The 56,935-nt window shown below is 61.2% G+C and carries 52 protein-coding genes (2 of these 52 cut by a window edge); 28 read left to right on the forward strand and 24 right to left on the reverse strand.

Features of this window, described 5'->3' with window-relative positions:
• The 6 genes from EQW76_RS01580 to EQW76_RS01605 all read left to right on the forward strand — a co-directional run.
• On the forward strand, positions 1 to 151 hold the 3' end of the coding sequence (locus EQW76_RS01580) for an ABC transporter permease (RefSeq protein WP_142822618.1). 893 nt of this gene lie to the left of the window's left edge; the window shows 151 of its 1,044 coding nt (coding positions 894-1,044); the start codon falls outside the window, past its left edge; it ends in the stop codon at positions 149 to 151.
• A complete protein-coding gene (gene yjfF, locus EQW76_RS01585; protein ID WP_142822620.1) occupies positions 148 to 1,116 on the forward strand; it encodes a galactofuranose ABC transporter, permease protein YjfF in 969 nt (322 codons plus the stop codon). The genes EQW76_RS01580 and yjfF overlap by 4 nt, the downstream gene beginning before the upstream one ends.
• Positions 1,117 to 1,128: 12 nt before the next feature.
• On the forward strand, positions 1,129 to 1,875 hold the full coding sequence (locus EQW76_RS01590; protein ID WP_142822622.1) for a FadR/GntR family transcriptional regulator: 747 nt from the start codon (positions 1,129 to 1,131) through the stop codon (positions 1,873 to 1,875).
• Between the two features lie 98 nt (positions 1,876 to 1,973).
• Positions 1,974 to 3,335: a bifunctional UDP-N-acetylglucosamine diphosphorylase/glucosamine-1-phosphate N-acetyltransferase GlmU gene (glmU, locus tag EQW76_RS01595; protein ID WP_142822623.1), complete on the forward strand. Its 1,362-nt coding sequence runs from the start codon at positions 1,974 to 1,976 to the stop codon at positions 3,333 to 3,335.
• Between the two features lie 108 nt (positions 3,336 to 3,443).
• Entirely contained in the window at positions 3,444 to 5,270 is a 1,827-nt protein-coding gene (glmS, locus tag EQW76_RS01600) for a glutamine--fructose-6-phosphate transaminase (isomerizing) (RefSeq protein ID WP_142822625.1), read from the forward strand.
• A 165-nt stretch (positions 5,271 to 5,435) separates the two neighbouring features.
• Positions 5,436 to 6,182, forward strand: coding sequence for a DUF502 domain-containing protein (locus EQW76_RS01605; RefSeq protein WP_142822627.1), 747 nt, complete (start codon positions 5,436 to 5,438; stop codon positions 6,180 to 6,182).
• On the opposite strand, the gene recG is transcribed toward EQW76_RS01605, so the two are convergent.
• The gene (recG, locus tag EQW76_RS01610) at positions 6,138 to 8,240 is read right to left on the reverse strand and encodes an ATP-dependent DNA helicase RecG (RefSeq protein ID WP_142823582.1); all 2,103 of its coding nucleotides are present in this window, start codon (positions 8,238 to 8,240) and stop codon (positions 6,138 to 6,140) included. The genes EQW76_RS01605 and recG overlap by 45 nt on opposite strands.
• Before the next feature lie 176 nt (positions 8,241 to 8,416).
• On the opposite strand from recG, the gene EQW76_RS01615 reads away from it, so the two are divergent.
• Entirely contained in the window at positions 8,417 to 8,734 is a 318-nt protein-coding gene (locus EQW76_RS01615) for a succinate dehydrogenase assembly factor 2 (RefSeq protein ID WP_111215621.1), read from the forward strand.
• On the forward strand, positions 8,731 to 12,231 hold the full coding sequence (mfd, locus tag EQW76_RS01620; RefSeq protein ID WP_142822629.1) for a transcription-repair coupling factor: 3,501 nt from the start codon (positions 8,731 to 8,733) through the stop codon (positions 12,229 to 12,231). Before EQW76_RS01615 ends, mfd begins: the two co-directional genes overlap by 4 nt.
• Positions 12,232 to 12,294: 63 nt before the next feature.
• Here the strand turns inward: mfd and EQW76_RS01625 are convergent, their stop codons facing one another.
• Positions 12,295 to 12,966, reverse strand: a complete 672-nt coding sequence (locus tag EQW76_RS01625; protein ID WP_142822631.1) for a DsbA family oxidoreductase — start codon at positions 12,964 to 12,966, stop codon at positions 12,295 to 12,297.
• Positions 12,967 to 13,047: 81 nt separating this feature from the next.
• The gene (locus EQW76_RS01630; protein WP_142822632.1) at positions 13,048 to 14,859 is read right to left on the reverse strand and encodes an extracellular solute-binding protein; all 1,812 of its coding nucleotides are present in this window, start codon (positions 14,857 to 14,859) and stop codon (positions 13,048 to 13,050) included.
• 268 nt (positions 14,860 to 15,127) lie between these two features.
• On the opposite strand from EQW76_RS01630, the gene EQW76_RS01635 reads away from it, so the two are divergent.
• Complete coding sequence (locus EQW76_RS01635) at positions 15,128 to 15,772, forward strand: invasion associated locus B family protein (protein WP_142822634.1); 645 nt, start codon at positions 15,128 to 15,130, stop codon at positions 15,770 to 15,772.
• Positions 15,773 to 15,896: 124 nt separating this feature from the next.
• On the opposite strand, the gene hspQ is transcribed toward EQW76_RS01635, so the two are convergent.
• From hspQ to EQW76_RS01650, 3 genes are all read right to left on the reverse strand, one after another.
• Positions 15,897 to 16,226, reverse strand: a complete 330-nt coding sequence (gene hspQ / locus EQW76_RS01640) for a heat shock protein HspQ (protein WP_111215626.1) — start codon at positions 16,224 to 16,226, stop codon at positions 15,897 to 15,899.
• Between the two features lie 177 nt (positions 16,227 to 16,403).
• The gene (gene glnA, locus EQW76_RS01645; RefSeq protein ID WP_142822635.1) at positions 16,404 to 17,813 is read right to left on the reverse strand and encodes a type I glutamate--ammonia ligase; all 1,410 of its coding nucleotides are present in this window, start codon (positions 17,811 to 17,813) and stop codon (positions 16,404 to 16,406) included.
• Positions 17,814 to 17,866: 53 nt separating this feature from the next.
• Positions 17,867 to 18,205, reverse strand: a complete 339-nt coding sequence (locus EQW76_RS01650; protein WP_003579240.1) for a P-II family nitrogen regulator — start codon at positions 18,203 to 18,205, stop codon at positions 17,867 to 17,869.
• Between the two features lie 341 nt (positions 18,206 to 18,546).
• Here EQW76_RS01650 and EQW76_RS01655 point away from each other — a divergent pair, with 341 nt between their 5' ends.
• Positions 18,547 to 20,022: an NAD(P)H-hydrate dehydratase gene (locus EQW76_RS01655; RefSeq protein ID WP_142822637.1), complete on the forward strand. Its 1,476-nt coding sequence runs from the start codon at positions 18,547 to 18,549 to the stop codon at positions 20,020 to 20,022.
• A 6-nt stretch (positions 20,023 to 20,028) separates the two neighbouring features.
• Here EQW76_RS01655 and EQW76_RS01660 read toward each other — a convergent pair whose 3' ends face one another.
• Positions 20,029 to 20,838: a DUF72 domain-containing protein gene (locus EQW76_RS01660; protein WP_142822638.1), complete on the reverse strand. Its 810-nt coding sequence runs from the start codon at positions 20,836 to 20,838 to the stop codon at positions 20,029 to 20,031.
• A gap of 63 nt (positions 20,839 to 20,901) precedes the next feature.
• The gene (uvrA, locus tag EQW76_RS01665; RefSeq protein WP_142822640.1) at positions 20,902 to 23,826 is read right to left on the reverse strand and encodes an excinuclease ABC subunit UvrA; all 2,925 of its coding nucleotides are present in this window, start codon (positions 23,824 to 23,826) and stop codon (positions 20,902 to 20,904) included.
• A 248-nt stretch (positions 23,827 to 24,074) separates the two neighbouring features.
• On the opposite strand from uvrA, the gene EQW76_RS01670 reads away from it, so the two are divergent.
• Positions 24,075 to 24,632, forward strand: coding sequence for a single-stranded DNA-binding protein (locus tag EQW76_RS01670; protein ID WP_142822642.1), 558 nt, complete (start codon positions 24,075 to 24,077; stop codon positions 24,630 to 24,632).
• Between the two features lie 71 nt (positions 24,633 to 24,703).
• Positions 24,704 to 24,958: an RDD family protein gene (locus tag EQW76_RS01675; protein ID WP_142822644.1), complete on the forward strand. Its 255-nt coding sequence runs from the start codon at positions 24,704 to 24,706 to the stop codon at positions 24,956 to 24,958.
• A 15-nt stretch (positions 24,959 to 24,973) separates the two neighbouring features.
• On the opposite strand, the gene EQW76_RS01680 is transcribed toward EQW76_RS01675, so the two are convergent.
• The gene (locus EQW76_RS01680; protein ID WP_142822645.1) at positions 24,974 to 25,603 is read right to left on the reverse strand and encodes a MarC family protein; all 630 of its coding nucleotides are present in this window, start codon (positions 25,601 to 25,603) and stop codon (positions 24,974 to 24,976) included.
• A 225-nt stretch (positions 25,604 to 25,828) separates the two neighbouring features.
• On the opposite strand from EQW76_RS01680, the gene gyrA reads away from it, so the two are divergent.
• On the forward strand, positions 25,829 to 28,651 hold the full coding sequence (gene gyrA / locus EQW76_RS01685) for a DNA gyrase subunit A (RefSeq protein WP_224127673.1): 2,823 nt from the start codon (positions 25,829 to 25,831) through the stop codon (positions 28,649 to 28,651).
• 172 nt (positions 28,652 to 28,823) lie between these two features.
• Here the strand turns inward: gyrA and EQW76_RS30125 are convergent, their stop codons facing one another.
• The 3 genes from EQW76_RS30125 to EQW76_RS01690 form a co-directional block, all read right to left on the reverse strand.
• Complete coding sequence (locus EQW76_RS30125; protein WP_257623361.1) at positions 28,824 to 28,958, reverse strand: hypothetical protein; 135 nt, start codon at positions 28,956 to 28,958, stop codon at positions 28,824 to 28,826.
• 39 nt (positions 28,959 to 28,997) lie between these two features.
• The gene (locus tag EQW76_RS29290; RefSeq protein WP_162854755.1) at positions 28,998 to 29,153 is read right to left on the reverse strand and encodes a hypothetical protein; all 156 of its coding nucleotides are present in this window, start codon (positions 29,151 to 29,153) and stop codon (positions 28,998 to 29,000) included.
• 131 nt (positions 29,154 to 29,284) lie between these two features.
• Positions 29,285 to 29,467: a hypothetical protein gene (locus tag EQW76_RS01690; RefSeq protein ID WP_142822647.1), complete on the reverse strand. Its 183-nt coding sequence runs from the start codon at positions 29,465 to 29,467 to the stop codon at positions 29,285 to 29,287.
• A gap of 201 nt (positions 29,468 to 29,668) precedes the next feature.
• On the opposite strand from EQW76_RS01690, the gene coaD reads away from it, so the two are divergent.
• From coaD to tgt, 5 genes are all read left to right on the forward strand, one after another.
• Entirely contained in the window at positions 29,669 to 30,163 is a 495-nt protein-coding gene (gene coaD / locus EQW76_RS01695) for a pantetheine-phosphate adenylyltransferase (RefSeq protein WP_142822648.1), read from the forward strand.
• Between the two features lie 30 nt (positions 30,164 to 30,193).
• Entirely contained in the window at positions 30,194 to 30,763 is a 570-nt protein-coding gene (locus tag EQW76_RS01700; RefSeq protein ID WP_142822649.1) for a peptidylprolyl isomerase, read from the forward strand.
• 23 nt (positions 30,764 to 30,786) lie between these two features.
• Positions 30,787 to 31,296, forward strand: a complete 510-nt coding sequence (locus tag EQW76_RS01705; RefSeq protein ID WP_142822650.1) for a peptidylprolyl isomerase — start codon at positions 30,787 to 30,789, stop codon at positions 31,294 to 31,296.
• A gap of 73 nt (positions 31,297 to 31,369) precedes the next feature.
• Positions 31,370 to 32,443 (forward strand): tRNA preQ1(34) S-adenosylmethionine ribosyltransferase-isomerase QueA, encoded by a 1,074-nt coding sequence (gene queA, locus EQW76_RS01710; RefSeq protein ID WP_142822651.1) that lies wholly within the window; start codon positions 31,370 to 31,372, stop codon positions 32,441 to 32,443.
• Positions 32,444 to 33,574, forward strand: coding sequence for a tRNA guanosine(34) transglycosylase Tgt (gene tgt / locus EQW76_RS01715; protein ID WP_142822652.1), 1,131 nt, complete (start codon positions 32,444 to 32,446; stop codon positions 33,572 to 33,574).
• A gap of 3 nt (positions 33,575 to 33,577) precedes the next feature.
• Here the strand turns inward: tgt and EQW76_RS01720 are convergent, their stop codons facing one another.
• The 4 genes from EQW76_RS01720 to EQW76_RS01735 form a co-directional block, all read right to left on the reverse strand.
• Positions 33,578 to 34,003, reverse strand: a complete 426-nt coding sequence (locus tag EQW76_RS01720) for a DUF4864 domain-containing protein (RefSeq protein ID WP_142822653.1) — start codon at positions 34,001 to 34,003, stop codon at positions 33,578 to 33,580.
• Between the two features lie 204 nt (positions 34,004 to 34,207).
• Positions 34,208 to 34,570 (reverse strand): DUF4189 domain-containing protein, encoded by a 363-nt coding sequence (locus EQW76_RS01725; RefSeq protein WP_142822654.1) that lies wholly within the window; start codon positions 34,568 to 34,570, stop codon positions 34,208 to 34,210.
• A gap of 160 nt (positions 34,571 to 34,730) precedes the next feature.
• The gene (locus EQW76_RS01730; RefSeq protein WP_142822655.1) at positions 34,731 to 35,687 is read right to left on the reverse strand and encodes a bile acid:sodium symporter family protein; all 957 of its coding nucleotides are present in this window, start codon (positions 35,685 to 35,687) and stop codon (positions 34,731 to 34,733) included.
• Between the two features lie 157 nt (positions 35,688 to 35,844).
• The gene (locus tag EQW76_RS01735; RefSeq protein ID WP_142822656.1) at positions 35,845 to 36,285 is read right to left on the reverse strand and encodes a hypothetical protein; all 441 of its coding nucleotides are present in this window, start codon (positions 36,283 to 36,285) and stop codon (positions 35,845 to 35,847) included.
• A 105-nt stretch (positions 36,286 to 36,390) separates the two neighbouring features.
• Here EQW76_RS01735 and EQW76_RS01740 point away from each other — a divergent pair, with 105 nt between their 5' ends.
• From EQW76_RS01740 to EQW76_RS01750, 3 genes are read left to right on the forward strand one after another with little or no spacing between them, the layout of a single operon-like run.
• Entirely contained in the window at positions 36,391 to 37,047 is a 657-nt protein-coding gene (locus EQW76_RS01740; RefSeq protein ID WP_142822657.1) for an ABC transporter ATP-binding protein, read from the forward strand.
• Positions 37,047 to 39,455 carry an FtsX-like permease family protein gene (locus EQW76_RS01745; RefSeq protein ID WP_142822658.1) on the forward strand — a complete coding sequence of 803 codons (2,409 nt, stop codon included), beginning with the start codon at positions 37,047 to 37,049 and terminating at the stop codon, positions 39,453 to 39,455. The genes EQW76_RS01740 and EQW76_RS01745 overlap by 1 nt, the downstream gene beginning before the upstream one ends.
• Positions 39,445 to 40,521: a lipocalin-like domain-containing protein gene (locus tag EQW76_RS01750; RefSeq protein ID WP_142822659.1), complete on the forward strand. Its 1,077-nt coding sequence runs from the start codon at positions 39,445 to 39,447 to the stop codon at positions 40,519 to 40,521. The genes EQW76_RS01745 and EQW76_RS01750 overlap by 11 nt, the downstream gene beginning before the upstream one ends.
• Here the strand turns inward: EQW76_RS01750 and EQW76_RS01755 are convergent.
• Positions 40,518 to 41,726 (reverse strand): AI-2E family transporter, encoded by a 1,209-nt coding sequence (locus EQW76_RS01755; RefSeq protein WP_202617119.1) that lies wholly within the window; start codon positions 41,724 to 41,726, stop codon positions 40,518 to 40,520. The genes EQW76_RS01750 and EQW76_RS01755 overlap by 4 nt on opposite strands.
• 166 nt (positions 41,727 to 41,892) lie before the next feature.
• A complete protein-coding gene (parE, locus tag EQW76_RS01760; RefSeq protein WP_142822660.1) occupies positions 41,893 to 43,956 on the reverse strand; it encodes a DNA topoisomerase IV subunit B in 2,064 nt (687 codons plus the stop codon).
• Between the two features lie 210 nt (positions 43,957 to 44,166).
• On the opposite strand from parE, the gene EQW76_RS01765 reads away from it, so the two are divergent.
• From EQW76_RS01765 to EQW76_RS01785, 5 genes are all read left to right on the forward strand, one after another.
• The gene (locus tag EQW76_RS01765) at positions 44,167 to 45,054 is read left to right on the forward strand and encodes an alpha/beta hydrolase (RefSeq protein ID WP_142822661.1); all 888 of its coding nucleotides are present in this window, start codon (positions 44,167 to 44,169) and stop codon (positions 45,052 to 45,054) included.
• Positions 45,055 to 45,176: 122 nt separating this feature from the next.
• Positions 45,177 to 45,947, forward strand: a complete 771-nt coding sequence (gene tpiA / locus EQW76_RS01770; RefSeq protein WP_142822662.1) for a triose-phosphate isomerase — start codon at positions 45,177 to 45,179, stop codon at positions 45,945 to 45,947.
• A gap of 133 nt (positions 45,948 to 46,080) precedes the next feature.
• Positions 46,081 to 46,515, forward strand: a complete 435-nt coding sequence (gene secG, locus EQW76_RS01775; protein ID WP_142822663.1) for a preprotein translocase subunit SecG — start codon at positions 46,081 to 46,083, stop codon at positions 46,513 to 46,515.
• A 139-nt stretch (positions 46,516 to 46,654) separates the two neighbouring features.
• A complete protein-coding gene (locus tag EQW76_RS01780) occupies positions 46,655 to 48,283 on the forward strand; it encodes a CTP synthase (RefSeq protein ID WP_142822664.1) in 1,629 nt (542 codons plus the stop codon).
• 160 nt (positions 48,284 to 48,443) lie between these two features.
• A complete protein-coding gene (locus EQW76_RS01785; protein WP_142822665.1) occupies positions 48,444 to 49,505 on the forward strand; it encodes a HoxN/HupN/NixA family nickel/cobalt transporter in 1,062 nt (353 codons plus the stop codon).
• Positions 49,506 to 49,574: 69 nt separating this feature from the next.
• On the opposite strand, the gene EQW76_RS01790 is transcribed toward EQW76_RS01785, so the two are convergent.
• Complete coding sequence (locus EQW76_RS01790) at positions 49,575 to 50,663, reverse strand: citrate synthase/methylcitrate synthase (RefSeq protein WP_142822666.1); 1,089 nt, start codon at positions 50,661 to 50,663, stop codon at positions 49,575 to 49,577.
• An 84-nt stretch (positions 50,664 to 50,747) separates the two neighbouring features.
• On the opposite strand from EQW76_RS01790, the gene EQW76_RS01795 reads away from it, so the two are divergent.
• Both EQW76_RS01795 and gnd read left to right on the forward strand, forming a co-directional pair.
• Positions 50,748 to 51,887, forward strand: a complete 1,140-nt coding sequence (locus EQW76_RS01795; protein WP_142822667.1) for a citrate synthase family protein — start codon at positions 50,748 to 50,750, stop codon at positions 51,885 to 51,887.
• Between the two features lie 193 nt (positions 51,888 to 52,080).
• On the forward strand, positions 52,081 to 53,109 hold the full coding sequence (gnd, locus tag EQW76_RS01800; protein ID WP_142822668.1) for a phosphogluconate dehydrogenase (NAD(+)-dependent, decarboxylating): 1,029 nt from the start codon (positions 52,081 to 52,083) through the stop codon (positions 53,107 to 53,109).
• Positions 53,110 to 53,187: 78 nt separating this feature from the next.
• On the opposite strand, the gene glp is transcribed toward gnd, so the two are convergent.
• The 5 genes in view from glp to EQW76_RS01825 are tightly spaced (at most 18 nt apart) and all read right to left on the reverse strand, a layout consistent with a single transcriptional unit that may run on beyond the window.
• A complete protein-coding gene (gene glp, locus EQW76_RS01805) occupies positions 53,188 to 54,414 on the reverse strand; it encodes a gephyrin-like molybdotransferase Glp (protein ID WP_142822669.1) in 1,227 nt (408 codons plus the stop codon).
• Complete coding sequence (moaC, locus tag EQW76_RS01810) at positions 54,411 to 54,911, reverse strand: cyclic pyranopterin monophosphate synthase MoaC (protein ID WP_142822670.1); 501 nt, start codon at positions 54,909 to 54,911, stop codon at positions 54,411 to 54,413. The genes glp and moaC overlap by 4 nt, the downstream gene beginning before the upstream one ends.
• Before the next feature lies 1 nt (position 54,912).
• A complete protein-coding gene (gene trpC / locus EQW76_RS01815; RefSeq protein ID WP_142822671.1) occupies positions 54,913 to 55,728 on the reverse strand; it encodes an indole-3-glycerol phosphate synthase TrpC in 816 nt (271 codons plus the stop codon).
• A gap of 16 nt (positions 55,729 to 55,744) precedes the next feature.
• A complete protein-coding gene (gene trpD, locus EQW76_RS01820; RefSeq protein ID WP_142822672.1) occupies positions 55,745 to 56,761 on the reverse strand; it encodes an anthranilate phosphoribosyltransferase in 1,017 nt (338 codons plus the stop codon).
• Between the two features lie 18 nt (positions 56,762 to 56,779).
• Positions 56,780 to 56,935, reverse strand: the final stretch of a protein-coding gene (locus EQW76_RS01825; RefSeq protein ID WP_142822673.1) for a peptidylprolyl isomerase. The gene runs 1,740 nt beyond the window's last position; the window shows 156 of its 1,896 coding nt (coding positions 1,741-1,896); the start codon falls outside the window, past its right edge; it ends in the stop codon at positions 56,780 to 56,782.

Below are 56,935 nucleotides of genomic sequence, written 5' to 3' on the forward strand. Positions count from 1 at the left end.
GTTCAATCTGGTGATCAAGGCGGTCATCGTGATCGTAATCCTCGTCATCCAGTCGCCGGCCCTGAAATCCGTCGGTATTTTCTTTACTCGCCGCCCGGAGCGGCAGGTCGATATACCCAAGCCCGATAGCCAGAGGGAGCCGGCCAAGTGAACTCCAAATACCTGCCCTTGCTGGCCACCATCGTCATCTTCATCCTGGCCTACGCGCTCTGCGCGGTCCAGTATCCGACCATCCTCTCGACCCGGGTCGTCGGCAACCTCTTTACCGACAATGCCTTCCTCGGTATCGCGGCCGTCGGCATGACCTTCGTCATCCTTTCCGGCGGCATCGATCTGTCGATCGGCTCTGTGATCGCCTTCACCGGCGTGTTTCTGGCAGTCGTGCTGCGCGATACATCGATCCATCCGCTGGTCGCATTTGCGATCGTGCTCCTCATCACCAGCACCTTCGGCGCCGCGATGGGGGCGACGATCCACTATCTGCAAATGCCGCCCTTCATCGTGACGCTTGCCGGCATGTTTCTGGCCCGTGGTATCGCCTTCGTGGTTTCGATCGATAGCATTCCGATCAACAACGACTTCTACACGCAGCTCAGCGATTTCTATCTGCTTCTGCCCGGCGGTGGCAGGTTGACGTGCATCGGTTTCATTATGCTCGTCGTCTTTGCTGTCGGCATGCTGCTCGCCCACCGCACGCGTTTCGGCGCAAACGTCTATGCGCTTGGCGGCGGAGTGCAGACGGCAGCGCTGATGGGCGTTCCGGTGGCACGCACGACCATCCTGATCTACGCGCTTTCCGGTTTCCTGGCAGGCCTCTCCGGGATCGTCTTCTCGCTCTACACCTCAGCCGGCTATTCGCTGGCAACGGTCGGGGTGGAGCTCGATGCGATTGCGGCCGTGGTGATCGGCGGCACGCTGCTCACGGGCGGCGCCGGCTTTGTCGGAGGCACGCTGATCGGTATCCTGATCCAGGGCCTCATCCAGACCTACATCACCTTCGACGGCACGCTGTCGAGCTGGTGGACCAAGATCCTCATCGGCTTTCTGCTTTTTGCCTTCATCCTGCTGCAAAAGGGCCTGCTCCTGCTGTCACGCTATAACCGGCGTTTTGCTTGAGAGGATAACAAGTTGCGCAGCCGTTTGATCGACAGACAACAGCCGAACGGCAAATCGCGGAACAGCCATTCCCAGGTCGTCGACGATCTCGGCAAGGCCATCGTCAGCGGCTCCTTCGCCGTTGGCGAGATCCTGCCCGGCGACGGCGATCTGCTGCAGCGCTTCAAGGTGTCGCGCACCGTGCTGCGGGAGAGCATGAAGACCCTGGCGGCCAAGGGGCTTGTCGTGCCGCGAGCGCGCGTCGGCACCAAGGTCACTGAAAAGATCCACTGGAACATGTTCGACAGCGAGGTGCTGACATGGCATTTCGACAGCGGTGTCAATCGTGAATTCCTGTTGCATCTCTATGACATACGGCTTGCTTTTGAACCTTTTGCTGCAGGTCTGGTGGCCGAGCGCGCCGTCGAGTCGGAGATCGAGGATCTGCGGCTGCTGGCGACCGAGATGGCGGCCACGAACCACACGAGAGACAGTCTCGCCGTCGCCGACCTCAAGTTCCACATGGCCATCGCCGATATCTCCCACAACCCGTTCATGCGGACGCTCGGAAGCCTGATCGAGGCGGCGCTGGTCGGAATGTTCCGGATGAGCACGCCGCCTTCGAGCGAGGGCTTCAGCAACATTTCAGTCACCCACATGCAGATCGTCGACGCCATCGGCGCCCGCGATGTGAAGGCGGCCCGTGCGGCCATGGAATATGTGATTCTCGATGGTCGCGGCCATGTGCTGGAGGCTTTCGAGGCGCTGAGCAAACCCTGATCGGCCATCGCTTTTTGCTCTTGGTACCGCTCCGGTCTAGCTGCTATGAGACGCCCAAGCGGTGTTGACCGCACCAGATCCAGTCGCCGGAGCTCGCCATGGAACGCACCTGCCTTGCCGTCATTCTTGCTGCCGGCGACAGCACCCGTATGAAGTCGTCGATGTCGAAGGTGCTGCATCCCATCGCTGGTCGCCCGATGATCGCGCATGTGATGGAAGCCATTGCCAGGACCGATATTGGAGCGACAGCGCTCGTCGTCGGGCGCGATGCCGAGGCTGTCACCCGGGCAGCCCGGCGCGACGGCATGGAGATCCAGGCTTTCCTCCAGAAGGAGCGACGCGGAACCGGCCACGCCGTGCTGGCAGCGAAAGAGGCGATTGCATCCGGCTACGACGATATCCTGATTGCCTATGGCGATGTTCCGCTGATCACCGATGGACCGCTCCGGGCGGCGCGGGCAGGGCTTGCTGCCGGCAACGATGTCGTCGTGATCGGCTTTCACACGGACAAGCCGAGCGGTTACGGACGGCTTCTGGTCAGGGACGACGAACTGATCGCGATCCGCGAGGAGAAGGACGCGACCGATGAAGAGCGCGCCGTGACCTGGTGCAACAGCGGCTTGATGGCAATCAACGGTGCCAAAGCGCTGGACCTGTTGTCGCGTATCACCAACGAAAATGCCAAGGGCGAATATTATCTGACCGACCTCGTCGAGATCGCCCGCTCCGAGGGCGGCCGCGTGGTTGCGGTCGATGCGCCCGAGTCAGAGGTCATCGGTTGCAACAATCGCGCTGAACTGGCCGTCATCGAGCGCCTCTGGCAACAGCGACGCCGATACGAGGTCATGCTGTCGGGCGTGACGATGATCGCCCCGGAGACCGTTTATCTCTCCTACGACACGATCATCGGCCCCGATGCGCTGATCGAGCCGAATGTCGTCTTCGGCCCCGGTGCTGTGGTCGAGGGCGGGGCGGTGATCCACGCCTTCTCCCATGTCGAAGGTGCGCGCATCAGCGAGGGTGCAACTGTCGGTCCGTTTGCGCGCCTGCGTCCCGGCGCCGATCTGGCGACAGGCGCCAAGGTCGGCAATTTCGTCGAGATCAAGAACGCGAAGATCGGCGAGGGCGCCAAGGTCAGCCACCTCACCTATATCGGCGATGCCACCGTTGGGGCCGACAGCAACATCGGCGCGGGCACCGTGACCTGCAACTACGATGGCATCAACAAGCACCACACGACCATCGGCGCCGGCAGCTTCATCGGCTCGAACTCGTCCCTCGTCGCCCCGGTCACCATCGGTGATGGCGCCTATGTGGCATCCGGCAGCGTGATCACTGCCGACGTGCCGGCCGACGCTCTGGCGCTCGGACGCGCGCGGCAGGAGATCAAGCCGGAGCGTGCGCGGCTGATCCGCGAACGGTCGCGAGCGCTGAAGGCGGCAAGGTCGGCAAAATCCTGAAAATCGGCTGCGTAACGGTCGGAAATTCAATGTGACCGCCAGTACGATTGAGTAACGCCGAAGAACCGCTAGAAGTCGTTGCATCGAAGAGTTGAGACGGAGAAGTTCATGTGCGGCATTGTCGGTATCGTAGGAGCCAAGCCTGTGGCCGGCCGTTTGGTGGATGCGCTGAAGCGTCTCGAATATCGCGGCTACGATTCGGCCGGCGTCGCCACCATCCATGACGACATTCTCGAGCGCCGCCGCGCCGAAGGAAAGCTGTTCAATCTCGAAAGCCTGCTCGACCGCGAGCCGCTGGACGGATCGATCGGCATTGCCCATACGCGGTGGGCGACCCACGGCATTCCGAATGAAACCAATGCCCATCCGCATTTCGTCGATGGCGTCGCTGTTGTCCACAACGGCATCATCGAGAACTTTTCCGAGTTGCGCGAAGAGCTGAAAGGCGAGGGCGCAGTCTTTACCACCCAGACCGACACCGAGGTTGTTGCCCATCTGCTGGCAAAGTCGATCCGGGACGGCCTTGAGCCGCAGGCAGCGATGCTCCGCATGCTCAACCGCGTCACCGGCGCGTATGCGCTGGTGGTTATGTTCAAGGATCATCCCGATGTGCTGATGGCTGCCCGCTCGGGCCCACCGCTGGCCATCGGCTACGGCCGTGGCGAGATGTTCCTCGGCTCGGACGCCATCGCGCTGTCGCCTTTCACCAACGACATCGCCTATCTCGTCGACGGCGACTTCGCCATCGTGACGCACGAGACTGCCGAGATCTTCGATTTTGCCGGCACGCCGGTCCAGCGGGCCCGGCAGATCTCGCAGGCGACCGCCTTCGTCGTCGACAAGGGCAATCACCGGCATTTCATGGAAAAGGAAATCTATGAACAGCCGGAAGTCATCTCCCACGCGCTGGGCCATTATGTCGACTTTGCCAGCAACCGCATCAATGCCAATGCTTCGGCAATCGATTTCAGCAAGGTGACCGGCCTTGCGGTATCTGCCTGCGGCACTGCATTTCTTGCAGGCCTGATCGGCAAATACTGGTTCGAGCGCTATGCGCGCCTCCCGGTTGAAATCGACGTCGCATCCGAGTTCCGATACCGCGAGATGCCACTCTTGCCGAGCCAGGCAGCGCTATTCATCTCGCAGTCCGGCGAGACGGCAGATACGCTGGCGTCGCTCCGCTACTGCAAGGAAAATGGCCTGAAGATCGGCGCCATCGTCAACGTTCGCGAATCGACCATTGCCCGTGAATCCGATGCTGTCTTCCCGATCATGGCAGGCCCCGAGATCGGCGTCGCTTCGACCAAGGCCTTCACCTGCCAGCTGGCCGTCCTGGCAGCGCTCGCAATTGGAGCCGGTCGAGCGCGCGGGACTGTCAGCGCCGACGAGGAGGTGACCCTTGTCCGCCATCTGGCAGAGATGCCCCGCATTATGAGCCGGGTGTTGAACCTTATCCAGCCCCAGATGGAAAGCCTTGCCCGCGAAATCGCCAAGTTCAAGGACGTCCTCTATCTCGGTCGCGGCACCAGCTACCCGCTGGCCATGGAAGGCGCGCTGAAGCTGAAAGAAATTTCCTACATTCACGCCGAAGGCTACGCGGCAGGCGAGCTCAAGCACGGACCGATCGCCTTGATCGACGAAAACATGCCGGTCATCGTCATCGCGCCCTACGATCGCTTTTTCGAGAAGACCATTTCGAACATGCAGGAGGTCGCGGCACGCGGCGGGCGCATCATCTTTATTACCGACGAGGCAGGCGCTGCCGCCTCCAACCTGCCGACCATGGCGACTATCGTCCTGCCGGTCGTCGATGAAATCATTGCGCCGATGATCTTCTCCATGCCGATCCAGCTGCTTGCCTATCACACGGCAGTCTTCATGGGTACCGACGTCGACCAGCCCCGCAATCTGGCGAAATCGGTCACGGTTGAGTGATCCGAGGCGCGACATTGTCGATTGCGGTGTCCTGATACGTTAACCGTTGGGTAGCAAGCGTTGCTGCGGGTTGTGCGTCGCAGCAACTTCTGGCAATTTCAACTCTGTCGGCAATGGGGATTTTGCTGGCGAGGCGGCAGGCTGAACGGAGTTCAGAAACGACAAATGGCGGAAAATCCCGAAAAGACGACGACGAGACTGTCGGTCGCGGCACGCATCCGCAATAATTTTCTGACGGGGCTCATCATCTGCGCACCGATCGCCATTACGCTGTGGCTGACCTGGTCCGTCGTCCACTGGGCTGACAGCTGGGTTGAACCCTACATTCCCGCCCGCTACGACCCCGAGAGCTACCTCAACTTCGCCGTGCCCGGAACCGGCCTTGTCATGGCGATGATCTTCATCACTATCATCGGCTTTCTCGGCAAGAACCTCATCGGCCAAAGCATCGTCCAGTTCGGTGAATCCTTGGTGCGCCGTGTGCCGCTAGTCCGCACCATTTACAAGAGCCTCAAGCAGATCTTCGAAACGGTGCTGAAGGAGAAGAGCAATTCTTTCAAGCAGGTGGGGCTGATCGAATATCCGAGCCCCGGCCTCTGGTCGCTTGTCTTCGTCGCAACCGATGCAAAGGGCGAGATCGCATCCAAGTTCAACGCCATGGGTGTGGACATGGTCAGTGTCTTCCTGCCGCCGACGCCAGTTCCGACCGCAGGCTTTTTGGTTTTCGTGCCGCGCGAAAAAATCGTCATTCTCGACATGAGCCCGGAAGACGGGGCGAGGCTTCTCATTTCAGGCGGACTGGTGACGCCGGATCACGTCGATGCTTTGCCCACATCGGAACTCCACACAGCTTACAAGGCAAAGCGCCTAGCCCGCGCGGAGAAAGCGGATCGCCTCATCACGCCGGAATAGATAGAGCAGCGTCCTGACGGCCTGGCCGCGATCGCTGACGAGATCTGCGTCCCGTTCAATGAGATAGGCGGCGTCTTTCCGGGCAATTTCCAGAAGATCGGCATGGGCTTCGATGCTGGCGATGCGAAAGCCCGGGGTGCCCGACTGACGGGTGCCAAGAAGCTCACCTTCGCCGCGCAATTTCAGGTCTTCCTCGGCGATTCGAAAACCGTCCTCGGTGTCGCGCATGATCGATAGCCGCGCATGGCCGGTTTCGCTGAGCGGTCCCTTGTAGAGAAGGATGCAGCTCGACGCCTCGTCACCGCGTCCGACACGACCGCGCAACTGGTGCAGCTGCGCCAGCCCGAAGCGCTCGGCGTGCTCGATGACCATGATCGTCGCATCCTGTACGTCGACGCCGACTTCCACAACAGTAGTCGCCACCAGCAGCCTGGTTTCGCCGTTCTTGAAAGCCCGCATCGCGGCATCCTTTTCCGGCCCGCTCATCCGCCCGTGGATGAGCCCGACCTTGGGCCCGAAGAACTGCGCGAGTGTCTCGAAGCGTTCCTCGACGGACATCAGGTCGGATTGCTCCGACTCTTCCACCAGCGGGCAGATCCAGTAGGCCTTCTTGCCATCGGCAAGGGCGCCGCGGAGCCGCTGGACGATATCGCCGACGCGTTCCGTGGGAACGGTCACGGTATGGATAGGCTTGCGGCCGGCCGGCTTTTCCGTCAGCTTCGAGACATCCATGTCGCCGAACGCGGCCAGCACCAGCGTTCTGGGGATCGGCGTCGCCGTCATCACCAGCATATGCGGTGAGATTCCCTTGGCCGTCAGGCGCAGCCGCTGGTGGACGCCGAACCGGTGCTGCTCATCGACGACAGCCAGCATCAGGTTTGCATAGGAGACGCTGTCCTGAAACAGCGCATGGGTGCCGATGACGATCTGGGCCTGACCGGACGCAATGCGCTCGAGGATCCCGTCACGCTCCTTGCCCTTCGTGCGGCCTGTGAGGACTTCGATAGAAAGTCCTGCAACCGCAGCGAATTTCGAGATCGTGCTATAGTGCTGGCGGGCGAGGATTTCCGTTGGCGCCATCAGCACCGCCTGTCCGCCGTTCTCGATCACAGCGGCAATCGCCATCAATGCCACCAGCGTCTTGCCGGCACCTACATCCCCCTGCAGCAGGCGCAGCATGCGGTCGCTGCCCGCCATGTCCTTCAGGACGTCGGCGATTGCCGCCGTCTGGCTGCCGGTCAGCGAGAAAGGCAGCGCCCCAAGAATCCGGCTGCTGATCTTACCGGTCGCATGAACTGGCTGGCCCGGCACGCGACGCAGCCGCTGGCGGACAAGTGCCAGAGACAACTGGCCAGCCAGGAACTCGTCATAGGCAAGGCGACGGCGGGCAGGTGCCTGCGGGTCGATGTCTTTAGCATCGCGCGGATCGTGCAGCATCCGGAAGCTCGTCGCGAAATCGGAAAATCCCTGCTTCGTCACCAACGCTGCGTCGTCCCATTCCGGCATATCCGGCATGCGCGTCAGCGCCGCCTCAATCGCCTTGCGGACGGTGCGCAATGTCAGGCCGGCGCTCAGCGGGTAGACGGGCTCCACCAGCGGCAGCGTCTCGCCTTCGCTTTCGCGGACGATGTAATCCGGATGCACCATCGACGGACGGCCGTTGAACCAGTCGACCTTGCCGCTGACGGTGACGGTCTCGCCGAGCGGCAGCTGCTTTTCTAGCCACTGTGCCTTGCCTCGGAAGAAGACGAGGCCGAGTTCGCCGGTCTCGTCATGCAGGAACACGCGGTACGGCTGGCTGGTGCGCGGCGGCGGCGCCTGATGGCGGTCGACCCGACCGGTGATGGTGACGATGGTCCCCTGCGGCGCCCGTGCAATTCCCGGCTGTTCGCGCCGGTCGACGATTGATGAGGGGGCATGGAACAGCAGGTCGACGACCCTGGTGTCCTCAAGATTTTCGCGGCCAAGCAGCTTTACCAGCAGGTCGGCCACTTTTGGCCCGACGCCCGGCAGCGAGGAAATGGAAGCAAACAGCAGATCGAGAATGGCAGGGCGCATGATGGCGGCAAAATGCGACGGCGGACACCGCTTTGGCAAGGCCGGATAATGCGATCCGCCGACAGTTCTCGACATGCCCCCGGAAAAATCCCCGGCAACGTCTTTTTTCCGAAAAACCGGTTCCCACATTTCGAAGCGATGCTTTATAGAGACGCAGCAACAAGAAGGTGTGTGAGATGACAGGCGTAACACTGAGCAGCGCGCTCCTCGATCCACGCCGCAAGCGGATTCTGTTTCGTTGCTGGCATCGCGGTCTCCGGGAAATGGACCTCGTGTTCGGCCAGTTCGCCGACGCCGAGCTGCCCACGCTGTCGGAGACCGAGCTCGACGAGTTCGAGATCATCATGGATGAGGAAGACAACGATCTGAACCGCTGGATTCTAGGCACGCTGCCGGTGCCAGAACGATTCCAGACGCCGCTGTTTGCCCGTATAGCCGCCTATGCGCCGGATTTCGAACAGATGACCGCCGACCTGCGCAGGGTCGCGGAATGATTGCAGGTATCGACGTCAGGAAGCTTGCAGCGGCGCCGGTGCCGCTGACGATCGGCAACGTTCCGGCCGGCCTCGATCCATTTATCATCGCCGAACTGGCGCGGTCCGGCGAACCGGTCGCCTACGTGCTGTCGGACGGACAGCGCATGGCTGACATCGAGCAGATGCTGTCCTTCATTGCGCCTGAAATCCCGGTGCTGACCCTTCCGGCCTGGGACTGCCTTCCCTATGACCGCGTTTCCCCAAGTTCCGACACGTCTGCACGCCGGCTGGCGGCACTTGGCGGGCTGATCGCATACCACAAGAAGCCGCATGCGGCGATCGTGCTCGTGACCGTCAATGCCCTGCTGCAGAAGGTCGCCCCGCAGGACGTGATCGAAAGCCTGGCCTTCTCGGCAAAGCCCGGCAGCCAGTTGCGCATGAACGATATCGCCGGCCGCCTGGAGCGTAACGGTTTCGACCGGGTCGCGACCGTGCGCGAGGTCGGTGAATTCGCGGTGCGCGGCGGTATTCTCGATGTCTTCGTGCCCGGGTCCGAAGAGCCCGTGCGCCTCGATTTCTTCGGCGATACGCTGGAGAGCATCCGCAGCTTCGATCCGGCAAGCCAGCGGACGACCGGGCAGGTGCGCTCGCTCGATCTCAATCCGATGAGCGAAGTGACGCTGACGCCGGATACGATCAGCCGCTTCCGTACCAATTACCTGGCGACCTTCGGCGCTGCCACCCGCGACGACGCCCTGTATGTCGCCGTCTCCGAAGGCCGGCGGTATCCCGGCATGGAGCACTGGCTGCCCCTTTTTTATGAAAAGCTCGATACGATCTTCGACTACCTGAAGGGCTTCCGCTTCATCACCGACCATACGGTGCGCGAGGCCGCCGAGGAGCGCTCGAAGCTCGTCCGCGACTATTACGAGGCGCGCCAGCAGTCCGGCGAGCAGCGCAAGGGCGCGATGACGCAGGGCACCCCCTACAAGCCTGTGGCCCCCGGCGAGCTTTACCTCGACGGCAAGATGTTTGGCGCGACGCTCGATGCCTTCAACGCCATACGGATGTCGCCGTTCAACGAGCACGAGGGCGCGACCCGGATGGTGGTCAATGTCGATGCGCGACAGGGGCCGCGCTGGGCTCGCGGTGCCACCGAGCAAGTCGATGCCGAGCGCGTCAACGTCTTCGATGCCGTCGTCAAGCATATCGCAGATCGTCGTGCGGCCGGTGGCAAGGTACTCGTCACCGCCTGGACGGAAGGCTCGCTGGAGCGCCTGCTACAGGTGCTCGCCGAGCATGGCCTGCAACGCGTCAAGACCATCGAGGCGATGAAGGATGTCGATGCGCTGGCCAAGGGCGAGGCGGCAGCGGCCGTGCTCAACCTGGAAAGTGGTTTCGAAACCGGCAATCTGGTCGTCATCGGTGAACAGGACATTCTCGGCGACCGCATGGTCCGCCGCTCCAAGCGCAGCAAGCGCGGCGCCAACTTCATCTCCGAAGTCGCAGGCCTCGACGAAGGCTCGATCGTCGTCCACGCCGAACACGGCATAGGCCGCTTTGTCGGTCTCCGGACAATCGAGGCAGCCGGTGCACCGCATGCCTGCCTCGAGCTGCTCTATGCCGACGACGCAAAGCTGTTCCTGCCGGTCGAAAACATCGACCTCCTGTCGCGCTACGGCTCGGAAACCAGCGACGCGCAGCTGGACAGGCTCGGCGGCGGTGCATGGCAGATGCGCAAGGCCAAGCTGAAGAAGCGGCTGCTGGATATGGCCGGATCCCTGATCCGTATCGCGGCCGAACGCCTGACGCGCCATGCGCCGGCGCTGATCGCACCCGATGGCATCTACGACGAGTTCGCAGCTCGCTTCCCCTACGACGAGACCGAGGACCAGGCGAACGCCATTGACGCCGTGCGTGACGATCTCGCAGCCGGCCGGCCGATGGATCGGCTCGTGTGCGGCGACGTCGGGTTCGGCAAGACGGAAGTGGCGTTGCGCGCCGCCTTCGTCGCGGCGATGAACGGCGCCCAGGTGGCAATCGTCGTGCCGACGACGCTGCTGGCCCGCCAGCATTTCAAGACGTTTTCCGAGCGTTTCCGTGGTCTGCCGATCCGCGTCCAGCAGGCTTCGCGCCTGGTTGGCGCAAAGGAACTGGCACTGACCAAGAAGGAAGTCGCCGAAGGCAAGACCGACATCGTCGTCGGTACGCACGCGCTGCTCGGCAACGGCATCAAGTTCGCCAATCTTGGCCTGCTGGTCATCGATGAGGAGCAGCATTTCGGCGTCAAGCACAAGGAGCGGCTGAAGGAGCTGAAGAGCGACGTCCACGTCCTCACCCTGTCGGCAACGCCGATCCCGCGCACCCTGCAGCTGGCCATGACCGGCGTCCGGGAACTGTCGCTGATCAAGACTCCGCCGGTAGACCGCATGGCGGTCCGCACCTTCATCTCGCCCTTCGATTCGCTGGTGATCCGCGAAACGCTGATGCGCGAGCATTATCGCGGGGGCCAGAGTTTCTATGTCTGCCCGCGGCTCGCCGACCTTGCCGATATTCACGCTTTCCTGCAATCGGATCTGCCGGAACTGAAAGTTGCCGTTGCCCATGGCCAGATGCCGGCGAGCGAGCTCGAAGACATCATGAATGCCTTCTACGAGGGCCGCTACGATGTGCTGCTGTCGACCACCATCGTCGAATCCGGCCTCGACGTGCCGACTGCCAACACCCTGATCGTCCACCGCGCCGACATGTTCGGGCTTGCCCAGCTCTACCAGCTGCGCGGTCGTGTCGGACGTTCCAAGGTGCGGGCCTTCGCGCTGTTCACGCTTCCCGTCAACAAGGTGCTCACCTCGACGGCGGAGCGCCGCCTCAAGGTGCTTCAGTCGCTGGATACGCTCGGCGCCGGCTTCCAGCTCGCCAGCCACGATCTGGATATCCGAGGCGCCGGCAATCTGCTGGGCGAGGAGCAGTCTGGCCATATCAAGGAGGTTGGCTTCGAACTCTACCAGCAGATGCTGGAAGAGGCCGTGGTCGAAGTGAAGGGCGTCGACGAGATCCAGGACACCGGCTGGTCGCCGCAGATTTCGGTGGGCACGCCGGTGATGATCCCCGACGACTATGTGCCCGACCTGCACCTGCGCATGGCGCTCTACCGCCGGCTCGGCGAGATCACCGATCTCAAGGAAATCGACGGTTTCGGCGCCGAGATGATCGACCGCTTCGGACCCATGCCGATCGAGGTGCAGCACCTGCTGAAGATCGTCTACATCAAGTCGCTCTGCCGCATTGCCCATGTGGAGAAGCTCGATGCCGGTCCGAAGGGTGTCGTCGTGCAGTTCCGCCACAAGGAATTCCCGAATCCGGCAGCCCTCGTCGGCTATATCGCCAGGCAGGGCTCAATGGCGAAGATCAGGCCAGACCACAGCGTCTTCCTCACCCGCGACCTCCCAACACCAGCCAAGCGCTTGGCGGGCGCCGCCGTAGTCATGACGCAGCTGGCGGAACTGGCAAAATAAAAGGCTGCGTGCCCTGACGGAGCGCGCAGCCTGATTTACAGGGTAAATGTGAGAAATGCTGCGCTAGTTGAGCGCCGCGCGGGCCTCGCCCTTCGTCTTGGCGATGTCGCGGAGCGCGTTGGCAATCACATCCGGCGTCTGCGCGCCGCTGACTGCATATTGCTGGTCGAAGATAAAGAACGGCACGCCGTTTACGCCCATTTGCCGTGCCGACTCGATTTCCGCGACGATCAGGTCGCTGTCGGCGTCGGATGCGAGGAGGGCCTCGATGACAGCGCGATCCAGTCCGGCGGCTTCGGCGATGTCGAGAAGTACGGCGTGGTCGCCGACATTTCTGCCTTCTTCGAAATTCGCCTTGAAGAGGCCATCGACCACCCGGTTCTGGAGCTCGCGATCTTCGGTCACAGCCCAGTGGATCAGTCTGTGGGCATCGAGCGTGTTCGGGCCGATGGTGATGGCATCGAAATTGAATGCAATTCCGACCTCGCGGCCAAGACCTGCGAGCATCGCGTGAGCGCTGGCCACCTTGTCTGCACCGCCGAGCTTTTCAGCCAGCTTCTGCTTCTGGTCGACGCCTTCAGGCGGATAATCCGGATTGAGGCGGTAAGGGCGCCAGTTAATGTCGACACCGACTTCGTCCTGCACTTCGGCAATCGCCAGTTCGAGCCGCGCCTTGCCGAGGTAGCACCACGGGCAGACGACGTCCGAGACGATATCGATTGTGATGCGTTCCATGGTCGTTGCCCTTTCCTGTTGATCGGACCGAAATAGTCTCTTTGCCGCCGGGCTTCAACCAGGCACCAAAAAGGAACCACCTCACTGCACCGAAGCATCCCACCACACAGGCAGCTGATAGCCGTACAAGGGAGTGACATCCGGATGCCCTATCCGCTTGTGCCGTGCCACATATTGCTGGTCGATATGATAAAGCGGCACGAAGTAATGCCCGGAAAGCAACAGCCGGTCGAAGGAACGGACGGCATCGCGAAAATCCTCAACGCCGCGCGCCGAGAGAATGTGGCCGATCAACGTATCCACATCGGGATCGGCAACGCCCGCGAAGTTCTCGCTGCCCTGTCGATCACGCGCCACCGAGCCCCATCGCCCGACCTGCTCGATGCCCGGCGAGAGGGAAGATGTGAACGATTTGATGATGATGTCGTAGTCGAAGCTGATTGTCCGGCGCTGGTACTGCGAATCGTCGACGGTGCGGATCGCCACCTCGATCCCCAGCAGGTTCAGCGTTCTCCGGTAGGCGATGGCTAGTCTCTCCTGGTCGGCATTCTGTGTCATGATCTCAAACGCCAGCTGATGCCCGCCGGCATCGACCATCTTGCCATCCTTGATCGTGTATCCACCTGCCTTCAGCAGATCCACGGCCCGGCGCAGCACAGCGCGGTCGCGGCCGGAACCGTTGGTCACGGGCAGTTTGTATGTGCCATCGAGCACGGCCGGATCGATGCGCTTGCTGATCGGACCCAGCATTTCGAGCTCGCGGGCATCGGCGGATACGCCGAAGGACGACAGGTCCGAGCCCTGCCAGTAGCTCTCCGTTCGCGTGTAGGCGCCTGACGATAGGTTCTTGTTGACCCACTCGAAATCGAAGGCCAGCGAAAGACCTTCGCGGACTTTTACATTGGCAAAGATCGGTCGCCGAGTGTTGAAGACGAAGCCGAACATGCCGCTGGGAAGCTTGGGATTGAAGACATCCTTCACAACCTCGCCGGAGCGCGCCGCCGGAAAATCATAGGCATTTGCCCAGTGGCCCGGGCTGCCATCCGCATAGATATCGACATCGCCCTTTTTGAATGCCTCGAACAGCGTGTTTTCCTGCAAGAAGTAATGAACGGTCAGCAGGTCGTAATTGTCGACCCCGACCTTGGCCGGAATATCCTTGCCCCAGTAATCCGGGTTCCGCGCAAAGACGATGCTGTCGCCCGGGTTCACCGTTTTCACCCGGTAAGGCCCGGATCCGATGGGTGCCACCAGCGTCGTCTGGTCGAACTTGTCCGGATCGATCGCATGCTGCGGCAGGATCGGCGTCGAGCTGGCAATGATCATCGGCGTTTCGCGGTCGGCCTTGTCGTTGAAGGTGAAGCGGACACTGTGCTCGCCGACCTTCTCCATCTTGGCAACGGCATTCAGCCGGTTTGAGTAGGGCACGCGGCCCTTGTCGCGCAAAAGGTTGAAGCTGAAGATCACATCATCCGGCGTCACCGGCTGGCCATCCGACCATTTGGCGGCGGGATTGAGATTGAACTGGATATAGGACCGCTTGTCGTCCCATTCGGCGGTCTGGGCGAGCAGACCGTAGAGAGTGAACGGCTCGTCGCGCGAGCGCTGCATCAGCGTTTCGTAGACGATGTTGCCGTAGTCCGGATCCCACATGCCGCGCGCCGTGGTCCGCATGCTCTTGAGGATGAACGGGTTGAGATTATCGAAGGTGCCGACCACACCGTAGCTGATATGGCCGCCCTTCTTGACGGACGGATTGACGTAAGGGAGGGCCTTGAAGTCGGCGGCAAGCGCGGGATCGCCGTGCATGGCAAGGCCGTGCACGGGGTCCGCCTGAGCGGTCTTGCAAAGCATTGCCGCAGCTAGATAAATCGCGACCCGGAGCGCTCGCATGGCATCCTTTCCCATAAGGGCATGATTCGTGACGGCGACCTTATCATGGCCTCCTCGATCCAAGACATAGGCATCGGATTTGTCCATCCTGCGGCCGAAACCTGCAAAGAAAAGCTGGATATCCGAAGCAACGCCATGTAACAGGTGATCCACAGTTCGGAGTCATGCATTTGCCTTATTCTTTCGACAGGTGGACAGCAGTTTGACCCGAAAGGCATGAGGTGGCAGAAGGCTGCTTTGCATCGGATTTCAGGAGGCGGATTTCGCTATGACGTTCAAAACTGACAAAACAATTCGCGCGGCTCTGTCTGCACTCGCACTCGTGATCGGCGCTTCCGCGCCCGCTTTTGCGCAGGATGCACCGGCTGCTCCGGCCGATGGCGCCGCTCAGACCCCGCGTCTCGGCTGGTACAAGACATGCGCCAAGCAGGATGACAACGACATCTGCATCGTCCAGAACCTGATCATGGCCAACAGCGGCCAGCTGGTGACGGCAATCGGACTGATCTCCATCGATGGCAAGGTCAACCGCAAGATCCTGCAGATCTCCGTCCCGACAGCCCGCCTGATCGGACCTGGCATCACCATGCAGATCGATGGCGGCAAGGGCCAGAAGGTCGACTACGCCGTCTGCCTGCCAGACAAGTGCACGGCTGAAATTCCGCTGACGGATGCCACGATCGCATCTCTGAAGAAGGGCACGGACGTGACCTTCACATCGATCAACTTCCGCCGCGCTCCGAACCCAATCAAGGTCTCCCTGACCGGCTTCGGCGCCGCTTATGACGGCCCGGCGATCTCCGATACCAAGCTCGCAGAAAGCCAGCGCAGCCTGCAGGACAGCATGCAGAAGAAGGCTGAAGAAGCCCGCAAGAAGCTGGAAGACGCCCAGAAGGCCGCCAAGTCCCAGTGAGAATTACACATATCTGCATAAAAAGCCCGGTTCAGCCGGGCTTTTTTTATGGCTCACAGTCTAACGAAAATAAAAAAGGAAGCCGGTTTGTCGGCTTCCTTTTGCAGGCGTATCTGTGGAGGGATCAGTGGGCGAAGCTCATCTTGGGCTTGAGTTCGCCGGTCGTCTTGCGGTCGAAGATTTGGTAGACCTGCGGGTTGCGGAGAGGTTCTCCGCTGTCGTCGCTGACGAGGTTCTGCTCTGAGACATAAGCGACATATTCCGTCTCCTCGTTTTCAGCCAGCAGGTGATAGAACGGCTGGTCCTTGCTGGGACGAACCTCGGTCGGAATGGCATTCCACCATTCTTCCGTGTTGGCGAACTCCGGATCTACGTCGAACACGACGCCTCGGAACGGAAACACCCGATGCCGGACCACTTCGCCGATATTGAATTTTGCATCTTTTTGTTTCATGGCGCGACTTCCTTTCACGCAATTATGTGGGACGATGCGCCACATTTTTCAAGCCTTTTGCCGCCGTTGTCCCACAGCGCTGCCATAGTCAGGCGGCCGACAAGACCAGTAAAGCACGCCGCGCTGGCTCGGCGCAGAAAAAAGTCCCGGCGATGACCGGGACTTTCTGGTTGAGGACTAGGCCGAGTAGTACATGTCGAATTCGACCGGATGGGGTGTCATTTCGTAGCGCATGACCTCCACCATCTTCAGTTCGATGAACGAATCGATCTGGTCGTCGTCAAACACGCCGCCGGCCGTCAGGAACTTGCGGTCCCGATCGAGGTTTTCCAGCGCTTCACGCAGCGATGCGCAGACGGTCGGGATCTTCTTCAGTTCCTTCGGCGGCAGGTCGTACAGGTCCTTGTCCATCGGCTTGCCGGGATGGATCTTGTTCTTGATGCCGTCAAGGCCGGCCATCAGCATGGCGGCAAACGCCAGGTATGGGTTAGCAGTCGGATCCGGGAAGCGAACTTCTACGCGCTTCGCCTTCGGGTTGGAGCCGAAGGGAATACGGCAGGAAGCCGAACGATTGCGAGCCGAATAGGCAAGCAGCACCGGAGCCTCATAGCCCGGGACGAGACGCTTGTAGGAGTTCGTCGACGGGTTTGTGAAAGCGTTGATGGCCTTCGCGTGCTTGATGATGCCGCCGATGTAATAGAGGCAGGATTCCGACAGGCCGGCATACTCGTCGCCGGCGAAGGTCGGCTTGCCGCCCTTCCAGATCGACTGGTGCACATGCATGCCCGAGCCGTTATCGCCGAAGATCGGCTTGGGCATGAAGGTCGCCGTCTTGCCATAGGCGTTGGCGACCTGATGAACGACGTACTTGTAGATCTGGATCTTGTCGGCGTTGCGCACCAGCGTGTCGAACTTGACGCCGAGTTCGTGCTGTCCCGCAGCCACTTCGTGATGGTGCTTTTCAACCACGACGCCCATTTCGCCGAGAACCGTCAGCATCTCGGAGCGCATGTCCTGGCAACTGTCGATCGGCGGAACTGGAAAATAGCCGCCCTTGACGCGAGGACGGTGACCGAGGTTGCCGGTCTCGTAGTCGGTGTCGTCGTTCGACGGCAGTTCGCTGGAATCGAGCTTGAAGCCGGTGTTGTAGGGATCGGCTTTGTACTTGACGTCGTCGAATACGAAGAACTCAGGCTCCGGGCCTACGAAGATCGTGTCGCCGATGCCGGAAGCCTTCAGGTAGGCTTCTGCCTTCTTGGCGGTACCGCGCGGATCGCGATTGTAGGATTCGCCGGAAACCGGGTCCAGGATGTCGCAGAGGATGACCATGGTCGACTGCGCGAAGAACGGGTCCATGTGAACCGTTTCCGTGTCGGGCATCAGCACCATGTCGGATTCGTTGATGGCCTTCCATCCTCCGATAGAGGAGCCGTCGAACATGACGCCATCGGCGAACATGTCTTCATCGACGCAGGCAACGTCCATCGTCACGTGCTGCAGCTTGCCCTTCGGGTCCGTAAAGCGCAGGTCGACGAACTTGACGTCGTTGTCCTTGATCTGTTTCAGAATTTCGTTTGCGGTCGTCATGGGATGCTTCCTCGGTTTTTTATGACGATTTTGCCCTGGCCACCGGCGAGGGCTTAGATGGCATCTATACCCGTCTCTCCCGTACGGATTCGGATGACCTCTTCGATATTGGAAACGAAGATCTTTCCGTCGCCAATTCGTCCGGTCTGCGCCGCCTTGCGGATCGCGTCAATAACCGCTTCGGCATTTTCGTCTGCCAACACAACTTCGACCTTCACTTTCGGAAGGAAATCGACGACATATTCGGCACCACGGTAGAGTTCCGTGTGACCTTTCTGGCGACCGAAGCCCTTGGCTTCCGTGACAGTGATACCCTGCAAGCCGACTTCCTGAAGGGCTTCCTTCACTTCGTCCAGCTTGAATGGCTTTATGATCGCTTCGATCTTTTTCATGAGAAAATGTCTCTCCGCTTCTCCCGTTAGAGCGGACATTGCCCGCTCGCCCTTGTTGATGCACGTATCATGCCAGATTATCCAGAGATGTTTCGGTAAATGTTGCAGTTTTGAGCAATTTTGAGGCTGATACAGGGTTGTTTGACATATCGTGCCCCGAATTGAATATGCGCAGACACGTTTCGGACGATATCCGGAATGGAGGGCGGACCGCAGCGGTTGGAACGGCCTACACGCCCTGAATTCGACTGATTAAAAAGCGTGCTTTTGCTCAAATTTAAGTCGGCGGCACGCGGGATTTTTTGATTGTTTTTCAGGCGTCGTTGCGATCATTATCGTCCATGACACACACCCTAGCTGAACTCCTCCTGACACCCCAATCGATGGCGGCGGTCGACAAGGCCGCTGCGGCTTCAGGAATTGACTCTTTCGGACTGATGCAGAAAGCCGGCCGGGCGGTGGCGGCTGCGGCCTTGCGGGACTATCCGGAGACGCTGCGATACGCGGTCCTGTGCGGCCCCGGCAACAATGGCGGAGATGGCTACGTGGCCGCTTTGGCGTTGCACGAATGCGGTGCCGAGGTCGACGTATATCACCTCGGAGATGCAGCCGTGCTGAAGGGCGATGCGGCGCGCGCCTTTTCCGCCTGTCCGGTTGCCGGCTCGCCACTCGGTTCCTATCTGCCCCGGGCCGGCGACCTCGTCATCGATGCGATTTTCGGTGCCGGCCTCGCGCGGGATGTGCCTGACGCCGTCGCAGCCGTGATCGAACGAACACGTGCCGCTTCCATCCCGGTTATCGCCGTCGATTTGCCGTCGGGCGTCAACGGCGCTACCGGCCGAGTGCTGGGCGCCGCCTTTCGCGCTTCCCATACGGTAAGCTTCATGACGCGCAAACCCGGGCATCTGCTGATGCCGGGCAGGGAGCTGTGCGGCACGCTAGAGATCGTCGACATCGGCATTCCAGCCCGCATCGTCCGGGAAAACGCCAATGCGCTGATCGCCGAGAACACACCGGAACAGTGGCGGTCGGCCATGCCTGTAGCGTTAGTGGAGACCCATAAGTACAAACGCGGGCATCTGGTGGTCTTTTCCGGCAGCGAGACGGCGACGGGTGCGGCCCGCATGTCGGCCATGGCGGGTCTGAAGGCTGGGGCAGGGCTGGTCACGATCGCCTCTTCCAAAGCCGCGCTCAAAGTCAATGCCGGGGCGCTGACGGCGATCATGCTGCGCGAAATCGATGACAGAGCCGCTCTTGAGGAGTGGCTCGACGATGCGCGGCTATCGACCTTCGTTCTCGGCCCGGGTTTTGGCACGGGCGAAAAGGCACGGCAGTTCGTGGCGGCGCTGGTGGATCGACATCTCGTGCTCGATGCGGACGGCATCACCTCCTTCAAGGACGATCCATCTGCGCTCTTCGATGCTTTTGCGACGGGGCCGACGCATCTGGTTCTGACGCCGCACGAAGGCGAGTTCGGCCGTCTTTTCCCCGATATCGCCAAGGATGAAGCTCTCGGCAAGATCGAGAAGGCAATCGCAGCCGCAATGCGCTCGCACGCGGCAATCGTCTACAAAGGCGCCGACACGGTGATCGCCGCGCCAGACGGGCGGGCACTGATCAACTGCAATGCGCCGCCATGGTTGGCAACTGCCGGTTCCGGCGATGTGCTGGCGGGGATCATTGGCGGACTTCTGGCGCAGGGCATGCCGGCCTTCGAGGCCGCGGCCGCCGGTGTCTGGCTGCACGGCGAAGCGGGAAACCGGGCCGGCAAGGGCCTGACGGCCGAAGACCTGATGGGCCACGTCAGGCCGCTCTGACCGGTGCTAGGATTTGGCAAGCACGCCCTGCAGGGCAATGGCGCCCTGCGGTGCGTTGACTTTTCCATCGTGGATCATGAAGGCGAAAACATCCCGCGGCTGGACCTTCACCTTACGTGCAGCATCGATCAACGGCAGGTCGGCGGGCACCTTGCCTTCGGCCCAGGTCTGAAGGCGCTCCGCCCACTCTTTCAGTTCCTTCGGCGGATAGCAGGTCTTGATTTCATCGGAGCCCTTCTGCAGGCGGCCGTAGACGAAATCGGCGGTCACATCGGCGATCATCGGATAGTCGTGATGGTCGGCACAAACCGGGGCCACCTGGTATTTCTCCAGCAGCGCGACGAACTCCGGCACCTTGAACGAATCGTGGCGTACCTCGACCACATGCCGCAGCGGCAATCCGTCCTGCTTCTGTGGCAGGAGCTTCAGGAATCCTTCGAAGTCATCCGCATCGAATTTCTTCGTTGGTGCGAACTGCCAGAGCAGAGGGCCCAGTCGGTCGCCGAGCTCGCTGATGCCGGACTTCAGAAACCGCTCCATCGATTCCCCGGCTTCCACCAGTATCTTGCGATTGGTGACGTAGCGCGTCGCCTTCAGGCTGAAGATGAAGCCATCCGGCACCTCGGAGGCCCATTTTGCAAAGGTCGCCGGCTTCTGCGTCGCATAGTAGGTCCCGTTGACCTCGATCACCTTCAGCTTGCTGCTGGCGTAGCGCAACTCGTCTTTCTGCTTGAGATCGTCGGGGAAGAACGTCCCGCGCCAGGGCTCGAACGTCCAGCCGCCAATGCCGGTCCGAATGGTGCCTGACGCTGTCATATGCTTTCCCCGTTCATTTATGATGCCGGTATCCGGCGCTTCGAGTGTCCGTTCGCCGGGAGATCACTCTGCCGCAGCCACGACCTTCTTGACGGGCCGCCGCTCCAGCAATTCCTTGAGGAAGTGTCCGGTATAGGACCGCTTCTCCTTGACGATTGTCTCAGGCGTGCCAACTGCCACGATCTCACCGCCGCCGTCGCCACCTTCGGGGCCGAAGTCGAGCACCCAGTCGGCGGTCTTGATGACCTCGAGATTGTGCTCGATGACGACAACCGAATTGCCTTGGTTCACCAATTCGTGCAGCATCTCCAGCAGTTTGGCGACGTCGTGGAAATGAAGCCCCGTCGTCGGCTCGTCGAGGATGTAGAGCGTGCGCCCGGTCGAGCGTTTCGACAGCTCCTTGGCAAGCTTGACGCGCTGCGCCTCGCCGCCGGAGAGCGTGTTGGCCTGCTGTCCGACCTTGATATAGCCGAGACCGACGTCCTTCAGCGATTGTAGCTTGTCACGCACCGCAGGCACCGCAGCAAAGAAATCGACACCTTCCTCGACAGTCATGTCGAGCACGTCGGCAATCGACTTGCTCTTGAAGGTGACGTCGAGCGTCTCGCGGTTATAGCGCTTGCCGTGGCAGACATCGCAGGTGACGTAGACGTCGGGCAGGAAGTGCATCTCGATCTTGATGACGCCATCGCCCTGGCAGGCCTCGCAGCGTCCGCCCTTGACGTTGAACGAGAACCGGCCCGGCTGGTAGCCGCGCGCCTTGGCTTCCGGCAATCCGGAAAACCAGTCGCGGATCGGCGTGAAGGCGCCGGTATAGGTGGCCGGGTTGGATCGTGGCGTCCGGCCAATCGGCGACTGGTCGATGTCGATAACCTTGTCGATATGCTCGAAGCCATCGATGCGGTCATGCTCGGCCGGCGTTTCGCGGGCGCCCATGACGCGGCGGGCTGCCGACTTGTAGAGCGTCTCGATCAGGAAGGTGGACTTGCCGCCGCCCGAGACGCCGCTGACGGCGGTGAACACGCCGAGCGGGATCGCGGCGGTGACGTTCTTCAGATTGTTGCCGCGGGCGCCGAAAATCTTGATTTCCTTGCCCTTCTTCGGCTTGCGTCGCTCCGAAGGCACGGGCACGCCGAGATGGCCGGACAGGTAGCGGCCTGTGAGCGAATTCGGGTTTGCCATGATCTGCTGCGGCGTGCCATGCGCAATGACCTCGCCGCCATGGATGCCGGCTGCCGGGCCGATATCGACGACATCGTCTGCCTGCATGATCGCATCCTCGTCATGCTCGACGACGATGACCGTGTTGCCGATGTCACGCAGATGCTTCAGTGTCTCCAGCAGGCGCGCATTGTCGCGCTGGTGGAGGCCGATGGAAGGCTCGTCGAGGACGTAGAGCACGCCCGTAAGGCCGGAGCCGATCTGGGAGGCGAGTCGGATGCGCTGGCTCTCGCCGCCCGAGAGCGTTCCTGAATTGCGCGAAAGGCTCAGATATTCAAGCCCGACATCGTTGAGAAACCGCAGCCGATCGCGGATTTCCTTGAGGATACGGACGGCGATTTCGTTCTGCTTGGAAGTGAATATCGCCGGCAGCGTCTCGAACCAGTCGCGGGCGTTGCGGATCGACATTTCCGAGACCTGGCCGATATGCAGCGTGGCGATCTTCACCGCCAGCGCTTCCGGTTTCAGTCGGTAGCCGGCGCAGACGGGGCAGGGAGCCGCCGACATGTAGCGCTCGATCTCTTCGCGGGCCCAGGCGCTGTCGGTTTCCTTCCAGCGGCGCTCGAGATTGGGCACGATGCCTTCGAAATTCTTGTGGGTCGTGTAGGCACGCGCACCATCGGCGTACTGGAACTCGATCTTGTCTTCCGTGCCGTGCAGGATCACTTCCTTGGCCTTCGCAGGCAGGTCGCTCCAGCGGCTCGAGAGCTTGAAGCCGTAATGCTTGCCGAGCGCTTCCAGCGTCTGGTTGTAATAGGGAGACGTCGATTTGGCCCACGGGGCAATCGCGCCGTCGCGAAGGGTGCGCTCGTGCTCGGGGACGATCATCTCGGGATCGATCTTCTGCAGGGAGCCGAGACCGTCGCAGGAGGGGCAGGCGCCGGCTGGATTGTTGAACGAGAACAGGCGGGGTTCAATCTCTGGAATGGTAAAGCCGGACACCGGGCAGGCAAACTTCTCTGAAAACAGCACCCGTTCGTGGGTCTCGTTCAGCGACTTGTTGGCGGAACCGCCGGCAGAGGTTTCCTCGGGCGGCAATGGCCTATCGGCAAACTCCGCAACAGCCAGTCCGTCCGCCAGCCGCAGAGACGTCTCAAAGCTGTCAGCCAGACGCGCCGCGACATCAGCGCGCACGACAATGCGATCGACGACCACGTCGATGTCGTGCTTGTACTTCTTGTCGAGGGCAGGCGCATCGGCGATTTCGTAGAACTGTCCGTCGATCTTGACGCGCTGGAAGCCCTTTTTCATGAGCTCGGCAAGCTCTTTCTTGTATTCGCCCTTACGCCCGCGCACCATCGGCGCCAAAATATAAAGGCGGGTGCCGTCGCCGAAGGCGAGCACACGGTCGACCATCTGGCTGACGGTCTGGCTCTCGATCGGCAGGCCCGTCGCCGGCGAGTAGGGCACGCCTACCCGCGCAAACAGCAGGCGCATGTAGTCGTAGATTTCCGTAACGGTGCCGACCGTCGAGCGCGGGTTGCGCGACGTCGTCTTCTGCTCGATGGAGATCGCCGGGGACAGGCCCTCGATCAGATCGACATCGGGCTTCTGCATCATCTCGAGGAACTGGCGCGCATAGGCCGACAGGCTCTCGACATAGCGGCGCTGGCCTTCCGCATAGATTGTATCGAAGGCAAGCGACGACTTTCCCGAGCCCGACAGGCCGGTCATGACGATCAGCTTGTTGCGCGGCAGATCGATGTCGATACCCTTGAGATTGTGCTCGCGCGCACCCCGGATGGAGATGGTCTTCAGTTCGCTCATCGTTTTCCGCTAAATCCCTGTTCAGCCCTTATCTAGTGATGAAGGCCGGCGAGTCGAGGTTGAAATGCGACTCTCCGCCCGCTTTTCGATTCGGTTGACAAAATCATAGCCGCTGACTAGAACAAAGAAAGAACAAAATTCCTTGTGGATGACCGCCGCTTAGATCGCACCGGGCGGGGCCGATGGTTTAAGGTGCGTGCAATTATGTTCCAGGGCCGCCGGTGGGCGCGGCGAGCAGGGTGATCGGTATGGCGGGTAGCGTAAACAAGGTAATTCTGATCGGGAACCTCGGGGCTGATCCGGAAATCCGCCGGACCCAGGATGGTCGCCCGATCGCCAATCTGAATATTGCAACTTCCGAAACTTGGCGGGACAAGTCGTCCGGCGAGCGCAAGGAAAAGACCGAGTGGCACCGCGTGGTGATCTTCAACGAGGGTCTGTGCAAGGTTGCCGAGCAGTATCTGAAGAAGGGTGCCAAGGTTTACATCGAGGGCGCCCTGCAGACCCGCAAGTGGACGGACCAGGCCGGCATCGAGAAATACTCGACCGAAATCGTCCTTCAGGGCTTCAACTCGACTTTGACCATGCTCGACGGTCGCGGTGACGGAGCCGGCGAAGGCGGTGGTCGCGGCATGCAGCGCAGCGGCGGTGGCGGCAATGATTTCGGCGGCGGCGGTTCGGGCTACGGCGACGACTACAACCAGTCCTCGCCATCGTCGTCATCCGGTCGCGGCAATGCCGGTAACGCCGGCAATAGCGGCGGCGGAAACTTCTCGCGCGAACTCGATGACGACATTCCGTTCTGAGATTGGACTATCCGATGCACCCTGCGGGGTGCATCTTTCGTTTTGCGGCCGGAATAACAGGGACTTCAGCAATGTCAGACGCACTCGTGCCAAGAAATCCGTCGACATGGAGACGCGTGGTGGCGCTTATCCTCGACCTGATCACCGCTTTTTTCGGCCTGGGTTACCTCGTGGCGCTGCTGACGGGCGGCATGACTGAAGATGGTTTCCAGCTGAACGGCTGGCCGGCAATGCTGCTGTTCGCGCTGGTCATCGCCTATTTCGTCATTGCCAATCGATTTTTCGGCGGCACGATCTGGAAATACATATTGAAGGCGCGCACCTAACCCGCGCACACCCGGTCAGATCGCAAAGGCCGATCGGATGCCATCGACGACGAACTGTGTGGCAAGCGCTGCCAGGATAACGCCGAGGAGGCGCGTAAGGATCGCACGTCCCGTCATGCCGAGGAAGCGGTCGAGACGCTCGGCAATCAGCAGGGCTGCAAATGTCAGCACCAGGCAGGCCGCGATCACGACGATCAACTGCGAGCGGTCGACGGAGCTCTGCAGCGAGCCAGAAAGCAGGATCGTCGCGGAGATTGCGCCAGGTCCCGCGATCAGCGGCAATGCCAGCGGGAAAACCGAGATGTTATGGATATGATCCCGGGTGATTGCCACCTCGGCGGTCTTTTCCTTGCGGTCCTGGCGTTTCTCGAAGACCATCTCGAAGGCGATCCAGAATAGCAGGAGCCCGCCAGCAATCCTGAATGCACCGATCGATATGCCGAGTACGCCAAGCACGCTTGAGCCGAACAGCGCGAAGGCGGCGAGGATACCAAAGGCAATCAGCGAACCGCGCAACGCGACCTGCGTCCGCTGGCTGCGGTTCATGCCTGTCGTCAGCGCCAGGAACAGCGGTGCCAGCCCGGGTGGGTCGATGGTCACCATCAATGTGGTGAAGGCATTGATGAGACTGTCTACGCTCGCCATAATTTCCCCCGGATCGTCAACTTCACTTATGAAACTGACCCTTAAGCGCTGATCGCCGTTTGGCAAAGCGTTCGCAGCGACGAGCTTTTCCCACATGTCGCAAAAATGTGCTATTGAAACGTTCCAGAGGCTAAAAGCCTGTTCAAAACCGTTGGCGAAATTAGCGCCTTTGTCCGCTTTCCGCTATAAATTCCACAGTGATTCTTAAAGAGATCGTGATCTGTTTTGACTGAGCAATCCACACCCGGTGGCGGGAAGCTCCCGCCTGGTATCGAGCCAATTTCCATCATCGAGGAAATGCAGCGGTCCTATCTCGACTACGCCATGAGCGTTATCGTCAGCCGCGCCCTTCCGGATGTCAGGGACGGTCTCAAGCCTGTTCATCGACGCATCCTTTTCGGCATGTCCGAACTCGGGATCGACTGGAACAAGAAATACGTCAAATGCGCCCGCGTGACCGGGGACGTGATGGGTAAATTCCACCCGCACGGCAATTCGGCCATTTACGATGCGCTGGCCCGCATGGCGCAGGACTGGTCGCTTCGGTTGCCGCTCATCGACGGCCAGGGCAATTTCGGTTCAGTCGATGGCGATCCGCCGGCAGCCGAACGCTACACAGAGTGCCGGCTGCAGAAGGCCGCCCACGCGCTGCTCGACGACCTCGACAAGGATACGGTCGATTTTCGCGAGAACTATGATGGAACGCTCAGCGAGCCGGTCGTGGTGCCCGCGAAGTTCCCGAACCTGCTGGTCAACGGCGCCGGCGGTATTGCCGTTGGCATGGCCACGAATATTCCGCCGCACAACCTGATCGAAGTGATCAACGCTTGCATCGCGCTGATCGACGATCCGGCCATCGAGCTCGCCGATCTGATGCAGATCATTCCGGGCCCCGATTTCCCGACCGGAGCCAAGATCCTCGGTCGTGCCGGCATCCGCTCGGCTTATGAGACCGGTCGCGGTTCGGTCATCATGCGCGGCGTCGCAGCCATCGAGCCGATGCGCGGCGATCGCGAACAAATCATCATCACCGAAATTCCCTTCCAGGTGAACAAGTCGACGATGATCGAGAAGATGGCCGAACTGGTGCGCGAAAAGCGCATCGAGGGCATCTCCGACCTGCGCGACGAATCCGACCGCCAGGGCTACCGCGTCGTCGTCGAGCTTAAGCGCGACGCCAATGCCGAGGTCATCCTCAACCAGCTCTATCGCTATACGCCACTGCAGACGTCCTTCGGCTGCAACATGGTGGCGCTGAACGGCGGCAAGCCGGAACAGATGACGCTGCTCGACATGCTGCGCGCCTTTGTTTCGTTCCGCGAGGAAGTCGTTAGCCGGCGTACTAAGTATCTTCTGCGCAAGGCCCGCGACCGCGCCCACGTATTGGTCGGCCTCGCTATTGCGGTTGCCAACATCGACGAAGTCATCCGCGTTATCCGCCAGGCGCCGGATCCGCAGTCTGCCCGCGAAGAGCTGATGACGCGCCGCTGGCCTGCATCGGATGTCGAAAGCCTGATCCGGCTGATCGACGATCCGCGCCACCGCATCAATGAAGACCTGACCTACAATCTGTCGGAAGAGCAGTCCCGCGCCATTCTCGAATTGCGCCTTGCCCGCCTGACAGCCCTCGGCCGCGATGAAATCGGCGACGAACTGAACAAGATCGGCGACGAGATCAAGGATTACCTCGACATCCTGTCTTCCCGCGTTCGCGTCCAGACCATCGTCAAGGATGAACTGACGTCGGTGCGCGATGAATTCGGCACGCCGCGCCGCACCGAGATCATCGATGGCGGCCTCGAGATGGATGACGAGGATCTCATTTCCCGCGAGGACATGGTCGTCACTGTTTCGCATCTCGGCTACATCAAGCGCGTGCCCCTGACCACCTATCGCGCCCAGCGTCGCGGCGGCAAGGGCCGCTCCGGCATGGCGACCCGCGACGAGGATTTCGTCAACCGGCTTTTCGTTGCCAACACCCACACGCCGGTGCTGTTCTTCTCCTCGCGCGGCATCGTCTACAAGGAAAAGGTCTGGCGTCTCCCCATCGGCACGCCACAGTCTCGCGGCAAGGCGCTGATCAACATGCTGCCGCTCGAAAAGGGCGAACGCATCACAACGATCATGCCGCTGCCCGAGGACGAGGCGAGCTGGGAAAATCTGGACGTCATGTTCTCGACAACGCGGGGCACCGTTCGACGCAACAAATTGTCGGACTTCATCCAGGTGAACCGCAATGGCAAGATCGCCATGAAGCTGGACGAGGACGGCGATGAAATCCTGTCCGTCGAGACCTGCTCGGAACATCAGGACGTTCTGATGACCACGGCGCTTGGCCAGTGCATACGCTTCTCCGTATCCGACGTCCGCGTCTTTGCAGGCCGCAACTCTATCGGCGTGCGCGGCATCACCATGGCCGAAGGCGACCGCATCATCTCGATGACGATCGTCAGCCATGTCGACGCCGAGCCGTGGGAGCGGGCTGCCTATCTGAAGCGGGCCGCCAATGAGCGGCGCCTGACAACGGGCGAAGCCGAAGATATCGCACTTGTCGGCGAGGAAGTCGTGGAGGAAGGCCAGTTGAGCGACGAGCGCTACGAGGAACTGAAGGCGCGCGAACAGTTCGTGCTGACGGTTTCGGAAAAGGGCTTCGGAAAACGCTCATCTTCTTACGATTTCCGTATATCCGGCCGAGGCGGCAAGGGCATCCGTGCGACCGACACGTCTAAGACCGGCGAGATCGGCGAACTTGTTGCGGCCTTCCCTGTCGATGACGGCGATCAGATCATGCTTGTCTCTGACGGTGGCCAGCTCATCCGAGTGCCCGTCGGCGGTATCCGCTTCGCCAGCCGCGCTACCAAGGGCGTGACGATTTTCTCCACCGCCAAGAACGAGAAGGTCGTGTCGGTCGAGCGGATAAACGAGCCGGAGGACGACGAGGAAATCGTCGACATCGCCGAAGATGGCACAGTGGCTCCCCTCGATGTGGAAGCTGCAGACAGCGAGACGCCGCCAGCCGGTTCGACGGATGAACGCAGTCCGGAATAGCAGCTTATAAAATATGCCAGCCATACCAAAAACCGGGCGCAGTTTTTGCGCCCGGTTTTTTGTTGAGGAAGGGAATAAAACAATGAAGCCGAACGATGGAAGGATCGTTCAGCTTCATTGTTTGATAATTAATGGTATTGAGAGCGTGTGAGAAATCTACCGCAGCGGACGTTCAAAACGCCTTGTGCTGCTTGGTGATCTGCTTCATCTCTTCGCTTTCGCGACGCAGTGCCGAAACGGTTGACGCCACGGACACGACGAACATGACGCTGATAACGGCAGTGAGCAATGTCAAAATCGTGAACATGGGTTTCTTCCTTCTTCGCAACTCCGTGCGATCAGATCCTTAATATTGGCTCGCCACGTAGGAGTGAGCCGATGCATATGGACCATAGACAGGAGACTGATCGGTCTTCTGACCGTAGAGAGCAACTGTGAAAGCCAGCATGCCGGTAATGACTGTCATCCAGACGACGTTGATGAGGATGACTTTGTCCGGCATGGCTTTTTTCCTTCGTGTTACTGTGTTCATGTCTGTGTTCCGATCTGATAACGTGTCCTTTGGAAATTGGTTCCGCCGGATGTTGACAACTATTTAACGAAGGTTCGCTGAAGCAACTTTGAATAGGTCGTTCATTTACCGTTCATGTTTGCGGCCGCCCGCCGAAGTGTCGCCACGACGTCCAAAGCGAGTGCATTTTCGGGGACTGGAGTGGCCGTCGGCCATTCGATTTCGTAGGTCGAGTTGAACCGGCGAACGAGCATCTCGACGATCAGCGAGCCGATGATGGTGGCGGTAGCGAGAAGGATCAGCATGATCGTCAGCCTCGAAACGGAGCGTTGAACTCACCGTCCTCGTTGCTTTCGACGGTATGGCCCTTTTAATCACGGCCTGCCTGAAACGGCCTTGAACGCCGCATTCATCTTCCATTCAGCCGCCGGTTGCCGTGCCGCAAATGACTTGCGATAGCGCCCCATCCATGACAAAAGGCCAGCGAAACAACCGGCCGGTAGAGAATGACGATAGCTTTCTATCCCGGATCCTTCGATCCGATGACAAACGGACATCTCGACGTTCTCGCCCAGGCGTTGAACGTCGCGTCGACTGTTATCGTCGCGATCGGGGTGCACCCGGGAAAGACACCGATGTTCTCCTTCGAGGAGCGCGCCGAACTGGTCCGGCAGTCGCTGGCCGCCGCTCTTCCCGGCAAGACTGACGCCATTTCGGTGGTCTCGTTCGACAATCTGGTGATCGACGCCGCCCGCAGTCATGGTGCGTCACTGCTGGTGCGCGGCCTGCGCGATGGCACCGATCTCGATTACGAAATGCAGATGGCCGGCATGAACCGCCAGATGGCGCCCGAGCTGCAGACCATCTTTCTGCCGGCCGGCACCGCCTTCCGGCCGATAACGGCCACATTGGTTCGCCAGATTGCAGCCATGGGCGGCGATGTCAGCGCGTTTGTGCCCGCACCGGTTCTTGTCGCCCTGAAGGCCAAGGCGAAACGCTAGGCCCCAACGATTTTCCCAACGGAGCATTCCATGAAGTTCATCCACATCGCTTTCGCCGGACTTATGTGCCTGGCATCCCTGACAGGCGCTGCTTCTGCTGCCGACGACAACGACATCACGATCCAGCTGAAGGACGGCCCGGTCGTCATCCAGCTGATGCCGGAAATCGCCCCGAAGCATGTCGCCCAGATCAAGGCGCTGGTCGCCAAGGGTGCCTATGACAACGTCGCTTTCCACCGCGTCATCGACGGCTTCATGGCCCAGACGGGCGACGTCAAGTTCGGCAACATGGCCAAGGGTTACAATGCCCAGCAGGCCGGCATGGGCGGCTCCGACATGCCCGATATCAAGGCCGAGTTCTCCAAGACGCCTTTCGTGCGCGGCACGGTCGGCATGGCCCGCTCGCAGGATCCGAATTCGGCAAACTCGCAGTTCTTTATCATGTTCAAGGACGGACCTTTCCTTAACGGCCAGTACACGGTCGTCGGCAAGGTCGTGTCCGGCATGGAATTCGTCGACAAGATCAAGAAGGGCGAGGACGACAGCGGTTCCGTTACCGACCCTGACCGGATGATCAAGGTCACCCTGGGCAAGAAGTAAGAAGTTCAAAAGAGGAAAACACAATGGCTGAGATAAAAGATCCGGAAAACACCATCATCCTGGAAACCACCAAAGGCAACGTCGTCATCCAGCTGCTGCCGGAAGTGGCACCAGAGCACGTTGCGCGCATCAAGGAGCTGGCTCGCGAAAAGGCCTATGACGGCGTGGTCTTCCACCGCGTCATCAACGACTTCATGGCCCAGACCGGCGACGTCAAGTTCGGCAAGACCGGCGGCGCAGAGTTCAACCCGGCCCGCGCGGGCATGGGCGGTTCGTCCAAGCCAGACCTGAAGGCTGAATTCTCTGCGACCAACCACACCCGGGGCATCTGCTCCATGGCCCGCTCGCAGGCTCCGAACTCGGCCAATTCGCAGTTCTTTATCTGCCTGGCCGATTCACCATGGCTCAACAAGCAGTACTCGGTCTGGGGCCAGGTCATCGAAGGCATGGATAACGTCGACAAGATCAAGAAGGGCGAGCCCGTCAAGGATCCGGATTCGATCGTCACCATGCGGGTTGCCGCCGACGTCTGATCGTGATTACTCCTGAAGCCCGCCCTTCGCGCTCCCGGCGCGGGGGCGGGTTTCACTTTGTCTGGAATTGCCCATGCGCGTAGACCTATTCGATTTCGACCTCCCGGATGAGCGTATTGCGCTGCGTCCCGCCGAGCCGCGCGACAGCGCCCGGCTGCTGATTGTCGATCCCCACGCAACACCCGAATTGTCCGACCATCTCGTTCGTGACCTGCCATCGTTCCTGCGCCCTGGCGACGCCGTGGTGTTCAATGACACCCGCGTCATCCCGGCCCAGCTCGAAGGCATTCGCCATCGCGACGGTGCGACCAGCCAGCAGGTTTCAGCCACGCTTCACATGCGGATGTCGCCCGGCAGCTGGAAGGCTTTTGCCAAGCCGGGAAAGCGCATCAAGACCAGCGACCGCATCCAGTTCGGCAGCGAAACCGCCGAGATCGCCCTTGAGGCAACTGTCGGCGAGAAAGGCGAGGGCGGGGAAATCACCCTGCATTTCGATCTCTCCGGTCCGGAGCTGGATGCAGCGATAGCTGCCGTCGGCCACATCCCGCTGCCTCCCTATATCGCCGCCAAGCGTCACGAGGACGAGCGCGACAGTACCGACTACCAGACGATCTATGCCCGGGAAAAAGGCGCCGTTGCGGCACCCACGGCCGGGCTGCATTTTACCCCGGAGCTGTTCGATGCCCTGGACCGGATGGGCGTCGAGCGGCATTTCGTGACGCTGCACGTCGGCGCCGGAACGTTCCTGCCGGTCAAGGTCGACGATACCGAAGACCACAAGATGCATCAGGAGATCGGCCATGTCAGCGCCGCAACGGCTGAAGCGCTGAATGCGGTCAAGGCGCGGGGTGGGCGGATCGTCTGCGTCGGTACGACATCGCTGCGGCTGATCGAGAGCGCGGCTACAGACGATGGCATCATCGATCCGTGGTCCGGGCCGACGGGCATTTTCATCACCCCCGGCTACCGCTTCAAGTCGGTCGATATCCTAATGACCAATTTTCACCTGCCGCGCTCGACGCTGTTCATGCTGGTCTCCGCTTTTGCCGGCTTCGAGACGATGCACGCGGCCTACGCCCATGCTATCGGCACCGGCTACCGTTTCTATTCCTATGGCGATGCCAGCCTCCTGTTCCGGAAAGACTAGATGAGCCAGACCTTTCAGTTCCAGTTGAAGAAGACCGATGCGGGCGCCCGTCTCGGTGAAGTATCGATGCCACGCGGTTCGATACGCACACCGGCCTTCATGCCGGTCGGCACCGTCGGCACGGTCAAGGCGATGTATCTCGACCAAGTGCGCGACAGCGGCGCCGATATCATCCTCGGCAACACCTACCACCTGATGCTGCGTCCGGGCGCGGAGCGCGTCGCCCGCCTTGGCGGCCTGCACGAATTGATCCGCTGGCCTTATCCAATCCTTACCGATTCCGGCGGCTTCCAGGTGATGTCGCTGTCGGGGCTGCGCAAGCTCGACGAGCAGGGGGTCACCTTCAAGTCCCACGTCGACGGCAGTACGCATTACATGTCGCCGGAGCGCTCGATCGAGATCCAGGGCCTGCTGGACAGCGACATCCAGATGCAGCTCGATGAGTGCGTGGCGCTGCCGTGCGAGCCGAAAGAGATCCAGCGCGCCATGGAAATGTCGCTGCGCTGGGCGGAACGCTGCAGGGTGGCGTTCGGCGAACAGCCCGGCAAGGCGATGTTCGGCATCGTCCAGGGCGGTGACATTCCCGATCTTCGCATCCGCTCGGCGCAAGGGCTGACCCAGCTGGACCTCAAGGGTTATGCCATCGGCGGCCTCGCCGTCGGCGAGCCGCAGGACGTCATGCTGAAGATGCTGGAGACGACCTTGCCGGTGTTGCCGACGGACCGGCCACGCTATCTGATGGGTGTCGGTACGCCTGACGATATCCTGAAGTCGGTGGCACGCGGCATCGACATGTTAGACTGCGTCATGCCGACCCGCTCCGGCCGCCACGGCCTCGCCTTTACCCGGCGGGGTAAGGTGAACCTGCGCAACGCACGCCATGCGGAAGATATGCGCCCGCTCGACGAACAATCGAATTGCCCGGCATCGCGCGACTATTCCCGCGCCTACCTGCACCACCTGACGCGCACCGGCGAAGCGCTGGGCGGCATGCTGTTGTCATGGCACAATCTCGCCTACTACCAGGAACTGATGCAGGGTATCCGCCAGTCGATCGAGGAGGGCCGCTTTGCCGATTTCATGGCGGAAACGCAGGAGAACTGGGCCAAGGGCGACCTCGAGCGGATCTGACGATCAGATACCCTTGCTCGTCGTGTTCGGCACGATCTGCACGCCGTTGATCTTGTAGCCGCCGTCAGGCTGACGAGCCAGTTGGTAGATCGCCGACCAGTCCTGACCGTCGCGGCCGGTAATCAGCACTTCCTGGTAGAGAACGGCATCGTCGCTTTCCGATTTGCTGCGACCGAAGGCATAGTTACCGGGATGATAGACCGGCTGATAGCTCTTCTTCACCATGGCGAAGAAGGCGTCCTTGTCCGGAAATTTAGCGGCAATGCCCGGCGCTGCAAAAGAGTAGGCCGCGTCCGCATCGTCGTGAAGAAAGGCCTGTATCTGCTTCTCGATGACCTGCTGGGCCGCCAGCGCAGCATCCGCCGCCGAAGCAGGCGTAAGACCCAGGCAAAAAAGGAAGGCGAGGAAAGCGTAAGGCAGCGTGCGCATGCGAGGACCTCCTGTGGCGGAAGCCCATAGAATAGCGCGTTCAGCGAATTTTAAAAGGGAACATACGTCGTCGCTTATTTAGCTCGTTCGAGCAAAGTACATGCAGGCGATGGTGCTGTGCTTCGACATATTGATAGTAGTGAGAGTGACGGCTGACGCGAATGCAGGCCGTCACTCTTCAGTAACGTTTCGAGCTTGGGTGCCTTAGTTCTGGCAGTCCGAAACGATCACTCGGCAGTTCGGGCAATCTTGCAGCGCCTTCTTTTCGGCTTCGCGCTTGGTGTCGCCGTAGCCTATGCCGTAGTTGACCTTGTCGCCGACATAGGCGCCGCACGTCTCGAACCAGACGGCAATTTCACAGCTGTCGTTGCCGGCTTCCTTGCAGGACTTCATCGCATCCCGCTCGGCTTCCTTGCGGGTCGAGCCCCAGCCCGTGCCATAGCCGACGTCGCTCGCCGATGTACCCTTGCTGTCGTTGACGGCGAAAGCGCCGAACGCGAATGCAGTGCTTGCCTGAACCGAAAGCAGAAGTGCGATCGATATGCCAAGTGCAGCTTTATAACCCATGATGAACCCCTACAAAAATGGTAACCGCCCTCTCGCGGCGGGGTATCATAGCATCTCACGGGTCATGAAGAACCGAGCCTATACTTCCAGCGCAGCCCATTTTTGGTAGGATTTATTAACCTTATAGAGTTTGGAAATATAAAAATTTTCCTAAATTGCTTCAGGAAGCCGGAGAGATATCTGATTTTTCCTGTTCTGTTTGCCGTGAGAAGTAATTGGCAATCAATGCTCCGGAAATATTGTGCCACACGCTGAAGATCGCGCTCGGAACTGCGGCGATCGGCGAAAAATAAGCATTGGCAAGTGCTGCACCCAGTCCGCTGTTCTGCATGCCAACCTCGATGGCCAGTGCCTTGCGTTTCGGCAGCGAAAGTCCGAAGGCCTTGGCGGCGAAGAAGCCGAAAAGATAGCCCAGGCCGTTGTGGAGGACGACGACCGCAAAGATCAGCAGCCCTGACTGCGCGATTGCGCCCTTGCTGGCGCCAACGACGGCACTGACAATCAGGACGATGCCGATGACGCTGACCAGCGGCAGCACCGGAATGGCCGCCCGTACGAGCGACGGGACAAACTTCTGGAACAGGAGCCCCAATGCCAGCGGCAGCAATATGACCTGGACGATGCTAAGAAACATCGCGACGGGATCGACCGGCAGGTATTGGCTGGCAAACATCCAGACCAGGAACGGCGTGACGATCGGTGCGGCCAGCGTCGTCACGCTTGTGCAGGCGACGCTGAGGGCGACATCGCCTTTCGCAAGATAGGTCATGACATTGCTGGACGTACCGCCCGGGCAGCAGCCGACGAGGATCACGCCTGCCGCGACCTCCGGCGGCATCGGGATGATGCGTGTCAGCAGAACTGCAAGTGCCGGCATGATGATGAAATGCGCGAGGACACCGATTGCGACCTCCAGCGGACGCCTGACGAGCGCCTGGAAATCATCGAGCGAAAGCGTCAGGCCCATGCCGAACATGATGATGCCGAGCAGGATGACGATGTAGGGCGCAATCAGCTTGAACGTGTTTGGAAACAGAAATCCAAGGACCGCAAACAGGATGACCCAGAGGGCAAAGGTCCTGCCGACGAATGCAGACAGCGATACGAGTGTTTTCACGAGAAGCCTCCCAAATAGCAGGGTCTGGCTTTATCGGCCTGCCTCCGCCTGTCAAGGTCAGGCCTGGACGGGTTGGTTCTGAAGCAGCACCAGCGACAAATTATGGGCCAATCAAAGCTTCATGCACAAAGCGTGTGGAAGCGTTCAGATCCGGAAGTCAGTCGGGGACGTATTTGTTTTCGTAACGGACGCGGAAATTACGCCGGTGGAAATCCTCGCGGAAACAGATGAAGACCAGCTCAAGATCGCCATCGTCATGATTGTGACCGAGCAGGCTGAGGGCGATGACGACCGTGCCGCTGTAGCCCCGCGTCAGGCGGATGGCGGCATTGCGGATCTCGTTGGCTGTTACCGGGTCGCTCTCGGTCCGGCGATACACGAGCCAGAAAGGAGCGGTTTGTTTGGCTTCCGCAAGCGCAACGTCCACTTGGTCGCGGAATTCGCCGGTATGCCGTCCTCTTTCCGAAGCTGCTGCCCGCTCCATATCCTCGGTCATGACGTTCAGGTAGCCATCCCGGCCACTGCCGTCCAGGATCGTGGCTTCGACTTTCTCCAACGCCTTGTCTTCACTTAACGCGGTCTTGAACAGGATCGCCATCGAATCGCCTATACTGAATATACGGGGTCAAATTAGTCAGTCCTATGGACCTAGGCCACCGCGAAGCAGGAGGTCAGCCGCTCCGTGGACCTTATAAGGAATACAATGGTTCTCGCAATGCAAGGTGTGAGCAAGTCCTACCAGACGGTCGAGGGACCACTGGAAGTGTTGCATTCCATAGATCTCGGTCTGGACGCTGGCCGCAGCCTGGCACTCACGGGCGAATCGGGCAGCGGCAAGAGCACTTTGCTGCATCTCGCAGCCGGTCTCGACAGCATCGATGCCGGCAGCATCGCCATCGCCGGCACGGATGTCACGCATCTGCGCGATGTCGGCCGCGCCGCGCTGCGCCGCACCGTGGTCGGTCTCGTGTTCCAGCAGTTCAATCTCATTCCCTCGCTCGACGTCGAAGCCAATCTTGCCTTCCACGCCCGTCTTGCCGGACGGCACGACACCGGCTGGCAGAAAGAGCTGACGGAGAGGCTGGGGCTGGCGGGCTTGCTGAAACGTTACCCGGAGCAACTCTCCGGCGGCCAGCAGCAGCGTGTTGCCATAGGTCGCACGCTGGCGGCACGACCAAAGCTGGTGCTGGCCGACGAGCCTACCGGTAATCTGGATGAAGCGACGGGCGACGCGGTGCTTGACCTGATGCTGTCGCTGGTGGCCGAGACGGGCGCCGCGTTGCTGATGGTCACGCATTCGCTGCGCCTCGCCGAACGCCTCGATGCACGCATCCATCTGCGCTCGGGGCGGATCACCTGATGCTGGCAGTCAGCCTCTCCGCGCTTCTGTCCCACTGGCGCCGCCGACCGATGCAACTGGCCATGCTGCTGCTCGGCCTCTCCCTGGCCACGGCCTTGTGGTCAGGCGTGCAGGCGATCAACGCCGAAGCCCGTGCCAGCTATGACCGAGCGGCAGCCATGCTCGGCCAGGACCGGTTGCAGCAGATCGTCTCCGCCGATGGCGAACTGATACCGCAGTCCGATTTCGTCGCTCTCCGGCGTGCCGGCTGGCTGGTCTCTCCCGTCATCGAGGGCGACCTCCGGTTCGGTACCGTCAGGATACACGTCATAGGCCTCGATCCGGTCAGCCTTCCCGCAGAGGCGCAACAGGTGAACGTCAGCGCAGGTAATGATATCCTGAGCTTCATCACGCCACCGGGCCGCATGTATGTCTCGCCGGCCACTGCCACGCAATTGGCCGGCCAGCTGACGCCGCCGCTGGAGAAGGCCGATGGCCTGCCGCCCGGAACGGCGCTTGCCGACATCGGCATCGCCCAATCCCTTCTGGACAAACACGGACAGGTCAGCCGACTGATCCTCGACCCCCACCAGCCGGCCGGGCTCGCACCGCTGGCGTCGATAGCACCAGGTCTCGTCATTCACGCGCCGGACCCGCAGGGCGACCTCGTCCGGCTGACCGACAGCTTCCATCTCAACCTGACCGCCTTCGGACTGCTGGCCTTCGCCGTCGGGCTGTTCATCGTCTACTCGGCTATCGGTCTTGCCTTCGAGCAGCGTCGCCAGACATTCCGGACGCTCCGGTCTCTGGGCCTGTCCGCCCGGGCCTTGATCGGACTGTTGCTGGCGGAATTGCTCATCCTCGCCCTGGTTGCCGGGCTTGGCGGGGTGGTGCTCGGTTATTTCGTTGCATCCGCCCTTTTGCCGGATGTGGCTGCCACATTACAGGGGCTCTATGGTGCCGCAGTGCCGGGCACGCTGACGTTGCGGCCGGAGTGGTGGGCTACGGGTATGGCCATTGCCGTCCTCGGCACCCTCGTGTCGTCGGCACAGAGCCTCTGGCAGGTCTGGAGACTGCCATTGCTGGCGCCCGCGCAGCCGCGCGCCTGGGCGAGGGCGTCGGAGGCAGCCCTCCGGGTCCAGTCGGGTCTGGCGCTCGGTTTTTTCGCGGTCGGTCTGACGCTGGCGTTCTGGGGCTCCGGTCTGGTGGCCGGGTTTGCGGTTTTGGCCGGCCTGCTGCTCGGCTCGGCGCTGCTTTTGCCCGTGGTCATGACCTTGATGCTGTCGGTCATGCAGCGCCTGGCACGCGGTCCCCTGACGCAATGGTTCTGGGCCGATACCCGCCAGCAACTGCCCGGACTTTCCCTGGCGCTGATGGCGCTGCTGCTGGCCCTGTCAGCGAATGTCGGCGTCGGCACGATGGTCGCGAGTTTTCGCCTGACCTTCATCGGCTGGCTCGATCAGCGGCTGGCAGCCGAACTCTACGTCACCGCCCGCAACGAGGGCGAGGCATCGGCCTTGCGCACATGGCTCGCCCCCCGCGTCGATGCCGTGCTGCCGATCTGGAATGTCGAAGGTACCGTCGCCGGTCGCCCGGCGCAGGTCTTCGGCGTCGCCAACGACCGTATATACCGGGACAACTGGCCGATGCTGCAGGCCGTCCCCGGCGTCTGGGACCGGATCGCTGCAGGAAATGCCGCGCTGATCAACGAGCAGATGTCGCGCCGCGAGAAACTCAGGGTCGGCGACCCCCTGGTCCTGCCGGGCAACTGGAAGACCACCATCGTCGGCGTCTATTCCGACTATGGCAATCCGATCGGTCAAGCCATTGTCGGTATCGATGCGCTGACGACCCACTATCCGAACGTGTCTCGGCTCCGTTACGGGCTGCGTCTCGACCCGGCCAAGACCCCGGCGCTTGTCGAAGCCTTGGAGGCACAGTTTCACCTGCCGTCGCAGAACGTCGTCGACCAGGCGAGCATCAAAGCCAAGTCGCTGGAGATCTTCGAAAAGACATTTGCCGTCACCGGCGCCCTCAATGTGTTGACGCTCGGTGTCGCCGGTCTCGCGATGTTTGCCAGTCTCATGACCCTGTCAGGCATGCGCTTGTCGCTGATCGCGCCGGTCTGGGCTATGGGGCTGACCCGTCGCCATCTAGTGGCGCTCGAAGTGGCGCGCACCATGGTGCTGGCGGCACTTACCCTCCTTGCGGCGCTGCCGGTCGGTATCGGTCTTGCCTGGGTGTTACTTGCGATCGTCAACGTCGAGGCATTCGGCTGGCGCCTGCCGATGCACCTGTTTCCCTCGGACTGGCTGCGGCTGGCTGTCTTTGCGCTGGTTGCAGCGTTGCTGGCGGCGCTCATCCCCCTCCGCCGACTGGCGACGGTTTCGCCGTCCGATCTGCTGAAGGTTTTCGCCAATGAGCGTTAGAGCATTGCTGTTTTGCATCGCACTCGCCGTCGGTTTTCAAGGCGGGATGGTCAACGCCCAGGGGTTCGCCGGTCTCGGCACCAGTGCCGATGGCTTCGCCGTCCCCAAACCAGGTGTGCCCTTCAGCTTTCCGGCAGACCATGGCCCGCATCCGGACTACCGCATCGAGTGGTGGTACCTGACCGCCGATCTCAGGGGGGCGGATGGAAAGGACTACGGCGTGCAGTGGACGCTGTTCCGCTCGGCGCTGTCGCCCGGCGCGAAGGCGAACTGGTCCAGTCCGCAGATCTGGATGGGCAACGCCGCCGTGACCACGCCGACGCAGCATTTCGTCGCCGAAAAGTTTTCGCGCGATGGTTCAGGCGCTGCCGGGGTCACGGCGACGCCTTTTGCGGCGTGGATCGACGACTGGCAGATGAAGACGCGTCCGGATAAACCGGCAGGTGGCGACGCGCTGTCCCACATCGATCTCACTGCCACCGGTGCAAGTTTTCGCTACGATCTCACTCTCGACGCGAAAGGTCCCATCTTGGCGCAGGGCGATGGCGGCTATTCGGTGAAATCGGCCGGCGGTCAGGCAAGCGAATACTATTCGCAGCCGTTCTACGCGGCAAAGGGCACGCTGAAACTGCCGGGTGGCGATGTCGCCGTGACCGGGGATGCGTGGCTCGATCGGGAGTGGTCGTCGCAGCCGCTTTCGGCCGACCAGAAGGGCTGGGACTGGTTTTCGCTGCATCTCGAAAACGGTGAAAAGCTGATGGGTTTCCGGCTGCGCGACAGCGGCGCGGGTTTCACCTCGGCCACCTGGATTGCCGCCGATGGCAAGCCGACGCCGTTACCCAAAGGCGCCCTGACCATGACGCCGCTCAAGACAACGAACGTCTCAGGCCACACCGTGCCGACCGAATGGCGCCTGGATATCCCGGCCCGCAATTTCAGTGTGACGACCAGCCCGCTGAATGCGCAGGCCTGGATGGCAACGCGCTTTCCATACTGGGAAGGGCCGATCAGCTTCCAGGGAACGCAAAAGGGCCGCGGTTATCTCGAAATGACCGGTTACGACTAGCGGACAGCGCTGGCATCCAGATCGGCCTTCGGAACGTCGCGGTGAATGCGCAGCGGCTGTTCGGCGTCGTTGTATTCCTGCTCGTCCTCTGCAAGCTCGACTTCGCGGATCCATTCGCGCCAGATCGCAACGATGATCGCCATCAGCACCGGACCGATAAACAGCCCGAGAAAGCCCATCGTCTTGACGCCGCCGACGAGGCCGAAAAACGTCGGCAGGAACGGCAGCTTGATGGGGCCGCCGACCAGTCTCGGTCGCAGCGTCTTGTCGACGATGAAAAGCTCGACCGTGCCCCAGACGAGCAGCGCGACGCCGGCGACCTGGGCACCGCTGCCGAGCAGATAGAGTGAGACCAGCGTGAATGACAGGGGCGCGCCGCCGGGAATGAGCGCCATCACACCGGTGAGCACGCCGAGCGTCACGGGCGAGGGGACGCCAGCGATCCAGTAGGCGACGCCGAGGACGATGCCTTCACCGATGGCGATGACTGTCATGCCCATGACCGTCGAACTGATGGTGATCGGCACGACCCGTGAGATCCGCGCCCAGCGATTGGGGAAGATGCGCTCGCCGATCAGATCCAGCTGCCGCACGAAACCGATGCCGTCACGATAGACGAAAAACAGCGCGATCATCATGAACAGCAGCGTCAGGATCACGTGGAATGCGCCACCGCCTGCCGCAAGGACCGCGCGGTAGATGTTGCCGATGTTGGCGCCGCTGACGACCTGCGCCATTTCGCCGATGGCACCGGGAACGCCGACATAATGCGTCCATTGCTCATTGAGCCACGGCCCGGCGATCGGCAGGTCCATGATCCACAGCGGCGTCGGAGCGCCGAAGCGATTGACGTGCAGCGCCCAAGTGAACCACTCCTTCACCTCGCCGGAGGTGTAGATCACCGCAAAGACGATCGGAAGCACAAGGAAGGCAATGATCAGAATGATGGCGATGGAGGCGGCGATGGTGCGCCGATTGCCGGTGCGGCGCAGGATGTCGCGATAGATCGGCCAGGTCGCAAAGCCGATGACCAGCGCTGCCAGCACCGGAACGATGAAGCCGTAAAAGAAGTAGATAGCGGCCAGCGCGATAAGCAGCAGCAACCAGCGCGCGGCGGAGATCGACGGGATCAGCGCCATCCGTGCCTGTGTCGCTGGTCCCAGCCAGCTCGGTTCCCCCGGCTTTTGACGTTCGAACATACCCACCCGGACTTCTGTCTTCATTTCAGTTCAATTGGTTATGGGGCATGAACCAGGCTGATTCAAGGGTAAGGCCCGCAATGGCCTATATTACGCCGCCGTGACAGCGATGCGACCGCAAGTGGTTGTGGAGGAGAAAAAGTCTACCTCGCGTCGCTCCCCGATATCGACCCTAGATATCGAGATTTTCCGCAAAGGCTGCGCGCTCCTGAATAAAGCGGAAGCGGGCGTCTGGCTTGGTGCCCATCAAGGCATCCACCGCATCCCGGGTCCCCTCGAAATCGACATCGTCGATTGCGACCTTCAGCAGCGTCCGCCGCGCAGGGTCCATCGTCGTTTCCTTGAGCTGTGCCGGCATCATTTCGCCAAGGCCCTTGAAGCGCCCGATTTCGACCTTCTTGCCCTTGAACACCGTGTTCATGATCTCGGCACGGTGCGCATCGTCCCGGGCATAAAGGGTTTTTGCACCCTGGGTCAGCCGGTAGAGCGGCGGCACCGCGAGGAACAGATGGCCACCCCGGATCAGGTCCGGCATTTCTTGGTAGAAGAAGGTGATCAGCAGCGACGCAATGTGGGCGCCATCGACGTCGGCATCGGTCATGATGATGATGCGTTCGTAGCGCAGATCCTCGTCCCGGTATTTGGCGCGCGTTGCGCAGCCGAGGGCCTGGATCAGGTCGGAAATCTGCTGGTTGGCCGACAGCTTTTCGCGGGTGGCACTGCCGACATTGAGGATCTTGCCGCGCAATGGCAGGATCGCCTGATTGGATCGGTTGCGAGCCTGCTTCGCTGAACCGCCAGCCGAATCGCCTTCGACGATGAAGAGTTCGGCACCGGCGGCCGTATTCTGCGAGCAGTCGGACAGCTTTCCCGGCAACCGCAGCTTGCGGACCGCGGTCTTGCGATTGACCTCTTTTTCCTTGCGACGACGCAGGCGTTCCTCGGCACGTTCGATCACCCAGTCGAGCAGCTTTTCGGATTCCGCCGGATTGTCGGCGAGATAGTGGTCGAAGGGGTCGCGCAGGGCATTTTCGACGATGCGCTGGGCTTCGGCGCTGGCCAGTCTATCCTTGGTCTGGCCGACGAATTCCGGCTCGCGGATGAACACCGACAGCATGCCGACGGCTGAAATCATCACGTCGTCGGTGGTGATCGCGGCGGCGCGCTTGTTCTGCGTCAGCTCGGCGTAGTTCTTCAAACCCTTCAGCAGCGCAATGCGCAGGCCTGCCTCATGGGTTCCGCCTTCGGCGGTCGGAATGGTGTTGCAATAGGAATGGACCTGCGGATCGCCGCCGTACCAGCTGATCGCCCATTCCAGAGAGCCGTGGCCGCTGGCCTTCTCCGACTTGCCTGCAAAGATCTCGCGGGTGACGGTGAACTCCTTGCCCATTGTCGCCTGCAGATAGTCTTTCAGGCCGCCCGGAAAATGGAAGACTGCCTTGTCGGGAATATCGGAGCCTTCCGGCAGCATGCCGGCATCGCAGCTCCAGCGGATCTCGACGCCGCCGAAAAGATAGGCTTTGGAGCGGGCCATGCGGAAAACACGGGCCGGATCGAACTTGGCGTGATCGCCAAAGATCTGCGGATCGGGATGGAAGCGCACGCGCGTGCCGCGACGATTGTGGATATCGCCGAGTTCCTCGAGACCGCCCTGCGGAATGCCGCGTGAAAAGCGCTGGCGATAGAGCTTCTTGTTGCGGGCAACTTCGACTTCCATGTCGTCCGAAAGCGCATTGACCACGGAGACGCCGACCCCGTGCAGACCGCCTGAGGTCTCGTAGGCCTTGCCATCGAACTTGCCGCCCGCATGCAGCTTGGTCATGATCACTTCGAGTGTCGACTTGCCCGGCACCTGCGGATGGTTTTCCACCGGAATGCCGCGGCCATTGTCGCTGACGGTCAGGTAGCCTTCGACGTCGAGATGGACCTCGATAAAATTCGCATGGCCGGCGACGGCTTCGTCCATCGAATTGTCGATGACTTCGGCAAACAGATGGTGAAGCGCCTTTTCGTCGGTACCGCCGATATACATGCCGGGGCGCATGCGCACGGGTTCGAGGCCTTCGAGCACGCGGATGGCCGAGGCGTCGTAGCCGTCCGAAGAAGATTGCGTCGGCGGCGCCGGGCGAGGAGCGGCTGCGACTTCCGGCTTCTTCGGGGCATCTGCCTTCTTGGCGACTTCCGGGGCTGCGGCGATCGTCGAGACTGCGGAAAAGAGATCGTTGCTGTCATCCATAAGCGTGTTCAAATCTTAAAGTGAGAGTAATCCCCGCGAGCGGTTGCAGGCCAGAGCGAATCGAATGGCGCTGCACGCTCGACTGATCCGGATTCTGGCAGAAATCTAGCAAAAAAGCGACGCAGGCAGATTCCGGGACCAATTGGAAAAAAGATTTGCGTCGGCCACCGCCGAATGGCAAGCCACAGTTCTTCAAAGGGTCCCATCGGCATGCCAATGTCCACAGTTCATTTCCTCAAGATCGCTGCCACCGTCGCGTTTATCGCCTTCCTGGCCACGGACGCGTCTGCCGTGCAACTGAAACCGTTCAAGGACGAGCTCTTTTCCAGCCAGACCGTCGTCGAGAGCCACGATAACGGTGCGTTCGAGACCATCGACTACCAGGAGATGCGCGACATCAACGGCCGGGACATCGTTCCGGAGCGCCGCGTCAAGCCGGCCTATCTCGGGCTCGGCGTCCGCTGGAAGCAGACGGACGAGACACTGGCTCTCGGTGCACGCAAACTCGATGTCACCAGGGTGGGACCTGCGAGCGGGCAGGCATTCACTGTTATCTTTATCCACGGTCGAGCCGGTGACCGGCGGCTGGGCTCGAACGACTATATGTTCGGCGGAAACTTCAACCGGCTGAAAAATCTCGTGGTCGACAATGGCGGCAGCTACTATGCGCCGACCATCAGGACGTTCGATGCAGAAGGCGTGGCCGATGTCGCAGCGCTGATCCGGGCAGCCTCCGAACAATCAGGCGGACAGCCTGTGATTCTGTCCTGCGCCTCGATGGGCAGCATCGTCTGCTGGGGGATCACGCGGGATGTCGAGAGCGTCAAGCGGCTTTCCGGCATGGTGATGATGTCAGCCGTGACCGACCCGACCTTCGCCAAGAGCCCGTTCTACAAAGCCCGGCTGCCGATCTGGTTTGCCCATGGCAGCGCCGACAAGGTCTATGCGGCTGCAGACCAGCAGGCGCAGTTCGAAAAGCTTATCAAGGCGAAGTATCCGACCCGCTTCACGCTCTATACGAACGGCACCCACGGAACGCCATTGCGCATGCTGGACTGGCGCAAGACCCTCAACTGGCTGTTTTTACCCTCGCCATGATCGCAATTTTTGCTTTCGGGCGGAGCGACGGATGGCAATCGGGATGGCGTAATGGCGCGCAACTTTCATTTTGCCGATTCTTTTGCTAGGTCCGCATGCAAAGCGACGGGAGGAGAGGCGCCATGACACAGAAGATACGTCCGCTATTGGCGGGCAACTGGAAAATGAACGGCACGCGGGACAGCCTGACGGAAATCAAGGCTATCGCGGATGCGATCGATCAGGCGCAGGCGGAGAAGGTCGAGGCACTGCTCTGCCCACCGGCAACGCTGCTCTATGTGGCGACCGCACTCTGCGATGACAGCCCGCTGGCGATCGGCGCCCAGGATTGCCACCAGCACCGCATTGGCGCCCACACCGGGGATATTTCCGCTGAAATGATTGCGGATTGCTTTGGCACCTATGTGATCGTCGGTCACTCCGAGCGGCGCCGGGACCATGGCGACAGCAGCGAACTCGTGCGTGCCAAAGCGGAGGCCGCACATGCGGCGGGACTGACCGCCATCGTCTGCGTCGGCGAGACTGCCGAAGAGCGTCAATCCGGCCATACTATCGATGTTCTGAAGCGGCAGATCGAAGCATCGGTCCCGCGCGGCTCGACGGCGGACGATACCGTCATCGCCTATGAGCCGGTCTGGGCCATCGGAACCGGCCTTGTGCCGCAGGAAGACGAGATTGCCGCCGCTCATGCTTTCATGCGCGCCGATCTCGTGGCGCGGCTGGGACGGACTGGTAAAAGCATGCGGCTCCTCTACGGCGGCTCCGCGAACCCTGCCAACGCAGCTGTTCTCATCGGCATCGATAACGTCAATGGCTTGCTGGTCGGCGGAGCGAGCTTGAAATCGGTCGATTTCAACGCGATATACAACGCATATCTGAAACACACGGCCTGACGCTGGCCGCCTCCTGCCGTTTTTCGGCTGCAGGGGCGGGCCGCGATGAAAAGGCTTGGAATAGGCGAGAGGCTCATGTAAAGAGCCGCGAGCTTTTATTCTTATGCCCGTATACGCGGGCGGGACTGGACCTATGCAGACCGTATTGATTGTCATTCATCTCATGATCGTGCTTGCGCTGGTCGGAGTGGTTCTTATTCAACGCTCCGAGGGCGGCGGCCTTGGCGTCGGCGGTGGGTCGGGCTTCATGTCCGCCCGTGGCGCTGCCAATGCGCTGACCCGGACGACGGCGATCCTTGCGACGCTGTTCTTCATCACGTCGCTCGGTCTCGGCGTCCTGTCGCGCTATGAAGGTCGCCCGACCGACATTCTCGACCGGATCACGCCGGCTGGACAGACGAAGAGCGGTGGCATTCTCGACTCGCTCGGCGGCGCAAAGCCTGCAACGGGCACGGCCCCTGCTGGGACTGCACCGGCAGGGACGGCACCCGCTTCGCCTTCCGGCCAGGCTGCTCCGGCAACGCCAGCTCCGGCACCGGCGCCGACCGGTGTCCCCACGGGTCAGTAACAGACCCTGAAACGATCCTCCGGCAGGTCTCAAAACCTGCCGGTTTTATTTTGTCCATCCTCCGCCTCGTCTTCAAAAGTTCTGGAAAAGAATTTTGGGGCTGGCGGAATCATTTGTTAAAAGGTAACCGGTGGCTCCCATGGCGCGATATGTATTCATCACCGGCGGCGTGGTTTCCTCTCTAGGCAAGGGAATTGCGGCCGCTGCTCTCGGAGCACTCTTGCAGGCCCGCGGTTATAGATGCCGCCTGCGCAAGCTCGACCCCTATCTGAATGTCGATCCGGGCACCATGAGCCCGACACAGCACGGCGAAGTCTTCGTCACGGATGACGGCGCAGAGACCGACCTCGACCTCGGGCACTACGAGCGCTTTACCGGCCGCTCCGCCACCAAAACCGACAACATCACAACCGGTCGCATCTACAAGAACATCATCGACAAAGAACGGCGCGGCGACTACCTCGGCGCCACCGTCCAGGTTATTCCGCACGTTACCAACGAGATCAAGGATTTCGTTACCGAAGGCAACGACGACTACGACTTCGTCATCTGCGAAATCGGAGGTACTGTCGGCGATATCGAGGCGATGCCTTTCATGGAGGCCATCCGCCAGCTCGGCAACGACCTGCCGCGCGGCACGGCCGTCTACGTCCACCTGACGCTGATGCCGTACATTCCGGCTGCCGGCGAGCTGAAGACCAAGCCGACCCAGCATTCCGTCAAGGAACTGCAGGCGCTGGGTATTCACCCCGACATCCTGCTCGTACGCGCCGATCGCGAGATCCCGGAAGCCGAGCGCAAGAAGCTTTCGCTGTTTTGCAATGTCCGCCAGTCCGCTGTTATCCAGGCGCTGGACGTTGCCAATATCTATGATGTGCCGACGGCCTACCACAAGGAAGGTCTCGACAACGAAGTGCTGGCCGCCTTCGGTATCGAACCGGCACCGAAGCCGCGTCTCGAAGCGTGGGAAGAAGTCTGCAATCGTATCCATACGCCCGAAGGCGAGGTGACCATTGCCATCGTCGGCAAGTACACTGGCCTCAAGGATGCCTACAAGTCGCTGATCGAAGCGCTGCATCACGGCGGCATCGCCAACCACGTCAAGGTGAAGCTCGAGTGGATCGAATCGGAAGTCTTCGAAAAGGAAGACCCGGCTCCCTATCTCGAAAAGGTGCACGGCATTCTCGTGCCCGGCGGCTTCGGCGAGCGCGGATCGGAAGGCAAGATCCACGCGGCCCGATTCGCCCGCGAGCGCGCAGTTCCCTATTTCGGTATTTGCTTCGGCATGCAGATGGCGGTCATCGAGGCGGCCCGCAACCTGGCCGGCATCGAGCACGCCTCGTCGACGGAATTTGGCGCCACCAGCGAACCGGTCGTCGGCCTGATGACCGAATGGATCAAGGGCAACCAGCTAGAGAAACGCGCGGCCTCAGGTGACCTCGGCGGCACGATGCGCCTCGGCGCCTACAAGGCAGCGCTCAAGAAAGGCACGAAGATCGCGGAGATCTATGGATCTTCGGATATTTCCGAACGCCATCGCCATCGCTACGAGGTCAATGTCGATTACAAGGACCGGCTGGAAAGCTGCGGCCTGGTATTTTCCGGCATGTCACCGGACGGCGTGCTGCCGGAGACGATCGAGTACCCCGATCATCCATGGTTCATCGGCGTCCAGTACCATCCGGAACTGAAGTCCCGTCCTCTCGACCCGCATCCGCTGTTCGCAAGCTTCATCGAGGCAGCACTCGAACAGAGCCGCCTAGTCTAAGGCGACAAGGCAGATCAGGAAAACACTTGGAGCCCGGCGAAAGCCGGGTTTCTTTTTGCGCTGCATCAAATTTTCGCAAAACTACGTCATTTGCCTCTCGTCTCGATTTTCTTTCCATGGCAGTTTGCGGCCTATTGTCCGCAAAGGAGAACGATGTTCTATGCCCAATCCGTTTGACGACCGGAAAGACCGTGCCGGGACGAAGATCACCATGACCTACGTCCTGCTGATCGGCTTCAATATCGGTGCGTGGGTCTGGGCATGGACCGCCTTTTCAGACCGTCCAGCCTTGTTGGGGACGGCATTCCTTGCCTACATGCTCGGCTTGCGGCATGCCTTCGATGCCGATCATATTGCGGCTATCGACAATGTCGTGCGCAAGCTGGTGCAGGACAAGAAATCGCCGGTTTCCGTTGGTTTCTTCTTTTCGCTCGGTCATTCCAGCATCGTCGTGCTCGCATCGATCGCCATTGCCGCCACTGCTTCGATGATGCCGCTCGGCGCTTTCCGCGATGTCGGCGGCATTGTCGGTACATCCGTTTCAGCGCTGTTCCTGGTCGCCATCGGCGTTGCCAATTTCTTCGTGCTGCGCGGTATATGGGCAGCTTTCCGTCGCGCCAGGCGCGGCGAGACGATCGTCGAGGAAGACCTCGATGCACTGTTGTCGAACAGCGGCTTTCTCGCGCGCATCTTCCGGCCGATGTTCAAGATCGTCACGCGCTCATGGCACATGTACCCCATCGGCTTTCTATTTGGCCTCGGCTTCGACACGGCAACGGAAATCGGCTTGCTCGGGATATCGGCGACGCAAGCTGCGCAGGGCATGTCGTTCTGGACGATCCTCGTTTTCCCAGCGCTTTTCACGGCCGGCATGTCGCTGCTCGACACCACCGACAGCGTCTTGATGACCCGTGCCTATGGCTGGGCCTTCATCAATCCGATGCGCAAGCTCTGGTACAATCTGACGATCACCGCCGCCTCGGTCGCCGTGGCGATCTTCATCGGCGGCATGGAGGCACTTGGCCTTCTCGTCGATAAGTTCGGGCTCGAGGGCGGCGTTTGGGGCACAATTGCCGATCTCAACGACAATCTCGCCAATTTCGGCTACGCCGTCGTCGGCATTTTCGTCGTCAGCTGGCTGATCTCGACGCTGGTCTACAAGATGCGCGGCTATGACGATGTGACCCTGAACCTCGCCGCTGGGCAATCCACCACGAACTGATGGATCTGGCATGATCGGCTGTCTTCCGGATCCACCAATAGCGGCGGATCCGGGTTTGTCTACCGATCGTCAGGCGGCCTTGGGCAGTGGCCCAGTATAGCGGGATTGCGGGCGGATGAGTCGTCCGTCCAGCACCTGCTCGCGCGCATGGGCAATCCAGCCGACCGTGCGGCCGATTGCGAACACGCCGGTGAATGACTCCCTGGGGAAACCGAGCGAATCGAGCAGCAAGGCCGTGTAGAATTCGACGTTAGTCTCGATAGGGCGATCCGGCTTGCGTTCGCGCAATAAAGCCAGTGCGGTCTGCTCCACGGCTTCCGCCAGCGCCATCCGTCGTCCGTCCACCTGTCCGGCGGCAACGATCGGCTTTAGTGCTGCCTTCAGGGCATCGGCGCGCGGATCGCGCACCCGGTAGATGCGATGACCGAACCCCATCAGCCGCTCGCCCTTGTCGAGTTCGGCGGCGATCCAGGCGCGGGCGTTGGCGGGTTCGCCGATGGCGTCCAGCATATCGAGCACCGGCCCCGGCGCACCACCATGGAGCGGACCGGTCAAGGCTCCGAGCGCCCCGAGCACGGAGGAAGTGAGCCCCGCCTGGGTCGAGGCGATGACACGGGCTGCAAACGTCGAGGCGTTCAATCCGTGGTCGGCGATGGTGACCAGATAGGCATCTAGTCCCGCCGTCTGTTCAGCCGTGGGCATGATGCTGGTGAGCATTCGCAAAATATCCTCGGACTGCGAAAGGCCGGCATCCGGGCGTATCGCCGGCTTGCCGTCGCGCAGCCGCAGAACTGCCGGCAGGAACACGGCAGGTGCTGCCAGCAACCTGAGAGCCGTGGCACGGTCCGCACCATCCGGCACGCGGGCAAGCAGCGCCCTGATAGCTTCGACCGGCGGCAACCTGAACAGGCCCGCTTCGCTCTCGGTTACGATGTCGAACATCGAAACTCTTGCGTCACCGATGAGTGACTTCAGCCCATCGACATCGTTCGTTTCCGGAAAAAGCCCCGAAAGCAACAGCTGCGCAACGTCCTCGTAGCGGCTCGTTGCCACGAGGTCGTCCAGCGACACGCCACGTATCACCAGTCGACCGGCGAGCCCGTCGACATCGGACAATCGGGTTTCTGCGGCAATGACATCGTCCAATCCACTTTTCATCGTCTTCTCCTTTGACTATGCGAGAGGATCGGCGCCATTTGTATTGACGTCAATCTTGATGCTTTCGATCAATATGAGGATGCCATGTCGTGGCTGACTGCAGAGCAGGCGTTGCAACTGCTCGGAACGAAACAGCAGACCTTGTACGCCAATGTCAGCCGGGGTCGCATCCGTGCCAAGCCCGATCCGGCCGAGGGCCGCCGCAGCCTTTATTTTCGCGATGACGTGCTCCGGCTCGCCAACCGCCAGGCCGGTCGCCGCAAGAGCGAAACTGTTGCTGCCGAAGCAATCCAATGGGGTGATCCCATGCTGCCCTCGGCGGTCTCGACCGTTTCCGATGGCCGGCTGTTTTACAGGGGCAGGGATGCTGCAGCGCTGTCGGAGAATGCGACGCTTGAGGAAGTTGCAGCCCTGCTCTGGGATATGCGCCGTCCGCTGTCTTCCCTGGCGAAGCTCGACGGCTCGAAAGACGGCGCGACAATCGCATCGGCTTTGGTTGCACTGGCAGGTCGGGCGACGCGGGATCTACCGTCCATGGAGAGATCCCAGTCCGCGCTGCAGGCCGACGCGCAGAGCGTGCTTGCCACGGTCGCAAATGTGCTCGCTCCCTGGTCCGCCGACCAGCCCCTGCATAGACGTCTGGCGGAAAGCTGGGGCCGCCCTGCCGCAGCGTCGATCATTCGCTGCGCGTTGGTGCTGTTTGCCGATCACGAACTGAATGCCTCGACCTTTGCCGCCCGCGTCACAGCCTCGACAGGCTCCTCCCTGTCTACGGCGGTCCTGTCCGGGCTGGCGACGCTGACGGGGCCGCTGCATGGCGGCGCCTGGCAGGCTGTGAGGGTACTCGTGGGCAACGCCGAGGAGCTCGGTGCCCACGAGGCGGTGAACCGTTATCTAGCTCAGGGGCGCAAGCTGCCGGCCTTCGGGCATCGCCTTTATCCGCACGGCGATATCAGGGCCACCACGCTGCTCCGACATTTCGAGCTCCCTACGGCCTTCGCCGACCTGCAGGCGGCAGCGGAGGAAATCGTCGGCGAACGCGTCAATGCCGACTTCGCCCTGACGGCGCTTGCCGTCGCCTACGACCTCCCGCGCGATGCGCCGATGATCATATTTGCGATGGCGCGGGCGGTAGGGTGGCTGGCACATGCGATCGAGCAGGCTTTGGGTGGGCGGCTTATCCGACCACGCGCTCGTTACATCGGCCCCACATTGGAGGCTTGAGCCTGCGCCCCAATGGCAGTAGGAAGATGTAATTCAAACGATTAGGGTTGCTCACGTATTCTTGATGTTTCGCAGCTACGCTTGCCTGCTAACCCTCGACGCCGTAATTTGCGAGCACTAAGGCCTGTCGCAAAATCACCCTATACACTTGACCGGAGCGACCGCTCCAAAACCGTCCCAAGGAGACGTGACTATGCAGATTGGTATGATTGGCCTCGGCCGCATGGGCAGCAACATGGTGCAGCGGCTGATGAAGAGCGGCCACACGGCCGTCGTCTTCGACGCGCGCGCCCAGAGCGTCGAGGACCTCAAGGGCATGGGCGCCACCGGCAGCTCCAGCCTTGAGGACTTTGTCGCCAAGCTGGATAAGCCACGCGCCATCTGGATGATGCTGCCGGCAGCCATCGTCGACAACGAACTGACCAAGCTGGTGCCGTTGCTCGAAGAGGGCGACATCATCATCGATGGCGGCAACTCCTATTATCATGACGACATTCGTCGTGCGGCGATGCTGAAGCAGAAGGGCATCCACTATGTCGACGTCGGCACCAGCGGCGGCGTGTTCGGCCTGCAGCGCGGCTATTGCCTGATGATCGGTGGCGAAACGCCGACCGTCCAGCATCTGTCGCCAATCTTTGCAACGCTCGCGCCCGGCATGGGCGACGTGAAGTCGTCCGCCCAGCGCAGCGAAGTCGCTGCTGCCAAAAGCACGGCCGAGCAGGGCTTCCTGCATTGCGGTCCGCATGGCGCCGGTCACTTCGTCAAGATGGTCCACAACGGCATCGAATATGGCCTGATGGCTGCCTACGCAGAGGGCTTCAACATCCTGCGCCATGCCAATATCGGCATGCAGCAGGCCGAGGCAGACGCCGAGACAGCGCCGATGTCCAACCCGGAATTCTACCAGTACAACCTCGACATCCCGGAAATCGCCGAAGTCTGGCGTCGCGGCAGCGTCATCACCTCCTGGCTACTCGATCTGACGGCAGATGCGCTGCACGAAGATCCCGCCCTGTCGCAGTATGCCGGACGCGTTTCGGACTCCGGCGAAGGCCGCTGGACGATTTCCGCGGCTATCGACGAAGGCGTTCCGACACCTGTCCTGAGTGCGGCCCTGTTCAGCCGCTTCTCTTCGCGCGGCAATGACGGCTTTGCCAACCAGGTGCTGTCAGCCATGCGCGCCGGCTTCGGCGGCCACCACGAAAAGCCGCCGGTCAAGTAAGCCTATCGGCGAGACACGATCTTCCATCGGGCGGCGCAAGCCGCCCGAAGTGATTCTAACGGTTGCTTGTTAAGGGCGTCAGCCCTGCAGGTCGGGCCGCAGCAGGAGGATGGGGCAGGGCATGCCGGCCGGCATTGCCGGTGCATTCGGCGGCCGGACGATCAGGCAATCCGCCTGCGCGAAGATCTTCATCATCGAGGAATCCTGCTTGTCGAAAGGCTCTGTAAGCCAGTTGCCATCGCTCGATTTGGAAAGCGTTGCGCGGACGTAGTCCTGACGCTGGTTGTTCGCGGCAAGCGGTGTCGCCGTCAGCGCTGTCGCGCCACGCTGGATCGGCGGAAGGCTGGCAAGCTTGCGGATCAGCGGCTCCAGGAACAGGATCCCACATACGAGACTCGACACCGGATTGCCGGGCAGGCCGAGGACATGGGTTGGCCCGAGACTGCCGACCATCAACGGCTTGCCCGGCCGCATGGCAATGCGCCAGAAGTCGAGCTGCATGCCCGCTGCGACAAGCGTCGCCTGCACAAGGTCATGGTCTCCTACGGAGGCCCCGCCGAGCGTCACGATGACGTCTGCACCGGCGTCGCGCGCACGTTCCACAGCCGCCGTGATTGCCGCGCTGTCATCCGGCGCAATGCCGAGGTCGAGGATATCGGCTCCGGCCTGACGGGCCAGCGCTGCGATACCAAAGGTGCTTGAGGCAAGGATCTGCGACGGGCCGGGGACTGAGCCGGGCGGCAGGAGTTCGTCGCCGGTGGCAAGGATCGCCACCAGCGGTCTGCGAAAGACGTCCAGCGTCGCATGGTTCATGGCTGCTGCCACCGTAAGCCGGGTGAAGTCCATGACGGTGCCGTGCGGCAGCACGATCTCGCCATCGACGAAATCCTGACCGCGTGGTCGCACATGCTGGCGGGCGCGTACCGGATAGGTCGAGCGGATGCTGCCATCCTCCGTCGTCTCGACATCCTCCTGCAGAAGCACGCTGTCGGCACCGTCTGGCAGAGGTGCGCCCGTGAAAATCCGAACTGCTTCTCCGTCGGCAACCGACCCATCGAAGGCATGGCCGGCGGCCGAGACGCCGATGACTTTCAAACTGCTATTCGGTCCAGAGAGATCGGCGTGCCGGATCGCGTATCCGTCCATCGCGGAGGCGTCGAAAGGCGGCTGGGTGAGGCGGGCGGGAAGGTCTCTCGCCAGTACACGGCCGGAGGCATCACTGAGGGTCACAGTCTCGTGCTCGGCGACAGGCCGCACCTTGTCCAGCAAGCGCGCCTGCGCTTCGGCAACAGGCAGCAAGCTCATGGGGATGGGCCTGCAAGCCGGAAGTCGCCGGATTTGCCGCCGGACTTTTCCTCGAGCCGGATGCCGCCGATTTCCATCAGCCGGTCGGCCGCCTTAGCCATGTCGTAGATAGTCAGGCAGGCAACGGAGACGGCGGTCAATGCTTCCATTTCGACGCCGGTGCGTCCCGTAAGCTTGGCAGTTGCCGTCACACGCAATCCGGGCAGGCTGTCGTCGGGCGTGATCTCCACACCGATCTTCGTCAGCATGAGCGGATGACAAAGAGGAATCAGGCTCGATGTCTGCTTGGCGCCCATGATCCCTGCCAGGCGGGCCGTGCCGATGACGTCGCCCTTCTTGGCATTGCCCTCGAGGATCAGCCGTAGTGTCTCCGGCTGCATCTTAACATGGCCCGAAGCCGTGGCACTGCGCATGGTCTCCGCCTTGTTGCCGACATCGACCATGTGCGCTTCGCCGGACGCATCGATGTGCGTGAGGCTGCCGTGCTCTGCCGCCATGCTATTCGGCCGCCAGCGCGGCGGCTTCGCCTGTCAGGAGGGTTCGCGTTGCCGCTGCCACATCGTCCTTGCGCATAAGGCTTTCGCCGACCAGGAAGGTATCGATCCGGCATGCCTGCAGCCTGAGGCAGTCGGCGTGGGTGAAGATGCCGCTTTCGCCGACGATTATCCGATCCGCGGGCACCATTGGTGCCAGTCTTTCGCTGGTGGCAAGGCTGACCTCGAAAGTGCGCAGGTCGCGGTTGTTGATGCCGATCAGCGGCGACGACAGTTTCAGCGCACGCTCCATTTCCGGCTCGTTATGCACTTCCACCAGCACATCCATGCCGAGCCCGAAGGCTTCGTCCTGAAGGCGCTCCGCATCCTCGTCCGAAAGCGATGCCATGATGAGAAGGATGCAGTCGGCACCCCAGGCGCGAGCTTCCTGCACCTGGTAGGTCTCGAACATGAAATCCTTGCGCAAGGCGGGCAGGCTGCAGGCGGCGCGGGCAGCAGTCAGGAACGCCGGGGAGCCTTGGAAGCTAGGGGCATCGGTCAGCACGGAAAGACAGGCAGCTCCGCCCGCTTCGTAGGCCGCAGCCAATGCCGGCGGATCGAAGTCGGCACGGATCAGCCCCTTGGACGGGCTTGCCTTTTTGATTTCGGCGATGAGCCCGAACATGCCTGCCTCATGCTTTGCCACGAGTGCCCGGTGAAAGCCGCGCGGCGGGGTCTGGTCCGCTTGCATGGCCTTGAGGTCGGCAAGCGACACCGATGCCTTTGCGGCCTCGATTTCCTGCCGCTTGTAGATTTCGATCTTTTTGAGAATGTCGGTCATGGCGAGCGCCCTTCCTTCAGTCGCTGTCGTTGGAGACGGCAATCAGCCTGTCGAGAGCGGCAGCCGTAGCGCCACTGTCGAGCGATTTTGTGGCAAGCCGCATGCCGTCGATGACGGTCCCGGCCTTGCCGGCTACGACCAGCGATGCAGCGGCGTTGATCAGCGAGATATCGCGATAGGCATTTTTTTCGCCGGAGAGCACGGCACGCAAGGCTGCCGCATTGGCAACGCCGTCGCCGCCCTTGAGGTCGGCCAGAACAGCATGCTGCACGCCAAAATCGCCGGGGCCGAGTTCGAATGTCCTGATCTTGCCGTCTTCGAGTGCCGCGACCTGCGTCATCCCCGTCGTGGTGATCTCGTCGAGGCCGTCGCCATGGACGACCCACACGCTTTCAGCACCGAGATCGCGAAGCACTTCGGCAAGCGGCACCACCCATTGCGGCGCATAGACGCCGAGCAACTGACGGCGCGCGCCCGCAGGGTTCGACAGGGGGCCGAGAAGATTGAAGATCGTCCGGGTACCGAGTTCCACCCTGGACGGGCCGACATGGCGCATCGCCGAATGGTGCATCTGGGCGAACATAAAGCCGATGCCGGCGTCGCGGATGCAGCGGCCTATATGCTCCGGCGAGATGTCGAGCTTCACACCCAGCGCCGAAAGGCTGTCGGCAGCACCGGACTTGGAGCTCAGCGCGCGGTTGCCATGCTTTGCGACGGGAACGCCGCAACCTGCGACGATCAAGGCGGCGAGGGTGGAGATATTGTAGGTGCCGGTCCCGTCGCCGCCGGTGCCGACGATGTCGATGGCATCGGCCGGAGCTTCCACAGGCAGCATCTTGGCGCGCATCGTGGTGACGGCGCCGACGATCTCGTCGACGGTCTCGCCTTTCATCCGCAGCGCCATCAGGAAGCCGCCGATCTGCGACGGCGTCGCTTCGCCGGACATCAGGATCTCGAAGGCCTGCCGCGCCTCGTCGCGCGTCAGACTTTCATGGCCGGCGACTTTGGCAAGCAGTGGCTTCAGATCGGCCATCGAGGTCGGTTCCCTAGCTTAGCGCTGCACGGCCTGAGCCGCGGCCTCGCGGTTTACGGTCACGCCGTATTTCGTCTGCAACTCGGCAACCATCTGGTCGAGGATATCGTCACCAGCAGCGTCTGCAATCCTGGAAATCTGCTGGTCCTGGTTGGCAAGGACATCCGTGGCTGG

It is taken from the genome of Rhizobium sp. rho-13.1 (genome assembly GCF_007000305.1).
GTDB classification, from domain to species: domain Bacteria; phylum Pseudomonadota; class Alphaproteobacteria; order Rhizobiales; family Rhizobiaceae; genus Rhizobium; species Rhizobium rhododendri.

Excerpts from the sequence above, each read along its gene's own strand:
- glmU (WP_142822623.1), top strand. The coding sequence starts at position 1,974 with ATGGAACGCACCTGCCTTGCCGTCATTCTTGCTGCCGGCGACAGCACC.
- glmS (WP_142822625.1), top strand. The coding sequence starts at position 3,444 with ATGTGCGGCATTGTCGGTATCGTAGGAGCCAAGCCTGTGGCCGGCCGT.
- EQW76_RS01605 (WP_142822627.1), top strand. The coding sequence starts at position 5,436 with ATGGCGGAAAATCCCGAAAAGACGACGACGAGACTGTCGGTCGCGGCA.
- recG (WP_142823582.1), bottom strand. The coding sequence starts at position 8,240 with ATGCGCCCTGCCATTCTCGATCTGCTGTTTGCTTCCATTTCCTCGCTG.
- EQW76_RS01615 (WP_111215621.1), top strand. The coding sequence starts at position 8,417 with ATGACAGGCGTAACACTGAGCAGCGCGCTCCTCGATCCACGCCGCAAG.
- mfd (WP_142822629.1), top strand. The coding sequence starts at position 8,731 with ATGATTGCAGGTATCGACGTCAGGAAGCTTGCAGCGGCGCCGGTGCCG.
- EQW76_RS01625 (WP_142822631.1), bottom strand. The coding sequence starts at position 12,966 with ATGGAACGCATCACAATCGATATCGTCTCGGACGTCGTCTGCCCGTGG.
- EQW76_RS01630 (WP_142822632.1), bottom strand. The coding sequence starts at position 14,859 with ATGCGAGCGCTCCGGGTCGCGATTTATCTAGCTGCGGCAATGCTTTGC.
- EQW76_RS01635 (WP_142822634.1), top strand. The coding sequence starts at position 15,128 with ATGACGTTCAAAACTGACAAAACAATTCGCGCGGCTCTGTCTGCACTC.
- hspQ (WP_111215626.1), bottom strand. The coding sequence starts at position 16,226 with ATGAAACAAAAAGATGCAAAATTCAATATCGGCGAAGTGGTCCGGCAT.
- glnA (WP_142822635.1), bottom strand. The coding sequence starts at position 17,813 with ATGACGACCGCAAACGAAATTCTGAAACAGATCAAGGACAACGACGTC.
- EQW76_RS01650 (WP_003579240.1), bottom strand. The coding sequence starts at position 18,205 with ATGAAAAAGATCGAAGCGATCATAAAGCCATTCAAGCTGGACGAAGTG.
- EQW76_RS01655 (WP_142822637.1), top strand. The coding sequence starts at position 18,547 with ATGACACACACCCTAGCTGAACTCCTCCTGACACCCCAATCGATGGCG.
- EQW76_RS01660 (WP_142822638.1), bottom strand. The coding sequence starts at position 20,838 with ATGACAGCGTCAGGCACCATTCGGACCGGCATTGGCGGCTGGACGTTC.
- uvrA (WP_142822640.1), bottom strand. The coding sequence starts at position 23,826 with ATGAGCGAACTGAAGACCATCTCCATCCGGGGTGCGCGCGAGCACAAT.
- EQW76_RS01670 (WP_142822642.1), top strand. The coding sequence starts at position 24,075 with ATGGCGGGTAGCGTAAACAAGGTAATTCTGATCGGGAACCTCGGGGCT.
- EQW76_RS01675 (WP_142822644.1), top strand. The coding sequence starts at position 24,704 with ATGTCAGACGCACTCGTGCCAAGAAATCCGTCGACATGGAGACGCGTG.
- EQW76_RS01680 (WP_142822645.1), bottom strand. The coding sequence starts at position 25,603 with ATGGCGAGCGTAGACAGTCTCATCAATGCCTTCACCACATTGATGGTG.
- EQW76_RS30125 (WP_257623361.1), bottom strand. The coding sequence starts at position 28,958 with ATGTTCACGATTTTGACATTGCTCACTGCCGTTATCAGCGTCATGTTC.
- EQW76_RS29290 (WP_162854755.1), bottom strand. The coding sequence starts at position 29,153 with ATGCCGGACAAAGTCATCCTCATCAACGTCGTCTGGATGACAGTCATT.
- EQW76_RS01690 (WP_142822647.1), bottom strand. The coding sequence starts at position 29,467 with ATGCTGATCCTTCTCGCTACCGCCACCATCATCGGCTCGCTGATCGTC.
- coaD (WP_142822648.1), top strand. The coding sequence starts at position 29,669 with ATGACGATAGCTTTCTATCCCGGATCCTTCGATCCGATGACAAACGGA.
- EQW76_RS01700 (WP_142822649.1), top strand. The coding sequence starts at position 30,194 with ATGAAGTTCATCCACATCGCTTTCGCCGGACTTATGTGCCTGGCATCC.
- EQW76_RS01705 (WP_142822650.1), top strand. The coding sequence starts at position 30,787 with ATGGCTGAGATAAAAGATCCGGAAAACACCATCATCCTGGAAACCACC.
- queA (WP_142822651.1), top strand. The coding sequence starts at position 31,370 with ATGCGCGTAGACCTATTCGATTTCGACCTCCCGGATGAGCGTATTGCG.
- tgt (WP_142822652.1), top strand. The coding sequence starts at position 32,444 with ATGAGCCAGACCTTTCAGTTCCAGTTGAAGAAGACCGATGCGGGCGCC.
- EQW76_RS01720 (WP_142822653.1), bottom strand. The coding sequence starts at position 34,003 with ATGCGCACGCTGCCTTACGCTTTCCTCGCCTTCCTTTTTTGCCTGGGT.
- EQW76_RS01725 (WP_142822654.1), bottom strand. The coding sequence starts at position 34,570 with ATGGGTTATAAAGCTGCACTTGGCATATCGATCGCACTTCTGCTTTCG.
- EQW76_RS01735 (WP_142822656.1), bottom strand. The coding sequence starts at position 36,285 with ATGGCGATCCTGTTCAAGACCGCGTTAAGTGAAGACAAGGCGTTGGAG.
- EQW76_RS01740 (WP_142822657.1), top strand. The coding sequence starts at position 36,391 with ATGGTTCTCGCAATGCAAGGTGTGAGCAAGTCCTACCAGACGGTCGAG.
- EQW76_RS01745 (WP_142822658.1), top strand. The coding sequence starts at position 37,047 with ATGCTGGCAGTCAGCCTCTCCGCGCTTCTGTCCCACTGGCGCCGCCGA.
- EQW76_RS01750 (WP_142822659.1), top strand. The coding sequence starts at position 39,445 with ATGAGCGTTAGAGCATTGCTGTTTTGCATCGCACTCGCCGTCGGTTTT.
- parE (WP_142822660.1), bottom strand. The coding sequence starts at position 43,956 with ATGGATGACAGCAACGATCTCTTTTCCGCAGTCTCGACGATCGCCGCA.
- EQW76_RS01765 (WP_142822661.1), top strand. The coding sequence starts at position 44,167 with ATGCCAATGTCCACAGTTCATTTCCTCAAGATCGCTGCCACCGTCGCG.
- tpiA (WP_142822662.1), top strand. The coding sequence starts at position 45,177 with ATGACACAGAAGATACGTCCGCTATTGGCGGGCAACTGGAAAATGAAC.
- secG (WP_142822663.1), top strand. The coding sequence starts at position 46,081 with ATGCAGACCGTATTGATTGTCATTCATCTCATGATCGTGCTTGCGCTG.
- EQW76_RS01780 (WP_142822664.1), top strand. The coding sequence starts at position 46,655 with ATGGCGCGATATGTATTCATCACCGGCGGCGTGGTTTCCTCTCTAGGC.
- EQW76_RS01785 (WP_142822665.1), top strand. The coding sequence starts at position 48,444 with ATGCCCAATCCGTTTGACGACCGGAAAGACCGTGCCGGGACGAAGATC.
- EQW76_RS01790 (WP_142822666.1), bottom strand. The coding sequence starts at position 50,663 with ATGAAAAGTGGATTGGACGATGTCATTGCCGCAGAAACCCGATTGTCC.
- EQW76_RS01795 (WP_142822667.1), top strand. The coding sequence starts at position 50,748 with ATGTCGTGGCTGACTGCAGAGCAGGCGTTGCAACTGCTCGGAACGAAA.
- gnd (WP_142822668.1), top strand. The coding sequence starts at position 52,081 with ATGCAGATTGGTATGATTGGCCTCGGCCGCATGGGCAGCAACATGGTG.
- glp (WP_142822669.1), bottom strand. The coding sequence starts at position 54,414 with ATGAGCTTGCTGCCTGTTGCCGAAGCGCAGGCGCGCTTGCTGGACAAG.
- moaC (WP_142822670.1), bottom strand. The coding sequence starts at position 54,911 with ATGGCGGCAGAGCACGGCAGCCTCACGCACATCGATGCGTCCGGCGAA.
- trpC (WP_142822671.1), bottom strand. The coding sequence starts at position 55,728 with ATGACCGACATTCTCAAAAAGATCGAAATCTACAAGCGGCAGGAAATC.
- trpD (WP_142822672.1), bottom strand. The coding sequence starts at position 56,761 with ATGGCCGATCTGAAGCCACTGCTTGCCAAAGTCGCCGGCCATGAAAGT.